General features: G+C 64.7%; 52 protein-coding genes, 1 tRNA gene and 1 riboswitch. Of the genes, 17 read left to right on the forward strand and 36 right to left on the reverse strand.

The window, feature by feature from the left end:
- Positions 1 to 68: 68 nt before the first annotated feature.
- The 6 genes from I6F12_RS26390 to I6F12_RS26415 all read right to left on the reverse strand — a co-directional run bounded on the left by I6F12_RS26390 (position 69) and on the right by I6F12_RS26415 (position 6,870).
- The gene (locus I6F12_RS26390) at positions 69 to 1,001 is read right to left on the reverse strand and encodes a sugar-binding protein (protein ID WP_057028437.1); all 933 of its coding nucleotides are present in this window, start codon (positions 999 to 1,001) and stop codon (positions 69 to 71) included.
- A gap of 93 nt (positions 1,002 to 1,094) precedes the next feature.
- The gene (locus tag I6F12_RS26395) at positions 1,095 to 2,165 is read right to left on the reverse strand and encodes an ABC transporter permease (RefSeq protein WP_036020476.1); all 1,071 of its coding nucleotides are present in this window, start codon (positions 2,163 to 2,165) and stop codon (positions 1,095 to 1,097) included.
- Positions 2,165 to 2,923: an ATP-binding cassette domain-containing protein gene (locus tag I6F12_RS26400; protein ID WP_225157561.1), complete on the reverse strand. Its 759-nt coding sequence runs from the start codon at positions 2,921 to 2,923 to the stop codon at positions 2,165 to 2,167. Before I6F12_RS26400 ends, I6F12_RS26395 begins: the two co-directional genes overlap by 1 nt.
- Before the next feature lie 13 nt (positions 2,924 to 2,936).
- Positions 2,937 to 4,259, reverse strand: a complete 1,323-nt coding sequence (gene xylA, locus I6F12_RS26405; RefSeq protein ID WP_225147440.1) for a xylose isomerase — start codon at positions 4,257 to 4,259, stop codon at positions 2,937 to 2,939.
- Entirely contained in the window at positions 4,260 to 5,711 is a 1,452-nt protein-coding gene (gene xylB / locus I6F12_RS26410; protein WP_225112992.1) for a xylulokinase, read from the reverse strand.
- A gap of 85 nt (positions 5,712 to 5,796) precedes the next feature.
- The gene (locus I6F12_RS26415) at positions 5,797 to 6,870 is read right to left on the reverse strand and encodes a LacI family DNA-binding transcriptional regulator (RefSeq protein ID WP_225128498.1); all 1,074 of its coding nucleotides are present in this window, start codon (positions 6,868 to 6,870) and stop codon (positions 5,797 to 5,799) included.
- A 110-nt stretch (positions 6,871 to 6,980) separates the two neighbouring features.
- Here I6F12_RS26415 and I6F12_RS26420 point away from each other — a divergent pair, with 110 nt between their 5' ends.
- Complete coding sequence (locus tag I6F12_RS26420) at positions 6,981 to 7,508, forward strand: DUF1003 domain-containing protein (protein WP_225157562.1); 528 nt, start codon at positions 6,981 to 6,983, stop codon at positions 7,506 to 7,508.
- 1 nt (position 7,509) lies between these two features.
- On the opposite strand, the gene I6F12_RS26425 is transcribed toward I6F12_RS26420, so the two are convergent.
- The 4 genes from I6F12_RS26425 to I6F12_RS26440 form a co-directional block, all read right to left on the reverse strand.
- Positions 7,510 to 7,983 carry a GNAT family N-acetyltransferase gene (locus I6F12_RS26425; RefSeq protein WP_225157563.1) on the reverse strand — a complete coding sequence of 158 codons (474 nt, stop codon included), beginning with the start codon at positions 7,981 to 7,983 and terminating at the stop codon, positions 7,510 to 7,512.
- A 24-nt stretch (positions 7,984 to 8,007) separates the two neighbouring features.
- Entirely contained in the window at positions 8,008 to 8,589 is a 582-nt protein-coding gene (locus I6F12_RS26430; RefSeq protein ID WP_074447667.1) for an XRE family transcriptional regulator, read from the reverse strand.
- A 135-nt stretch (positions 8,590 to 8,724) separates the two neighbouring features.
- The gene (locus tag I6F12_RS26435) at positions 8,725 to 9,057 is read right to left on the reverse strand and encodes a hypothetical protein (protein WP_035996388.1); all 333 of its coding nucleotides are present in this window, start codon (positions 9,055 to 9,057) and stop codon (positions 8,725 to 8,727) included.
- Positions 9,058 to 9,140: 83 nt separating this feature from the next.
- Positions 9,141 to 9,214, reverse strand: a tRNA-Gly gene (locus I6F12_RS26440).
- 172 nt (positions 9,215 to 9,386) lie between these two features.
- Here I6F12_RS26440 and I6F12_RS26445 point away from each other — a divergent pair.
- From I6F12_RS26445 to I6F12_RS26465, 5 genes are all read left to right on the forward strand, one after another.
- Entirely contained in the window at positions 9,387 to 9,965 is a 579-nt protein-coding gene (locus tag I6F12_RS26445; RefSeq protein ID WP_109142186.1) for a methylated-DNA--[protein]-cysteine S-methyltransferase, read from the forward strand.
- A gap of 9 nt (positions 9,966 to 9,974) precedes the next feature.
- On the forward strand, positions 9,975 to 10,814 hold the full coding sequence (locus I6F12_RS26450; protein ID WP_225157564.1) for a helix-turn-helix domain-containing protein: 840 nt from the start codon (positions 9,975 to 9,977) through the stop codon (positions 10,812 to 10,814).
- 58 nt (positions 10,815 to 10,872) lie between these two features.
- Positions 10,873 to 11,232: a VOC family protein gene (locus I6F12_RS26455; RefSeq protein ID WP_035996395.1), complete on the forward strand. Its 360-nt coding sequence runs from the start codon at positions 10,873 to 10,875 to the stop codon at positions 11,230 to 11,232.
- A gap of 150 nt (positions 11,233 to 11,382) precedes the next feature.
- Positions 11,383 to 11,784 (forward strand): SRPBCC family protein, encoded by a 402-nt coding sequence (locus I6F12_RS26460; protein WP_225157565.1) that lies wholly within the window; start codon positions 11,383 to 11,385, stop codon positions 11,782 to 11,784.
- A 114-nt stretch (positions 11,785 to 11,898) separates the two neighbouring features.
- Entirely contained in the window at positions 11,899 to 12,363 is a 465-nt protein-coding gene (locus I6F12_RS26465; protein ID WP_225157566.1) for a hypothetical protein, read from the forward strand.
- Here the strand turns inward: I6F12_RS26465 and I6F12_RS26470 are convergent.
- From I6F12_RS26470 to I6F12_RS26480, 3 genes are all read right to left on the reverse strand, one after another.
- Positions 12,360 to 13,799 (reverse strand): MATE family efflux transporter, encoded by a 1,440-nt coding sequence (locus I6F12_RS26470; RefSeq protein WP_225157567.1) that lies wholly within the window; start codon positions 13,797 to 13,799, stop codon positions 12,360 to 12,362. The genes I6F12_RS26465 and I6F12_RS26470 overlap by 4 nt on opposite strands.
- A gap of 366 nt (positions 13,800 to 14,165) precedes the next feature.
- The gene (locus I6F12_RS26475; RefSeq protein ID WP_225157568.1) at positions 14,166 to 15,218 is read right to left on the reverse strand and encodes a hypothetical protein; all 1,053 of its coding nucleotides are present in this window, start codon (positions 15,216 to 15,218) and stop codon (positions 14,166 to 14,168) included.
- A gap of 194 nt (positions 15,219 to 15,412) precedes the next feature.
- The gene (locus I6F12_RS26480) at positions 15,413 to 16,519 is read right to left on the reverse strand and encodes a 2'-deoxycytidine 5'-triphosphate deaminase (RefSeq protein WP_035996377.1); all 1,107 of its coding nucleotides are present in this window, start codon (positions 16,517 to 16,519) and stop codon (positions 15,413 to 15,415) included.
- Between the two features lie 110 nt (positions 16,520 to 16,629).
- Positions 16,630 to 16,709: riboswitch (SAM riboswitch) on the forward strand.
- A gap of 76 nt (positions 16,710 to 16,785) precedes the next feature.
- Here I6F12_RS26480 and I6F12_RS26485 point away from each other — a divergent pair.
- Complete coding sequence (locus tag I6F12_RS26485) at positions 16,786 to 17,973, forward strand: O-succinylhomoserine sulfhydrylase (RefSeq protein ID WP_036042741.1); 1,188 nt, start codon at positions 16,786 to 16,788, stop codon at positions 17,971 to 17,973.
- A gap of 114 nt (positions 17,974 to 18,087) precedes the next feature.
- Here the strand turns inward: I6F12_RS26485 and I6F12_RS26490 are convergent, their stop codons facing one another.
- Genes I6F12_RS26490 through I6F12_RS26500 form a run of 3 tightly spaced genes read right to left on the reverse strand, consistent with a single transcriptional unit; the run spans position 18,088 to position 21,125 of the window.
- On the reverse strand, positions 18,088 to 19,077 hold the full coding sequence (locus I6F12_RS26490; RefSeq protein ID WP_225113444.1) for an SGNH/GDSL hydrolase family protein: 990 nt from the start codon (positions 19,075 to 19,077) through the stop codon (positions 18,088 to 18,090).
- 12 nt (positions 19,078 to 19,089) lie between these two features.
- Complete coding sequence (locus I6F12_RS26495; RefSeq protein WP_036020422.1) at positions 19,090 to 19,869, reverse strand: lipolytic enzyme; 780 nt, start codon at positions 19,867 to 19,869, stop codon at positions 19,090 to 19,092.
- Positions 19,869 to 21,125 carry an OpgC domain-containing protein gene (locus I6F12_RS26500; protein WP_057028451.1) on the reverse strand — a complete coding sequence of 419 codons (1,257 nt, stop codon included), beginning with the start codon at positions 21,123 to 21,125 and terminating at the stop codon, positions 19,869 to 19,871. The genes I6F12_RS26495 and I6F12_RS26500 overlap by 1 nt, the downstream gene beginning before the upstream one ends.
- Before the next feature lie 195 nt (positions 21,126 to 21,320).
- Between I6F12_RS26500 and apaG the strand changes: the two genes are divergently transcribed.
- On the forward strand, positions 21,321 to 21,713 hold the full coding sequence (gene apaG / locus I6F12_RS26505) for a Co2+/Mg2+ efflux protein ApaG (RefSeq protein WP_024337101.1): 393 nt from the start codon (positions 21,321 to 21,323) through the stop codon (positions 21,711 to 21,713).
- Positions 21,714 to 21,901: 188 nt separating this feature from the next.
- Here apaG and I6F12_RS26510 read toward each other — a convergent pair whose 3' ends face one another.
- The 3 genes from I6F12_RS26510 to I6F12_RS26520 form a co-directional block, all read right to left on the reverse strand.
- Positions 21,902 to 22,909 carry an Hsp33 family molecular chaperone gene (locus tag I6F12_RS26510; RefSeq protein WP_225157569.1) on the reverse strand — a complete coding sequence of 336 codons (1,008 nt, stop codon included), beginning with the start codon at positions 22,907 to 22,909 and terminating at the stop codon, positions 21,902 to 21,904.
- Between the two features lie 169 nt (positions 22,910 to 23,078).
- Entirely contained in the window at positions 23,079 to 24,014 is a 936-nt protein-coding gene (argF, locus tag I6F12_RS26515) for an ornithine carbamoyltransferase (RefSeq protein ID WP_225157570.1), read from the reverse strand.
- Complete coding sequence (locus tag I6F12_RS26520; protein WP_057028453.1) at positions 24,014 to 25,222, reverse strand: aspartate aminotransferase family protein; 1,209 nt, start codon at positions 25,220 to 25,222, stop codon at positions 24,014 to 24,016. Before I6F12_RS26520 ends, argF begins: the two co-directional genes overlap by 1 nt.
- A gap of 459 nt (positions 25,223 to 25,681) precedes the next feature.
- Here I6F12_RS26520 and I6F12_RS26525 point away from each other — a divergent pair, with 459 nt between their 5' ends.
- Entirely contained in the window at positions 25,682 to 26,194 is a 513-nt protein-coding gene (locus I6F12_RS26525; protein WP_036001664.1) for a GcrA family cell cycle regulator, read from the forward strand.
- Between the two features lie 299 nt (positions 26,195 to 26,493).
- On the opposite strand, the gene phoB is transcribed toward I6F12_RS26525, so the two are convergent.
- The 10 genes from phoB to I6F12_RS26575 form a co-directional block, all read right to left on the reverse strand.
- Positions 26,494 to 27,201, reverse strand: a complete 708-nt coding sequence (gene phoB / locus I6F12_RS26530) for a phosphate regulon transcriptional regulator PhoB (RefSeq protein WP_008143479.1) — start codon at positions 27,199 to 27,201, stop codon at positions 26,494 to 26,496.
- Between the two features lie 22 nt (positions 27,202 to 27,223).
- Positions 27,224 to 27,940 (reverse strand): phosphate signaling complex protein PhoU, encoded by a 717-nt coding sequence (phoU, locus tag I6F12_RS26535; protein WP_036001670.1) that lies wholly within the window; start codon positions 27,938 to 27,940, stop codon positions 27,224 to 27,226.
- A gap of 11 nt (positions 27,941 to 27,951) precedes the next feature.
- Positions 27,952 to 28,773, reverse strand: a complete 822-nt coding sequence (gene pstB, locus I6F12_RS26540; RefSeq protein WP_036001673.1) for a phosphate ABC transporter ATP-binding protein PstB — start codon at positions 28,771 to 28,773, stop codon at positions 27,952 to 27,954.
- Entirely contained in the window at positions 28,770 to 29,615 is an 846-nt protein-coding gene (gene pstA / locus I6F12_RS26545) for a phosphate ABC transporter permease PstA (RefSeq protein ID WP_225157571.1), read from the reverse strand. Before pstA ends, pstB begins: the two co-directional genes overlap by 4 nt.
- A gap of 4 nt (positions 29,616 to 29,619) precedes the next feature.
- Positions 29,620 to 30,609 (reverse strand): phosphate ABC transporter permease subunit PstC, encoded by a 990-nt coding sequence (pstC, locus tag I6F12_RS26550; RefSeq protein WP_036001678.1) that lies wholly within the window; start codon positions 30,607 to 30,609, stop codon positions 29,620 to 29,622.
- A 135-nt stretch (positions 30,610 to 30,744) separates the two neighbouring features.
- The gene (gene pstS / locus I6F12_RS26555; protein WP_036001732.1) at positions 30,745 to 31,758 is read right to left on the reverse strand and encodes a phosphate ABC transporter substrate-binding protein PstS; all 1,014 of its coding nucleotides are present in this window, start codon (positions 31,756 to 31,758) and stop codon (positions 30,745 to 30,747) included.
- A gap of 149 nt (positions 31,759 to 31,907) precedes the next feature.
- Positions 31,908 to 33,200 carry an ATP-binding protein gene (locus I6F12_RS26560; protein ID WP_036001680.1) on the reverse strand — a complete coding sequence of 431 codons (1,293 nt, stop codon included), beginning with the start codon at positions 33,198 to 33,200 and terminating at the stop codon, positions 31,908 to 31,910.
- Positions 33,201 to 33,246: 46 nt separating this feature from the next.
- The gene (locus tag I6F12_RS26565; protein WP_036001683.1) at positions 33,247 to 34,302 is read right to left on the reverse strand and encodes a lysylphosphatidylglycerol synthase domain-containing protein; all 1,056 of its coding nucleotides are present in this window, start codon (positions 34,300 to 34,302) and stop codon (positions 33,247 to 33,249) included.
- Between the two features lie 448 nt (positions 34,303 to 34,750).
- Positions 34,751 to 35,053 carry a hypothetical protein gene (locus tag I6F12_RS26570; protein WP_036001688.1) on the reverse strand — a complete coding sequence of 101 codons (303 nt, stop codon included), beginning with the start codon at positions 35,051 to 35,053 and terminating at the stop codon, positions 34,751 to 34,753.
- A gap of 2 nt (positions 35,054 to 35,055) precedes the next feature.
- Complete coding sequence (locus I6F12_RS26575; protein WP_036001690.1) at positions 35,056 to 36,450, reverse strand: OmpA family protein; 1,395 nt, start codon at positions 36,448 to 36,450, stop codon at positions 35,056 to 35,058.
- A gap of 164 nt (positions 36,451 to 36,614) precedes the next feature.
- On the opposite strand from I6F12_RS26575, the gene I6F12_RS26580 reads away from it, so the two are divergent.
- Positions 36,615 to 37,673 (forward strand): polysaccharide deacetylase family protein, encoded by a 1,059-nt coding sequence (locus tag I6F12_RS26580; protein ID WP_225157572.1) that lies wholly within the window; start codon positions 36,615 to 36,617, stop codon positions 37,671 to 37,673.
- 91 nt (positions 37,674 to 37,764) lie between these two features.
- Positions 37,765 to 38,577, forward strand: coding sequence for an SDR family oxidoreductase (locus I6F12_RS26585; RefSeq protein WP_225157573.1), 813 nt, complete (start codon positions 37,765 to 37,767; stop codon positions 38,575 to 38,577).
- A gap of 1,636 nt (positions 38,578 to 40,213) precedes the next feature.
- Here I6F12_RS26585 and I6F12_RS26590 read toward each other — a convergent pair.
- Positions 40,214 to 40,879, reverse strand: coding sequence for a helix-turn-helix domain-containing protein (locus I6F12_RS26590; protein WP_225157574.1), 666 nt, complete (start codon positions 40,877 to 40,879; stop codon positions 40,214 to 40,216).
- Positions 40,880 to 42,169: 1,290 nt separating this feature from the next.
- Between I6F12_RS26590 and I6F12_RS26595 the strand changes: the two genes are divergently transcribed.
- Positions 42,170 to 43,156 carry an AraC family transcriptional regulator gene (locus tag I6F12_RS26595; RefSeq protein ID WP_225157575.1) on the forward strand — a complete coding sequence of 329 codons (987 nt, stop codon included), beginning with the start codon at positions 42,170 to 42,172 and terminating at the stop codon, positions 43,154 to 43,156.
- A 334-nt stretch (positions 43,157 to 43,490) separates the two neighbouring features.
- Here the strand turns inward: I6F12_RS26595 and boxB are convergent, their stop codons facing one another.
- The 4 genes from boxB to I6F12_RS26615 all read right to left on the reverse strand — a co-directional run bounded on the left by boxB (position 43,491) and on the right by I6F12_RS26615 (position 49,459).
- Positions 43,491 to 44,927: a benzoyl-CoA 2,3-epoxidase subunit BoxB gene (gene boxB, locus I6F12_RS26600; protein ID WP_225157617.1), complete on the reverse strand. Its 1,437-nt coding sequence runs from the start codon at positions 44,925 to 44,927 to the stop codon at positions 43,491 to 43,493.
- A 109-nt stretch (positions 44,928 to 45,036) separates the two neighbouring features.
- The gene (gene boxC / locus I6F12_RS26605; protein WP_225147458.1) at positions 45,037 to 46,725 is read right to left on the reverse strand and encodes a 2,3-epoxybenzoyl-CoA dihydrolase; all 1,689 of its coding nucleotides are present in this window, start codon (positions 46,723 to 46,725) and stop codon (positions 45,037 to 45,039) included.
- Between the two features lie 124 nt (positions 46,726 to 46,849).
- A complete protein-coding gene (locus I6F12_RS26610) occupies positions 46,850 to 47,662 on the reverse strand; it encodes an alpha/beta hydrolase (protein ID WP_225157576.1) in 813 nt (270 codons plus the stop codon).
- Positions 47,663 to 47,917: 255 nt separating this feature from the next.
- The gene (locus I6F12_RS26615) at positions 47,918 to 49,459 is read right to left on the reverse strand and encodes a benzoate-CoA ligase family protein (protein WP_225157577.1); all 1,542 of its coding nucleotides are present in this window, start codon (positions 49,457 to 49,459) and stop codon (positions 47,918 to 47,920) included.
- A 120-nt stretch (positions 49,460 to 49,579) separates the two neighbouring features.
- Here I6F12_RS26615 and I6F12_RS26620 point away from each other — a divergent pair, with 120 nt between their 5' ends.
- The 4 genes from I6F12_RS26620 (at position 49,580) to I6F12_RS26635 (ending at position 52,419) form a co-directional block, all read left to right on the forward strand.
- Positions 49,580 to 50,488 (forward strand): helix-turn-helix transcriptional regulator, encoded by a 909-nt coding sequence (locus I6F12_RS26620; RefSeq protein ID WP_225157578.1) that lies wholly within the window; start codon positions 49,580 to 49,582, stop codon positions 50,486 to 50,488.
- Positions 50,489 to 50,490: 2 nt separating this feature from the next.
- Positions 50,491 to 50,886, forward strand: a complete 396-nt coding sequence (locus I6F12_RS26625; RefSeq protein ID WP_225157579.1) for a group II truncated hemoglobin — start codon at positions 50,491 to 50,493, stop codon at positions 50,884 to 50,886.
- Positions 50,887 to 51,133: 247 nt separating this feature from the next.
- Entirely contained in the window at positions 51,134 to 51,865 is a 732-nt protein-coding gene (locus I6F12_RS26630; RefSeq protein WP_225113437.1) for a helix-turn-helix domain-containing protein, read from the forward strand.
- A gap of 119 nt (positions 51,866 to 51,984) precedes the next feature.
- Positions 51,985 to 52,419 carry a VOC family protein gene (locus I6F12_RS26635; protein ID WP_109142172.1) on the forward strand — a complete coding sequence of 145 codons (435 nt, stop codon included), beginning with the start codon at positions 51,985 to 51,987 and terminating at the stop codon, positions 52,417 to 52,419.
- A gap of 47 nt (positions 52,420 to 52,466) precedes the next feature.
- Here the strand turns inward: I6F12_RS26635 and I6F12_RS26640 are convergent, their stop codons facing one another.
- Positions 52,467 to 52,799, reverse strand: a complete 333-nt coding sequence (locus tag I6F12_RS26640) for a PRC-barrel domain-containing protein (RefSeq protein WP_036001758.1) — start codon at positions 52,797 to 52,799, stop codon at positions 52,467 to 52,469.
- 667 nt (positions 52,800 to 53,466) lie between these two features.
- On the opposite strand from I6F12_RS26640, the gene I6F12_RS26645 reads away from it, so the two are divergent.
- Positions 53,467 to 53,805, forward strand: a complete 339-nt coding sequence (locus tag I6F12_RS26645) for a hypothetical protein (protein WP_036020376.1) — start codon at positions 53,467 to 53,469, stop codon at positions 53,803 to 53,805.
- A 31-nt stretch (positions 53,806 to 53,836) separates the two neighbouring features.
- Here I6F12_RS26645 and I6F12_RS26650 read toward each other — a convergent pair whose 3' ends face one another.
- Positions 53,837 to 56,086, reverse strand: coding sequence for a TonB-dependent siderophore receptor (locus I6F12_RS26650; protein WP_036020373.1), 2,250 nt, complete (start codon positions 56,084 to 56,086; stop codon positions 53,837 to 53,839).
- Between the last annotated feature and the right edge of the window lie 105 nt (positions 56,087 to 56,191).

Consider the following 56,191-nt stretch of genomic DNA (forward strand, 5'->3'; position numbering starts at 1 on the left):
TCATCTCTCCCGCTTGCGGAAACCGCAAGCGGGAGAGGCATGCAGAAGCGCGGGGCTGGGCAGCGCTCCTACTTCAACATCTTCGCGACGTTGTCCTTGGTGACGAGATCGAGGCCGGTGTAGACGATCTCCGGCACCTTCTCGCCCTTCTTGATGGCGAGCAGCGTGTCCATCGCCTTCTCGCCCATCTCGAACGGACGCTGGCCGACCAGCGCATTGGCATAGCCGTCACGCAGCAGCTCGAGCTGCATCTTCAGCGTATCGGCGACGACCAGCGTAAACTTGCCGGAATCGATGTCCTTCTTGTTCCTGCTGGCGAAGGCCTTGAAACCTTCGGGCGCGAACATCGGCCAGCCGCCGATCGGAACGATGGCGGCGAGATCCGGCGTTGCGGTGCGCATGTCCGTCATCTGCTGGACCGCGAGCGCGGGATCGTCGTTGCAGAAGCTCGGCGAACCCGCGACCTCGGTCCATTTCGAGCCCTTCAGCGCCTCGCGCACGCCGTCGACGCGCTCGGCCAGGTTCTTGGCGCCGGGACCGCCGGAGACCATGGCGTATTTGCCGCCGTCAGGCCGCAATTTCAGCAATTCCTTGCCGAGGGCCAGGCCGAACTCCTTGTTGTTGGTGCCGATATAGGCGATGCGCTTGGAGCCCGGCGCGTCGGCATCGAAGGTGATGACGGGAATGCCGGCGGCGGTCGCCGCCTCGATCGACTTGGTCATGGCCGCGACGTCCGCGACCGAGATGGCGAGACCGTCGACCTTCTGCGTGATGAAGTCCTGGATGATCTGGGCCTGGTTCGCCGGCTCATGCTCGACCGGTCCTTTATAGATGCACTCGATGTTGCCGAGCTCCTTGGCGCGCTTCAGGCAGCCGTCGCGCGAAAAATCGAAGAACGGATTGTTCATCGCCTTCGGCACGATGACGAAGCGGTAGTTCGCAGCAAATGCCGGCGTGGCCATCATCGCAACCGCGATGCCGGCAAGAAGCAGTTTCCTCATTGTCTCCTCCACTCTTGTTGGTGCCTATCCCCTCGAAAGCCCCCGGGAAGCGGATAGGCGGCGTTTTCCTTGCCTTCCCGAGATGTCGTCATGTCAGGTCATCCGCGAGCGGACGCGGTCGACCAGCACAGCCAGAATGATGATCACGCCGACCAACGTCTGCTGCCAGTACGAGCTGACCTGGGCCAGCACGAGGCCGTTGCGGATCACCTCCAGCAGCACGCAGCCGACGATGGCCCCGAGCGGACCGCCGATGCCGCCGGCGAGATTGGCACCGCCGATCACGGCCGCCGCGATCACGTTGAGCTCGTAGGACATCGCCATGTTGGCCGGCGCCGATCCGAGCCAGCCGGAGATGATGATGCCCTGCAGGCCCGCGGCGAGCGCGCAGATCACGTAGACCTCGATCTTCACCCGCACCACCGGAATGCCGGTGAGCTCGGCCGCCTTCTCGTTGCCGCCGAGCGCAAAGACGTGGCGGCCGAACGAGGTGTGGTGCAGCACCACGGCCATGGTCAGAGCCAGGATCACGAGATAGATGAACGGCGCCGGCACGCCGAGCACGTCACCGGACGTGAGCGCGTAGAAATAATCGGCGTCCGGCCCTCCCGGGAAGCTGCCGCGTCCGTTGGAGACGACATAGCCGAGCCCGCGCACGATCGAGAGCATGCCGAGCGTGGTGACGAAGGGCGACAGGCCGAGCACGGCGATGCAGAAGCCGTTGACGAGGCCCGCAATCAGCGCGACGCCGAGGCCGGCGAGGATCGAGATGAGCAGGATCAGCCCCGGAACATTGGCGAGCACGGTCTTGCCGTCGGCCGCCATGTGCACCAGCGGCGATCCGGGCGCCGACAGCTCGGTCATCACCATCGATGTGATCATGGCGGAAAAGCACATCATCGATCCCACCGACAGGTCGATGCCGCCGGTGATGATCACGAAGGTGACGCCGAGCGTCGCGATGGCGATGAAGGAAAAGTTCTTCGCCACGTTCTGCATGTTGCCCTGGGTGAAGAAGTAGGGGCTGGCGAAATGCATGATCACCAGCAGCACCGCCAGCGCGAGCAGGACGTAGCCGGTCTGCGAGGCGAAGATGCCGCGCTGCCACCACCTGATCTTGCCGACATTGGTGAAGCTGATCGGGGATTCCAAGGGCATGGCCATCACGCCGCCTCCTTCGCACCGGTGATGAGGGCGGTGACCTCCTCGGGGGAGGTCTGGTGAATCGACTTGTCGGCGCGCTTCTCGCCGCGTCGCATGACGACGACGCGGTCGCATACGGCGAACACGTCGGGCATGCGGTGCGAGATCAGCATCACGGCGACGCCCTGCTCCTTGAGCCGGTGGATCAGGCCGAGCACCTGCTCGACCTGGCGCACCGAGATCGCGGCGGTCGGCTCATCCATCATTACCAGCCGCGCATTGGAGAGCCGGGTACGCGCGATCGCGACCGCCTGGCGCTGGCCGCCCGACATCTGTCTGACGAGATCGTCCGGGCGCGTCTCCGAACGCAGCTCGCCGAACAGCTCCAGCGCGCGCGATGCCATCGCCTTGTGGTCGAGCAAGGCCATCGGTCCGAACCTGCGCTTCAACTCGCGGCCGAGGAAGACGTTGGCGGCGGCCGTGAGATTATCCGCCAGCGCGAGGTCCTGGTAGACGACCTCGATGCCTACGGCGCGGGCATCGACCGGCCGGTTGAAATGCACCGCGCTGCCGGCAAAGCGCATCTCGCCATGCGTGGGACGGAAATTGCCGGCGATGATCTTCACCAGCGTCGACTTGCCGGCGCCGTTGTCGCCCATCAGGCCGACCACCTCGCCGGGCCAGACCTGCATATCGACATCGTGCAGCGCGCGGATCGCGCCGAACTCCTTGCCGATGCCGGTGAGCTCGAGCACCGGTGTCGCGTCAGTCTTCGTCATCAGCGGCGTTTCCTCAGACATAGCGGTTGACCAGGGTTTCCAGATATTCCTGCCGGCCCGAGCGCGGCTGCGGATCGAAGCCGGGAGACATCGCACGGTCGGCGAGATCGGCGAGCGAACGCTGGCCGCCGAGAATGGCGCGGCCCTCCGGGCTGGCCCAGCCCTCGTAGCGCTTTGCGAGCGGCGCACTCAGCGTGCCGGCGTCGAGCATGTCGGCGGCGGCGAGGAAGGCCCGCGCACAGGCATCCATCGAGCCGACATGGGCATGGATGAGATCATCGGGATCGATCGACTGGCGGCGGATCTTGGCATCGAAATTGAGTCCACCCGTGGTGAAGCCGCCACGGTTCAGGATCTCGTGGAACACCAGCGCCAGCTCCGGCACGTTCATCGCGAACTGGTCGGTGTCCCAGCCGAGCAGATCGTCGCCCCGGTTGATGTCGAGCGAGCCGAACACGCCGAGCGCCTCGGCCAGCGCGACCTCGTGATGGAAGGAGTGACCGGCGAGGATGGCGTGGTTCTGCTCGATGTTGAGCTTGACGTCCTTGAGCAGGTCGTAGCGTTCGAGGAAACCGTAGCAGGTGGCGACGTCGAAATCATATTGATGCTTGGTCGGCTCCTTCGGCTTCGGCTCGATCAGCAGCGGGCCCTTGAAGCCGATTTTGTGCTTGTGCTCGACGACGAGCGAGACGAAGCGGCCGAGCTGGTCGAGCTCGCGCTTGAGATCGGTGTTGAGCAGCGTCTCGTAGCCCTCGCGTCCGCCCCACAGCACGTAGTTCTGCCCACCGAGCCGGTGAGTCACCTCCAGTGCAGCACGGACCTGGCCGGCGGCATAGGTGAAGATGTCAGGGTCCGGATTGGTGGCCGCGCCCGCCATGTAGCGGCGGTGCGTGAACAGGTTCGCAGTGCCCCAGAGCAGGCGGACCTTGCTCGATGCCATCTTCTGCTCGAACAGATCGGCGATGGCGTTGAGGTTGGCGACGGACTCGGCGAGCGAAGCGCCCTCCGGCGCCGCATCGACGTCGTGGAAGGTGAAGAAGGGGACGTCCAGCAGGCGGAACAGCTCGAAGGCGGCATCGGCCTTGGCGCGAGCCATCGCCATCGCGTCGGTGCCGTGGTGCCAAGGCCGCAGGAAGGTCTCGCCGCCGAAGGGATCGCCGCCCGGCCAGCAGAACGAATGCCAATAGCAAACCGCAAACCGCAAGTGATCCTCGAGCCGGCGGCCATGCACCAGGCGGTCCTTGTCGTACCAGCGGAAGGCGGGCGCGCCTTCGGCCTCCTTGCCGCCGAAGGCGACGGGTGCACTTGCATCGAAGAATTTGGCTGGCGCGTTCACTTAAGGCTCCTTCAATGCGGGATAAAGCGCGCGCCATCGCCGATAGGCCTCGTCATAGGCCGCAGCGACGGACGGGCGGGGTGTGAAGCTTGCGAGCCTGCGCGGGCGCGTGCAGACGTCCGCGGGGTTCTCGCCGGTCGCGGCGAGCCGGCCGAGCCGCGCAGCGCCGAGCGCGGCGCCGACCTCGCCTTCCTCGACGCGGTGGACGGGCATGCCGAGCACGTCGGCGCAGATCTGCGCCCATAGCGGCGAGCGCGAGCCGCCGCCGACGAGATCGACCTCGCCGATCGGCCCGCTGGCTGTGCTCAGCGCCGCCAGATTGTCGCGCGCGGCAAAGGCGACGCCTTCGAGCACGGCCTGCACGATCTCTGAGCGCCCGGTCGCGCCGCGCAGACCGACGAAGGCACCGCTGGCGGCGGCATCGTTGTGCGGCGTGCGCTCGCCGTCGAGATAAGGCAGGAACTGGACCGTGCCAGGTGCATCGACGCGCTCGCCGAGCGGCGCCAGGAGCGCTGCGGCCGGCGTCTCCATCACGCCGGCCAGCCAGGCGAGCGAAGCTGCGGCCGACAGCATCACGCCCATCTGGTGCCAGAGGCCGGGCAGCGCGTGGCAGAAGGCATGCACCGCCGAAGCCGGCGCGGGGGCGAAGCGATCGGTGACGCGGAACAGGACACCCGACGTTCCCAGCGACAGGAAGGCATCGCCCGGCGCGATGGCGCCGAGCCCGATCGCGCTGGCCGCATTGTCGCCGGCGCCGCCCGCGACCACGACATTTTTCGCCATGCCCCAGCGCTGCGCGTATTCAGGCGCGAGCACCGCGCTCACCGCACTGCCCTCGACGAGGCGCGGCATGTGGTGCAGATCGAGCCCGGTGGCATGCAGCAGCAGCGCGGACCAGCGCCGCAGGCCGACGTCGAGCCACAGCGTGCCTGACGCGTCCGACATGTCCTCGACCATCTCGCCGGTGAGGCGATAGCGGACATAGGCTTTCGGCAGCAGCACCTTTGCCACGCGGTCGAAGATCTTCGGCTCGTGCCGTGCCACCCAGAGTAGCTTCGGCGCGGTGAAGCCCGGCATCGCGAGATTGCCGGCAATCGCGTGCAGCGAGGGACAGCGCCGCTCCAGCGCGGCGCATTCGGCCTGCGAGCGGCCGTCGTTCCAGAGGATGGCCGGACGCAGCGGCCGGCCGTCCTCGCCAAGCAGCGTCGCACCGTGCATCTGACCCGACAGCCCGATGCCGCGCACCTGCGCAACCTCGCGCGGATGGCGCGCGGCGAGATCGTCGACGGCGCCGACGGCCGCATCGACCCAGGCGTCGGGATCCTGCTCGGACCACAGCGGCGCCGGGTGCGACAGCGCAAGCTCGCGCGCCGCCGTCGCGACAACCGCGCCGGCTTCGCTCACGAGCACCGCTTTCACACCGGACGTGCCGATGTCGATCCCGAGATACAAATCGTCCTCCCTTTCGCCTGCCGCGGGAGAGCGATCTTGCGTCGCTTTTCCCCGCTGGCGGTCCCGTTTCCAAGTTCACCTGCCGCTAGGGCAGATTGTCCCGCATCACGATGTCGATCCGGATCTTCTCCTGTTCACTCAAGATCGGCTCGCCGCGGGCGAGCGCGAGCAGCACGCGGACGGCCGCGCGCGCTTCATGTCCGGGGTTCTGCGAGATCGCGGCATCCATCACGCCCTGCAGTAGCAAGCGGCGCGTCAGCGCGGTGACGTCGTGTCCGACGAACACCACCTGCTTGTCACGCCCGGCCGCGCCAGAGGCCTTGTCGTTCAACGCCTTGCTGTTCAGCGCTTTGGCGACGCCCTGCGTGCCGGCGCCGACGTTGTAGAGACCGACGATGTCGCCATGCTTGCCGAGCAGCCGCGCCAGCAGCTGCTCCGAACGATCATCTTCATCGCGCCCTTCCAGCACCGGCAGCACGCTGAGATCGGGGAATTCCGTCGCCATCACCTGGTTGAAGCCGAAGATGCGCTCGGCATGGTCGCGCAGGCCCTGCGAGCCCGCGATGATCGCGACCTTGCCGGACCTCTGGCCGACCAGGCGCCCGACCAGCGCGCCGGCGGTGCGGCCCGCGGCGATGTTGTCGATGCCGACATAATGGTGGCGGCGCGAGGACGGCACATCCGAGACCAGCGTCACGACCTTGGCGCCGGCATCGACGAGGTCATTGATGGCGGCGCGGACGCTCGGATGGTCCAGCGCCACCACGGCGACGCCGTCATAGTCGCCGGACAGCGCCTCGAGCGAGGCCGCGAGCGCGGCGGGCTCGAACACGTCGGTTGCGATCATCTCGACATTGAGGCGGCGGGCCGACAGCCAGCCCGCCATCTCGCCGAGATAGGCCTCGATCTGCTGCATGAACGGGTTCGAGCCCGACGGCATCACGAAGGCGAAGCGTCGGGCCCGGCCGCGCGCGAGCTCGGCGGCCGCCACATGCGGCTGGAACGAATTGCGCGCGATGGCGTCCTTGACGCGCCGGACCGTATCCGGGCGGACCCCCGGCCGGTTGTGCAGCACGCGATCGACCGTGGCGAGGCTGACACCGGCCTCGCGGGCGATGTCCTTCAGCGTCAGCACAGTCGGGGCGAGGGTCTCGGCCATGGCTGAAGGCTAGCAGAGGTGTTTTGAGGTACGCAACTCATTTGATGAGGGGATCGGTCTTTTTGCTTCCCCTTCCAGGAACGGCTTCGCCGGCGGGCCGTTGCCGGGGCGTGCATAACGACATCACCCATGATTCCGGCGAGGGGCTGAGCCCGACGCTCGAGCGCAACATCCAGGCGCTGGTGGCGCGGCGGCGCCGCGAGCAGCAGGCGGCACGCGGCCAGGACAAGGTCGCGGACGCGATCACGGCCTTCACCGGCAGCATGATCTTCGTCTACCTGCACCTCGCCTTGTTCGGGTTCTGGATCATCGCCAACCTGCATTGGATTCCGGGAATTCCGGCCTGTGACGAGAGCTTCGTCATGCTGGCGATGATCGCCTCGGTGGAGGCGATCTTCCTCTCCACCTTCGTGCTGATCTCGCAGAACCGCATGACCGCGGCGGCCGACAAGCGCGCCGATCTCGATCTCCAGATCAGCCTGCTCGCCGAGCACGAGCTGACCAAGGTGGCCCGCCTGCTCACTCAGGTCGCCGAGCGGCTCGACGTCAAGCCGGACGCGGAGCGCGACCTGCAGGAGGCGGCCCGGGACATCGCCCCCGAGCGCGTGCTCGACAAGATCGAGGAGACGCGCTCTTGAGCTATCGACGGCCTGGCGCCGACAGCTCCAGCGTCAGGAACAGGCTGTTGGGATCATCGACATAACCTTCGAACGGGCCGCATGCGACGAAACCGTGCGCCAGATAGAGTGCGTGTGCCGGCTTGAAATAGTCCCACGAGCCGGTCTCGAGGCTGAGCCGCGTCATGCCGCGCCCGCGGGCTTCCGCGATGATGTGGCGCAGCATCTGGCCGCCATAGCCGCGCCGGCGCGCGGTCTGCAGCGTGTGCATCGACTTGACCTCGCCGTGGCCAGTCGAAAGCGTCTTCAACGCGCCGGTGGCGACCAGCGTCTCGCCGTCCCAGCCGGTCCAGAACGCGACCTCTGGCGCACGCAGGCCCGCGAGATCGAGCGCATGGGCGCTGCCCGGCGCCGTCTGCGCCCGCGCGGCCGTGACGTGATGATCGAGCAGCGCGACGACGCGCGCATCAGAGGTGTCGCCGGTCCGGATCTGCATCGTGCTCGTCTCCACGCTTTGCCCTCACATCTTGCCGTAGGACGCGCCGCGCCTGACGATGATGACGTAGCGCGCGTCCTGCTTGGTTTCGTTCTCGAAGATCACCGCGCGCATCACGTCGAAATCCAGACAATCGCCCTCGCGCAGCCGCACCGCCTTGGCGTCGATATGCACAGCGATGGCGCCCTCCAGCATCAGGAGCTGCTGGGTGAAGGCGTTGCGGCCCCAGGGGCTGTAGGAGACGCGCGCGCCGGCGGGAAGGTCGACCACGATGATCTCGATGCCGCTGGCCGCATCCGGCGGCGAGGCGTGCCGCCGGCGATAGCCGCTGTCGGGGTCGCGCCAGAGCGGCTGGTCCGCCAGCCGCACCAGGCGCTCCGGCGGCTTCTCGGCGAGCGCGACGACATCGCTGAGCGTGACGTCGAGCGCCGCGCAGAGCTTGTTGAGCAGCGCCGCCGTCGCACTGCTCTGCGCCCGCTCCACCCGCCCGATCATGGCCCGGCTGACGCCGGAGCGGCCTGCAAGCTCGTTCAACGTCATGCCCGCCTGCGTCCGCAGCGTCTTCAGCCGCCGACCGATGGCGCGATCGAGTTTCTGCTGGTCCATGGGTTTCATCCGAATATGGCCCGACAGGAGGACCGCACCCCGCCAAAGCATGAGGGAGTTTAAGCCAACGAGTGGCCAATGCGGGGTCTCCAAGACCAATATATTAGAATCTTGATCCTGTTCGCGAGCGCGGCGTCATTCGCCCCTTGCTCGCCCCTGCGCGGAGGCATCGCCCACCAGCCGGTGATACTCGCGAATACAAAGGTCGAGATCGGACCGTAGGCGCTGCGCGGCTTCGATGTCGAAGTTCATATAGTTGACCGGCTCCCCTTCCGGGCCTGCATAGGCGTCGGGGCGCATTCTGAGAGCGACGAAATATTGGTCACCCTCAACGCTCTTCTTGACTCGCCATTGAAGGAAAGAGCGTGGATATCCGCCTTTGATTTCAGGCGTTTCAAACACGACGTCGCCCAGGGCCTGATTCAGGAGATTGGATTTCGCCAGAATCTTTTTGACGGATGCCCACATGGACCAACACCTTGAGGCCAGTTGCAGTTCGCCTAGCTCCGACTGCTGGATAGGATACGGCCGATGCTATCTTTTCAGGAGCTTGGAGCGGGCGAAGGGAATCGAACCCTCGTATGCAGCTTGGGAAGCTGCCGTTCTACCATTGAACTACGCCCGCGGATGCGCAAGCCGCGCCCTCCTGATTAGCCGAGACGGCGCCTGCCGCCAAGCGGTTTGGCGCGGCCGGCCGGGCGCTTGTTAACGTCCTGATAAGATTCCAGGTGCGCCGGATTGTGGCGGTGTTATGATCGCTGCTCCGGGGAGAAACGTGCACTGAGTGGGGCGTGTGCATGGTGGGGCGGGCTTACGCGATATTCGATACGGCCATCGGCCGTTGCGGCATCATCTGGAGCGGCACCGGCGTGGTCGCCGTGCAATTGCCGGAGGCGCGGGAGATCGACACCCGCCGCCGGATTTTCCAGGTCCATCCCGAGGCGCGAGAGCAGCGCCCGTCCGAGAACGCCGAGCTTGCGATCGAGGGCATCACGGGCCTGCTGCAAGGTCACGATCCCGACTTCTCCGAGGTCAGCCTGGACGCCGGCGGGGTGCCCGGCTTCGACCGGCGCGTCTACGAGTACACCTGCAGCATTCCGCGCGGAGAGACACGCACCTATCACGAGGTCGCCCGGGCGCTGGGCGCCTCCGGCGCGTCCTATTCCGTGGCGCAGGCGATTGCGAAAAATCCCTTCATGCTGATCGTGCCCTGCCACCGGGTGCTGGAGGCTGGCAATTACGCCGACCGGCTCTCGCCCTATGGCGGCGTGATCTCCAAGCGGCGGCTGCTGGCGCTGGAAGGGGCCCATCCCATCGCCAGCAAGACGCTGTTCGAGGTGCTGCTGCCGGTTGCTCCGCCCCGCGCGCCTACCTAAATACGCGGGATGCACGCCACCACGTTGCTGACGACGCCCTCGATCACGGCTTCCGAGTTTCGCTGCGATGCGGGACCGGACGACACGCCGTTTGCGGAATGCCGCACCGGCCATTCCATCGCCTATGTGCGCTCCGGCAGCTTCGGCTGCCATTGCCGCGCCGGCTTCTTCGAGCTGGTGGCGGGCTCGATGCTGATCGGCGCCCCCGGCGAGGAATACACCTGCACGCATGAGCACGTGTCCGGCGACGTCTGCCTCGGCTTCTTCTTCAGCGAGGAGCTGGTCGACACCCTCGGAGGGCCGCGCGAGGTCTGGCAGATCGGCGCGACGCCGCCGCTGCCCGAGCTGATGGTGCTGGGCGAGCTGGCCCAGACGGCAGCAGATGGCAACAGCGATCTCGGCCTCGACGAGATCGGCCAGATCCTGGCCGGCCGTTTTGTCGACGCCGTCTCGGGCAAAGCGCGCAAGCCGGCCACCCCCACCGCACGCGACCGCCGCCGCGCCGTGGAGGCGGCGCTGTGGATCGACGACAACTCGCATGCCGAGCTCGACCTCGAGCAGGCAGCCAAGCAGGCGAGATTAAGCCCGTTTCATTTCCTGCGGCTGTTCTCGGCCGTGCTCGGTGTCACCCCGCATCAATATCTGGTGCGCTCCCGGCTGCGCCACGCGGCACGGCTGCTCGCTGACGAGGACATCGCCGTCACCGACATCGCCTATGACGTCGGCTTCGGCGATCTCTCCAATTTCGTCCGCACCTTCCATCGCGCCGCCGGCGTGTCGCCGACCAAGTTCCGGCAGGCGTCGAAGGGGGAGCGCAAGATTCTCCAAGAGCAGCTTGCCCTCAACTGACTAGGGTCGTCTCCAGCGCGTGCCCTTCGCGGCACGCTTCTTCGCAATGGAGGCGAACATGTACGACCACATCGGATTGCGCGTTGCCGACCTCGACGCCGCCACGCGCTTCTACAGCGCGGTGCTGGCGCCGCTCGGTTTTGTCCTGTGCTCGAGCGGCGACGGTTATGCCGGTTTCGGGCCGAAGGGCGAGCCGGCGCTGTGGCTGCACCTGAACAAGGGCCGCAAGGCAGATGGTGCGCATATCGCGTTTCGCGCCAAGGATCACGACGCGGTCAAGGCGTTCCATAGCGAAGGGCTGAAGAGCGGCGGCCGCGACAATGGCGGCGCCGGCCCGCGCAGGGATTACAGCCCGACCTACTACGCCGCGTTCCTGATCGACCCTGATGGCAACAATGTCGAGGCGGTTTGTGTGTGAGCGCTAGCCACTCGCTCCGTCATTGCGAGATCGCGTAGGGTGGGCAAAGCGTAGCGTGCCCACCAATTGCTCGCGACAACGCCCGATGAATGGTGGGCACGGCGCGCGAAGAGCGCGCCTTTGCCCACCCTACGCATTCCAGGAGAGATCATGGCCTCCATCCACAACGACATCTCCCTCCCCGCCTCCGCGCGCGACGTCTGGGACGCGGTGCGTGATTTCGGCGCGTTGCATCGGCGGCTGGTGCCGGGCTTCGTTACAGCGTGCACGCTCGACGGCGATGCGCGTATCGTCACCTTCGCCAACGGCTCGGTCGCGCGCGAGGTGCTGGTCGATTGCGACGATGCGCGGCGGCGCCTCGTCTATGCCATCAGCAACGAGCGGCTGAGGCATTACAGCGCCTCGGTGCAGGTCATTGCCGAGGGCGCGACGAGCTGCCGCCTCGTCTGGATCATCGACATGCTGCCGAACGAGCTCGCGCCTTACGTCCAGGGGCAAACCAAGGAGGCGGTGGCCGCCATGCACAAGGCGTTTCCGCCGGCGGCGGCCTGATCCTTCACTGTGAGTTTTCTCACAGAAGCCCGTCCTCGCCGGCCGTAACCATGCCCCTCGTGCGTCCGGTCGGCTCCGCTCTCCCGGCGGCGCCACGCACGCGAGGAGCATGCCATGAGAGGTGCGGACAAGGTGATCTGCCAGGCGGCCGCGGTGCTGCTGCTGTTTTCGATCTCGAGCGTGCCGGCAAAGGCGCAATTCCTCGGCGGCGGCGGTACCGGCGGCGAGGACATGATGACCCAGATGGCGCCGATGCTGGAGATGATGAAGGCGAAGATGGGCAAGCGCCGCTTCGCCATGCTGATGCAGACCATGGGTCCGATGATGAGCCGCATGATGGAGAACGGCGGCGGCGGGCTCGGCGGCATGATGGGCGGCGGCGGATTCGGTGCACCGAGCTACGGCGGTTACGCGCCGATGGGCGGCGGCACCATGCCGGTCGGGATCGGCAGCATGGGCGGCGGCGACATCATGGGCATGCTCGGCGGCAGCGGCGGCAGCGACATGATGGCGATGATCCCGCAATTGATGCGGCTCGCCAATACCGGCGGCGGCCATCGCCGCCACAAGCACCGTTAATCGGCAGCCGAAAGCGCCGGCTTGATCGCAGGCGTCTCGCGCGGTCCCCAGCGTGTCAGCACGACGCTGGAGCACGACAGGAGGCCGAGCACGACCATCGAGCTCGCGGCGAGCCAGAAGAAGCTCTGCGCGCTGGCGCCGTGCCTCGACAGCCACCAGCCGATTCCGGCGATGTAGATCAGCCGCGCGGTCTGCGCCAGCACGGGCCCGATCACCTTGGCCGCGCCTTGCGAGGAGAAATACATCGTCGTTGCCAGGCCGAAGAAGGCGTAGAACGGCCCGACGGTCGAAAGATATTGATGGCTCGCCGCGCGCACCGCCACACTGTCGGTGAACATGTTGACCCAGAGATCGGGGAAGATCGCAACGAGGCACGCCGGCACGCCGACCGCCACGAAAGCAGCAACGCTGGCGGTCCAGGCGATGCGCCGGGCCCGCGCGATGCGGCCGGCGCCGATCGCCATCCCGACCATCGGCACGCAGGCGATGCCGAACGAGAATGCGATCGAGGTCAGCAGGAATTCGAGCCGCGCGCCGACGCCGTAGCCGGCGAGGATCGCAGTGCCGAACTGCGCCAGCATGTGCGTGAAGATCGAGATCGTCAGCACCGATTGCAGCGGCGAGAAGCAGGCGATGGCGCCGACCTTGAGGATGTCGAAGAACATCGCCCATTGGATGCGCAGGCCGCGCAGCTTCAGCGTGATCCGCGCGCGGCCGGAGAACAGGTACCAGCTCATGATGCCGATGTTCATAGTGTAGGCGATCAGCGCGCCAGCGGCGACGCCGCGCATGCCGAACTGCGGCACTGGCCCGAGCCCGAGACCGAGCGTGCCGCCGAGCACGATCTGCCAGGCCGCGGAGTTGAGGATCAGGAACGACGGCAGCTTCATGTTGCCGGTACCGCGCAAGATGCCCGCCATGGTGTTAAGCAGCCAGGGCAGCACGGCGCCGCCGAAGAACACCTGCGTGTAGGCGATCGCATGCGTCAGCACATCGCCGCGGCCGCCGAGCATCTCGAGCAGCCTCGGCCCGAAGATCAACATGCCCAGCATGAAGACGAATCCGAAGCTGATGCCGATCAGCATCGCGTGCACGGCCAATATGCCGGCGCGCTCGCGATTGCCGGCGCCGAGCGCACGCGCAATGGCCGAAGCCACCGCGCCGCCCATGGCGCCGCCGGACATCGTCATGGTCAGAATGATCGTCGGAAACACCAGCGCCATTGCCGCCAGCGCCTCGACGCCGAGCCGGCCGACATAGGAGGTCTCGGCGATCACCACGCAAATGCCGGCCGACAGACCGATCGCGTTCGGCCAGGCGAGTGAGAGCAGCGTGCGCAGAATCGGCCCCTCGGTCAGGGCGCTTCTGATCGGCGGCGGAGGCGGCGGCAGTGGGCGCTCTTGCTCATCGACCGGGATTTCGGCGATGTCGGGCATGTCCTCTCCCGGGCGCAGGCGCCGTTTGCAGCGCAGCAATCACTTGGTGTGCCAATGGCGTCGTTCGCGCGAATGGCGCGGCTGAGGCGTGTTAGCACGGCGTGCTCCGATTCTGCCTGCGCCCGATGCAGGCGTGCCCTGCGGCAGCGCATTTCAAGCGGTGGAATTCGTTCTTCTCCCTCTCCCCGTTCTTACGGGGCCGCGACGAGCCTTGCTCGCGCCGAGAGCGTCGGGGTGAGGGGCTCTATTCGCGAAGACGGCGAGAGCTGGACTCGCGGAGACTCCCCCTCATCCCGGATTGCATCTTCGATGCAATCCGACCTCTCCCCGCAAGCGGGGCGAGGTGAGGCCCGCTGCGGCCGTCGCCTAACCGATGGTCCACACCAGCGGTGGGCGCCCGCCTACCGCGGTGCGCATCTGCACGCCGATGTGCCGGCCGCAGCCTGCGGCGAGCCCTTCGAACAATCCCTCCAGCACCTTGGCGCAGGCGCGATGATAATCGGCGACGTCGTCCATCAGCTTCCAGCTCTGCTGGCGGATCTCGAACGTGCCTTCCGATTGCGTCATCTCGGCCGCATCATCCTGCGCGGCGAGCAGCGCGTTCAGGAACGATGCGAATTCTCGCGCGCCGCCGCGGGTCATTGCCAGCGCTGTGGCGACCTCGTCGAAATATTGCATGCCGATCAGCTTGCCGGTGAGGTGCAGCAGATAGCCGGCATCCTCCGGGCCGAACAGCTGCACCATCACGGGCGCGGCGGTGCGGACATATTCCATCGCGTAATTGCGATAGGCCTTTTCCAGCCGCGGTCTTGGCCAGCTCGCGACCGGCAAGGCGGGCGCCGTCTTCGCATCGAACAAAGGCGCTTCGAGGTGGCGCGCGAATACGAGGCGCTGGTCGAGCTCGAGCGGATGGTCGTATTGATGATAATAGCCTTCGAGCCCGTCCTGGCCGTCGACGCTCTGCTTGGTGCAGACGAAGCCGAGCCTGAGATCGCCGAGCGCCGCGCCATTGTTGGCGTGCCAGCCGCGCAGCATGGCGCGGGAGACTTCGCCCGGCACACCACAGATCGCGGTGCCCTTCCAGATCCAGCGCGGCGGCGGATAGCGGATCCAAGCCTTGGTGTCGCTCTCGTACATGTATTCGACATGAACGCCGCCGATCCAGTTGGAGAGATAGTGGTATTGCGCAGCCGCGACCGCCGGCGGCAGATGGTCGATCCCGAGCTTGCTGAGCCCCGGCAGGAAACGCTCCTGCTGCTGGCGACGAAACACGCGGAAGACGAATTCTGCGGCATCCGCCGTGCCGCGGCGCGTGACGACGGTGAGGATCAGCCCGGTGAAGTAAGCGTGATAGAGATCGGCGACGGCGCGCCAGCGCTTCCATTGCGCGTGCTGCGCGAGGTCTGGTGCGATAGTCATGTTCGCTCCCGGCTTGTTGTTTTGCGGGAGTGTGTCATCGCGGATCGGGTGACGCAACCGGACGCGCTCTCGGTGTTATCGCCCGCGAAGGCGGGCGATCCAGTACTCCGAGATGGTCATGCTTGAATCGAGAGGCCGCGGCGTACTGGATTCCCCGCCTCCGCGGGGAATGACAGCGGTGGGTGAGGTTAGCACTACACCCTGAAATGCTTGCTGAGCTTCAGGCCTTGCGCCTGGTAATTCGAGCCGATGCGCTGGCCGTACATCGCGTCGGGGCGGGCCAGCATCTTCTCGTAGACGAGGCGGCCGACGATCTGGCCGTGCTCGAGGATGAACGGCACCTCGCGCGAGCGCACCTCCAGCACGGCGCGCGATCCCAGCCCGCCAGCGCCGGCATAGCCGAAGCCGGGATCGAAAAAGCCGGCATAGTGCACGCGGAATTCGCCGACCAGGGGGTCGAACGGCACCATCTCAGCGGCGTAGTCGGGCGGCACCTGCACCGCTTCCTTGGAGGCGAGGATATAGAACTCGCCGGGGTCGAGGATCAGGCTGCCGTCGGGGCGCGCCGAGATCGGCTCCCAGAAATCCTCCACCGCGTAGCCGGCGCGGCGGTCGACATCGACGACGCCGGTGTGGCGCTTGGCGCGATAGCCGACGAAGCCGCTCGCCTTCTCGCCGGAGAGATCGACCGAGACGGCAACGCCGCCCGAGAGATCGGCATCGTCGATGTCGACGAGACGCTCGCTGGCGTGCAGCGCATCGAGCTCGTCGGCATTGAGGATGGCATCGCCGGTGCGGAAGCGCACCTGGCTGAGACGCGAGCCCTCGCGCACCAGCACCGGAAACGTCTTCGGGCTGATCTCGGCATAGAGCGGGCCGTGATAGCCGGCGCCGATCATGTCGAAGCGACGGGTGCCGTCGGCGATCACGCGGGTGAAGACGTCGAGCCGGCCGGTCGAGCTCTTCGGATTGGCGGCAGCGACGATCTCCGGCGGCAGCGCGAGGCTCTCGAGCAGCGGCACGATGTAGACGCAGTTGGTCTCGAGCACCGCGCCGTCGGCGAGGCTGAACTCGTGCAGCTTCAGCTCGTCGATGCGCTCTGCCACGGTGGCACCGGGCCCGGGGAGGAAGCTGGCGCGGACCCGATAGGCGATGTCGCCGAGGCGCAGATCAAGGCTCGCCGGCTGGATCTGGCTCTCGACGAAGTCGTAGGCGGGCAGGATGAGACCTTCTTCCGCCATCGCCGCAATCATGCGGTCGGGCAGGATACCATTGGCGTCGGCGGCGACCGTGAACGTCAACCGGGGGTCCTCATCAAGGGTCGAGTGCATCCGGACATGCCGGAAATACAAGTCTTTTACGGCTATCCGATGGACGCCTTGACGGAAAGGGCATTGCGGAATATGAGCATCACTTATCCCGTGGTGATTTGAGCCGGCCGGCTTGCAGCCACGTTAAATAAGTCGCTAAACAGGCCGGGGACCTCTGTGATCCCGGCCCGTGGAGATATCCAGGCCGGTTTTTTTGTGACCGTTTTCGCCTCGACGGTCATGTCGGAGAGGGTCCTATGTCGAAGTCGTCTGCCACTTATCGCCCCGAAACCCGCCTGGTCCATTCCGGCACCCTGCGCTCGCAATATGGCGAGACCTCGGAGGCGCTGTTCCTGACGCAAGGCTATGTCTACGCCAGCGCGGAGGAGTGCGAGGCGCGCTTCAAGGGCGAAGATCCCGGCTTCATCTATTCGCGCTATTCCAACCCGACGATTGCAATGTTCGAGCGCCGCATGATCGAGCTCGAAGGCGCCGAGGCCGCGCGCTCGGCGGCAACCGGCATGGCGGCGGTGACGACCGCGATCCTGGCGCCGCTCAAGGCCGGCGATCACGTGGTCGCCTCCCGTGCGCTGTTCGGCTCCTGCCTCTACGTCATCCAGGACCTGTTGCCGCGCTACGGCATCGAGGCCACGCTGGTCGATGGGCTCGATCTCGACCAGTGGCAGCGGGCGCTGAGGCCCAACACCAAGACGTTCTTCCTGGAGAGCCCGACCAACCCGACGCTGGACGTGCTCGACATCCCCTCGATCGCCGAGATCGCGCACAAGGGCGGCGCGCGGCTCGTCGTCGACAACGTGTTCGCGACGCCGATCTGGCAGAGCCCGCTCGCGCTCGGCGCCGACGTCGTCGTCTACTCTGCGACCAAGCACATCGACGGCCAGGGCCGCTGTCTCGGCGGCATCATCCTGTCCTCCGAAGCCTTCATCGCCGAGCACATCCACAATTTCATGCGCCAGACCGGCCCGTCGATTTCGCCGTTCAATGCCTGGGTCCTGCTCAAGGGCCTGGAGACGCTGGGCGTGCGCGTGCGCGCGCAGACCGACACGGCCGCGCGCGTCGCCGAGGTGCTGGCGAGCCATCCCAAGATCTCGCGACTGGTCTATCCCGGCCGCGCCGATCATCCGCAGGCGGCGCTGGTGAAGAAGCAGATGCGCGGCGGCTCGACGCTGGTCGGCTTCGAGGTGAAGGGCGGCAAGGCGGCGGCGTTCCGTGTGCTCAACGAATTGAAGCTCGCCAAGATCTCCAACAATCTCGGCGACGCCAAGAGCCTCGTCACGCATCCGGCGACCACGACGCATCAGCGCCTCAAGCCGGAAGACCGCGCCGCGCTCGGCATCAGCGAGGGATTTATCCGCTTCTCGGCGGGGCTCGAGCACGCGGATGACCTGATCGAGGATCTCACCGCGGCGCTGGAGAAGGCGTGAGGGAAGCGAGGTCTCGTAGGGTGGATTAGCCGAAGGCGTAATCCACCTCTGCTGCATCTGCGGAGATAGACAGTGGTGGGTTACGGCTTCGCCTAACCCACCCTACGCACCCTCTCACATCGGCCGGTACGTTCTCACATCGGCGGGCACGCTCACACCGAGCTTGATCTGGCCGACGGAGCGGATGATGTCGTCGCCGAGCAGCTGGGCGAAGCAGGCATAGCCCCAATCGTTCATGTGCAGGCCGTCGGCGATGACGAAGCCCTCCACCGGGATCGACTGGTTCTCGTGCCAGTCGCGCATCACCTCGAAGCGCGGGAAAATGCCGACCTTGCGGAGCTCGGCGACGTTGCCGAGCAGCTTGATCATCTTGCCGGCGCTCTCCTTGCGCTGGTTGACGGCCGGCGAATATTGCGGATCGACCAGCACGATGTCGGTGCCGCCGGCGGCCTGAATGCGGCTGATGCCGTCCTCGACCAGCTTGGCCGTATCGGCAGGATCGAGATTGCGCAGCACCGCGTTGGTGCCGACCTGCCAGATCACGAGATCCGGATGCCTGTCGATCACCTGCGTCTGCAGACGCTTCATCATCTCGGGGGCGTCCTCGCCGCCGACGCCGGCATTGATGACGCTGATGTCGGCAGTCGGATAGTGCCGGCGCAGCTGCGCGGCGAGACGATTGGGGTAATTGAACTCCGGCGAGCTCGCGCCGAACCCCTGGGTCGACGAGGAGCCGAACGCGACGATGACGACGGGCTGGCCGGCGGCCAGCTTGCTCGCGACATGCGGCAGCGAGCCCATCGCCTTGGAGCCGCCCTTCGGCGGCAGGCAGGGCACCCGGCTGAAGATGTCGGCGGCGGACTTCGCGACCTCCTTCACCTTGTCGATGGCGCGCGAGGTGACGCCGCGCTGCTCGGGCGACCTCGCGGCGACGGTGGTCTGGGACGGCGCAGCGGGCGCGGGATCAGGCGACTGGGCGGGTGCGGGGGTCGCCGGTTGAGCGGCCGGCGTCTGCGCATGCGCGGCGGGCGTCAGCAACAACAGCACTGCTGTTGCAGGCACGGCTAGCCATGACGTCAGGCAAAAAGGGCGGAGAGAACTCATTAACGCTAGACCTCAATTTTGCTGCTGGGCCGGCTCCAGATGAGCAGCGTCGATCACGAACTGTGCCAACGCCCGGCCAAGGCAATCATGGACCTGCTTCGCCAGCTCAGGCCCGCGGGACGGGTTGAACAGGTCGAACTGGCCCTGTTCATTCCACTGCCGCATGATCGCGAAACGATCGAACAGCGGGATGTCGTGCTCCTGTGCCACGACGCGCATATTATCGAGAAAAGGCTGCGCCGAGATCATGGTCTCGGTGCGCGGGCTATATTGCAAATTCATCAAGACGACGTCCGCCCCTGCCTTTTGCAACGCAACAACCCCGTCGGTCACCGCGCTACGAAATTCGTCGGGATCGATGGATCGGATAGCATCCACGGTCCCGGTCTGCCAGATGACCAAAGTAGGCGTTTTTGCTTCCATCAGCTTAACGAAGGTGGACGCGGTCTCCTCTGCCGTTTTCTTGCTCTGTATTTCTACGGAGACGTGCACCGGCTCGGAGGGCGGCAGTTTCTCCTTGAGGATCGCCTCCATGCGCGCCGGATAGGAGCTGCTCTCCGACGAGGGAATCGTGGTCGAGCGGCTGCCGATCACCAGGATGTCGAGCGGTTTGCCGGCCTTGATCGCCTCGGCGACCTTGGGCAGCTGGCTTTCGCTGGTCAACAGATAGGACGGCAGTTCGCAGGCCGCAGGCATAGGGGATGCGGCAGACGCGGCATCGCCCGCGCGCGCCGTGGGCGCGGCGAGGTTACCGCATAGCAGGACCAGGCTCAGGAGAACCTTCGCCTTCATCAGCCCCCTCCCGCCAGATCGGCGTTGCCGACGGCGTTTTTGGTTTTCGCACCGCTCTTGTCAGCCACACGCTTGTACCACGAAATGACCCAGGCCACCCCCCACATGATCAGGATTCCGGAGAGGCTAATCAACGCATGCATGACCGGCCCGCCGGAGATTTCGGCGAGGACGAAATGGCCGGCAAAGGCCAGGAAGACGCCGAGGCAGAAGATCTCGAGCGAATGCTGACCACATAGAATCAATGGTCGTAGCCAGCGCGATTTCAAGCCCGGCCAATCGCGGGGCAGGAAGCGTACGGTCAGCGCCGCCAGCGCCAGGAAGTGCGCGAAGCGCAGCACGTCGAGGTCGGTCTTGTCGATCGGATACATCCATTGTTCGATCTGCTTCGGCATGAACTGGGAGAGCTGGGGCACGTACCAGGTCAAGGTCACGTAGAACGCCGCGATGAGATAGGCGATCGAGATCCACATCGTCACGGGCGAGGCCAGGATGCCCGACATGCGACGCGCACCTCCGAGCGCGCACCAGGCACCAAACACGAACAGCAATTGCCAGGCGAACGGATTGAAGGCCCAGAAGCCGTTCGGATAGGCCGACAGGTAAAGGTCGTACTCCCAGGTCACCGCGTAGAGCAGGACCGACAGCCCGAGCGTGACGTCCGGCCGCCATTTCATCGACCAAAGGATCAGCGGCAGCGCCAGCATCAGCACGATGTAGAGCGGCAGCACGTCCATGTTGACGGGACGGAAGCGCAGCAGCAGCGCCTGCACGATGACGACGTCGGGCTGCTTGAGGAAGTCCATGATGCCCATCTCTTCGGTGTAGAGCGGGTTCTCGAACCTGGTCGCGACATAGGAGATCTCGGCGAGGAAGATCGTGAACAGGAAGACGTGGGCGACGTAGATCTGCCAGACCCGGCGCAGGATGCGCGCGGTGGCGATGAGAACGCCGCTCTCCAGCATGGCCCGGCCATAGACGAAGGCCGCGGTGTAGCCGGAGATGAAGATGAAGATCTCGGTGGCGTCGCTGAGGCCGTAATTGCGGATCGTGAACCAGGTCAGCAGACTGGGCGGCAGATGGTCGATGAAGATCAGCCACAGCGCGAGGCCGCGGAACAGATCGAGCCGGAGCTCGCGCTCGCCGATGGCGGGCAGCGTGATGGCCGGCGCTGCGGCGCGCGCCTTGGTCCCTGCGGGCTTGGCGCCCGCGGTTCCTGCGATGGTCGATCCCGTCACTTGGTCGGCAATGGTCATCGGGGCCTGGAAACCCTTCCGCAAATCGCGACGTTGAAGCAGTGTAATGGTCCGGCTGTCGTCTCGCAAAGCGTCCGGATCACATCAGGGTGTCTCCCTCGGTGGTGTGCTTTCCCGCCAATTCTGGCGGGACGATGTCGCCAAGGCGCCCGCGGGGGTTTGGTTCCCGGGGCGGATTTCGGTATGATAACAGCCATGTACCGCGCCGTGACCCGCCAGATCGAAGTGACCGTCGAGCCGAACTTTGTTCCGGAGCAATCGTCGGCCGACCGCTCGCGCTACTTCTGGTCCTACACCATCGTCATCACCAATTCGGGCGAGGAGACCGTGCAGCTCAAGACGCGGCACTGGATCATCACCGATGCCTCCGGCCGCCAGCAGGAGGTGAAGGGCGAAGGCGTGGTCGGCGAGCAGCCGATCCTCGCCCCCGGCGAGCGCTTCGAATACACCTCCGGCGTGCCGCTCTCGACCGCCTCGGGCTTCATGACCGGCCGCTACCAGATGGTCAGCGAAACCGGCGAGCGTTTCGAGATCGACGTGCCGACGTTTTCGCTGGACAGCCCCGACAACAAGCGGGTGTTGAATTAGAGAGGCGAGTTCGCCGTAACACTCACAACTGTCATGCCCCGGCTTGACCGGGGCATCCAGTACGCCGCGGCCTCTCGTTTCGATCAGCATCGTCTCGGAGTACTGGATCGCCCGATCAAGTCGGGCGATGACACCGCGCGTGTGGCACTGCTCCACTCGACATTGCGAGTGCAGCGACGCGGGTAGGCTCAGGCGTCCTCGACGCCCGCCTCGTGCGGCGTGAACTGGTACACCGACGAGCAGAACTCGCAGGTGACGACGACCTTGTCGTCCTTGACCATGGCGGCGCGGTCGTCGTGCGAGAAGCTCTTGAGCATCGCGGCGACCGCATCGCGCGAGCAGGAGCACCGCGCCTCGAGCACCTGCGGATTGAACACGCGCACACCGCGCTCGTGGAAGAGGCGGTAGAGCAACCGCTCGCCGGAGAGCTCGGGATCGATCAGCTCGACGTCTTCGACCGTCTCGATCAGCGAGCGTGCCTCGACCCAGGCATCGTCTTCCGCGACGCTGTGCACTTCGGTGCCGTCGGGCGCATCGCCGGGATGCAAGTCCGCCTGCCGCGCGCGCTCCGGCGCCTTCGGCAGAAATTGCATCAGCATGCCGCCGGCGCGCCAGCGATGCTTGCCGCCGTCGCTCGAGCGCCACTCCTCGCCGACCGCGAGGCGCACGCGCGTCGGGATCTGCTCGGAGCGCAGGAAATATTCGTGGGCGGCGTCTTCCAGGCTGCCGCCGTCGAGCGCAACCAAGCCCTGGTAACGGCTCATGTCGGGGCCCTGGTCGATGGTCATGGCGAGATGGCCGCGGCCGAGCAGCGTGCCGGAATCCTTGGCCGTGCCCAGGCGCGAGGCGTCAAAGCGCGCATAGGCGCGCAGGCGGTCCGGGGCCCTGTAGTCGACCACCAGGAACGACACCGGACCGTCGGTCTGGGCCTGAAGAATGAAGCGGCCCTCGAATTTCAGCGTCGAGCCGAGCAGCGTCGTCAGCACGATGGCCTCGCCGAGCAGCTTGCCCACGGCTGCGGGATAATCGTGCTTGGTGAGGATGTCGTCGAGCGCGGGGCCAAGCCGCACCAGGCGCCCGCGCACGTCAAGCGCGTCGACCTCGTAAGGCAGCACGGCGTCATCGATCGGAACCGATGATGGCGCGCGAACCGGGCCTTCAGGCCCGGTGTTCATGTCAGGAGACTGGGAAACCATGGCGCTTTATCTGGGGTGGTTCGATGCAAATTGAAAGAGGCACGCCCGCATTCCGTCGTCCGCGGAACGACGAGTGCGTAGCCCGGATGGAGCGCAGCGCAATCCGGGGGGTCTTTCCACGCGTTGAGAACCCCGGATTTCGCTGCGCTTCATCCGGGCTACAAGAAGGCTACTTCACCGCGTCGAAGCACCAGGCCAAGATGCCCTTCTGCGCGTGCAGGCGGTTTTCGGCCTCGTCGAACACGACCGATTGCGGCCCGTCGATCACCTCGTCGGTGACCTCCTCGCCGCGATGGGCCGGCAGGCAATGCATGAACAATGCGTCCGCCTTGGCCAGCGACATCAGCTTGGCATTGACCTGGTAGGGCTTGAGCACGTTGTGGCGGTGCTCGCCCTCCTTGTCGCCCATCGACACCCAAGTGTCGGTGACGACGCAATCGGCGCCGCGCACGGCGGCTTCCGGATCGGTGCCGAGCACGATCGGCGCGCCCGTCGCCTTGATCCAGTCGCGCATGGCCTTTTTCGGTGCGAGCTCCGGCGGCGTTGCGACATTGAGCTGGAATTTGAAGCGCTCGGCGGCATGGGCCCAGGACGCCAGCACGTTGTTGTCGTCGCCGGCCCAGGCCACCGTCTTGCCCTCGATCGGGCCGCGATGTTCCTCATAGGTCATGAGGTCGGCCATCACCTGGCAGGGATGCGAACGCCGCGTCAGGCCGTTGATGACGGGCACGGTGGCGTTGGCCGCAAGCTCCAGCAGCGCATCGTGGTTGAGGATGCGGATCATGATGGCGTCGACATAGCGCGACAGAACCCGCGCGGTGTCGGCGATGGTCTCGCCGCGGCCGAGCTGCATCTCGGCGCCGGTGAGCATGATCGCCTCGCCGCCGAGCTGGCGCATGCCGACGTCGAACGAGACGCGGGTGCGGGTCGAGGGACGCTCGAAGATCATCGCCAGCGTCTTGCCCTCGAGCGGCCTGACCGGCTGCTGCGCCTTCTGCTTCGCCTTCATCGCCGAAGAGGCGGCGAGCATGCTCTTGAGCTCCGAGAGCGGCAGCTCGTTGATGTCCAGGAAGTGCTTGGGAGCTTTGTTGGGCGTCGTGCTCATCAGCTTGCCGCCCGCTTGGTCTGGCTGGAGGAGATCGCAGCGCAGGCGCGCTCTAACCGGCCGACGCTGTCCTCGATCTCCGCTTCCGTGACGATCAGGGGCGGCAGGAAGCGCACGACATTGTCGCCGGCCCCGACGGTGAGCAGCTTTTCGGCGCGCAGCGCCGCGACGAGATCGCCCGAGGGCACCACCGCCTTGATACCGATCAGCAGGCCCTCGCCGCGCACCTCGCTGACGATTTCGGGATGACGATCGATCACGGAGGCGAGCTTCTGCTTGAGCAGCAGCGACATCTTCTGCACGTGGTCGAAGAAGCCGGGCTTGAGCATGACATCGAGCACGGCGTTGGCAGCCGAGATCGCGAGCGGATTGCCGCCGAAGGTGGAGCCGTGCGAGCCGGGCCCCATGCCGGCCGCCGCGTCCGCGGTCGCCAGCACCGCGCCGATCGGAAAGCCGCCGCCGAGCGCCTTGGCGAGCGACATCACATCCGGTGTGACGCCGGTGCGCTTGTAGGCAAAGAGCTCGCCGGTGCGGCCCATGCCGGTCTGCACCTCGTCGAAGGCGAGCAACAGGCCGCGCTCGTTACAGAGTTCGCGCAGCGCCCTCAGGAAGGCGTGAGGTGCAGAACGAACGCCACCCTCGCCCTGGATCGGCTCGATGAGAATGCCGGCGGTGTGCGGACCAATCGCCTTCTTCACGGCGTCGAGGTCGCCGTGCGGCACCTGATCGAAGCCGTCCATCGGCGGACCGAAGCCCTCGAGATATTTCGCAGAGCCGGTGGCGGCGAGCGTCGCCAGCGTGCGGCCATGGAAGGCACCCTCGAAGGTGATCATGCGGTAACGTTCCGGATGCCCCTTGGAGAAGTGATGGTGGCGCACCAGCTTGATCACGCCTTCCAGCGCCTCGGCGCCGGAATTGCAGAAGAACACGAAGTCCGCAAAGCTCTCATTGCAGAGGCGGCTTGCGAGCTTCTCGCCGTCAGGGCTCTGGAACAGGTTCGACATGTGCCAGAGCTTGGTCGCCTGCTCCTGCAACGCCTTGACCAGCGCGGGATGGACATGGCCGAGCGCATTCACCGCGACACCCGAGGTGAAATCGAGATAGCGATCGCCGTTGGTCGCGATCAGCCAGCAGCCTTCGCCGCGCTCGAAACCGAGGTCGGCCCTGGCGAAAACGGGGAGCAAATGCGGCGCTGCGCTGTTAGTCATGACGTCACTTGAATGTTGCGGACGGTGTGAGGCATGCATTGCGCGACGCACCATCGACCGGCCCCGGAAAACGAAACGTGCCGCCTTTTAAGGGCGGCACGTGGCACTATCTTATGCCTGGCAAGACGGGTGTCAATGCCGCCCGGAAAGCCTCGCGAAACGCTGATTCCGTAGTCTTGCGGTGCCGATTTTGCGGGTTTTTCACCACGGAACATGTGGAAGCGAGTCGGCGGACTCTTGCGCGGGAGTCACGCCATATTGTAGCGTTTGGACTGTCAGATACGACATCTCGTGCAGCAGTTCTGATCCCAGAAGTCCTCATGTACCGGCGTAAACGTTCGGGCGTCTTGAGCGCGCCCGGCGAGCCTTAAGGGATTCTGACGGCACGGGTTTTTCAAGGCTAAAGCATTCGCTGCGAAGGCCCCAGGATGGCAGGCGCGCAGCGAGGGAAAGGGTGCAATGACGGTTTTGACCTGGTCCGATGATCGCGTCGAGCAGCTGAAGAAGCTCTGGGAGGCCGGACTTTCGGCCAGCCAGATCGCGGCGGAGCTCGGCAATGTGACCCGCAATGCCGTGATCGGCAAGGTGCACCGGCTCGGCCTGTCCGGCCGCGCCAAGAGCCCTTCATCGGCAGCGCCGCGGCCGCGCAAGGCACGGCCCGCGCAGCATATGATGCGGGTGACCCGCCCCGTCGCGCGCGGCAACACCGCGTTGGCGCAGGCCTTCGAGGTCGAGTTGGAAGCCGAGCCGGTTACCTACGACAACGTGGTGCCGATGAGCCAGCGGCTGTCGCTGCTGGAATTGAACGAGGCGACCTGCCACTGGCCGGTCGGCGATCCCTCGAGCCCGGATTTCTTCTTCTGCGGCGGCAAGGCGCTCTCCGGCCTGCCCTATTGTGCCCAGCATTCGCGCGTGGCCTATCAGCCCGCAGCGGATCGCCGTCGCGCAGCACCGAAACCGGGCACGCGGTGAGCTTGCGGAATTCCCTGATCGCCAAGCTTTGATCGCCAAGCTTGATCGCCAAGACTGCAGCCGTCATACGATGACGGCTCCCAATCGCCCGGTGTCATCCCCGCGAATGCGGGATCCGTAACCGCGGGGCGCAATCGTTGCGCGAGATGGTCACCCCGAGTCTTCGCCAAACCACGTCCTGTGGCTAATCGCGAACAGCGCAAGCGCTCGCGCTGAGATCCCGGGCTCACGCTGCGCGCGCCCCGGGATGACGGCCGAGATCGGCGCCGCAGTTCGCCAAACCAGCTGTCGCTGGCGCCTTACGTCTGCTCAGCCTTCGCGAAGCGATCGTCCAGCGCGTAGCCGGCGCCGCGGACGGTGCGGATCGGGTCCTGCTCGCGGCCAAGATTGAGCAGCTTGCGCAGGCGGCCGATATGCACGTCGACGGTGCGCTCGTCGATGTAGATGTCGCGGCCCCAGACGCTGTCGAGCAGCTGCTCGCGCGAGAACACGCGGCCGGGATGCTCCAGGAAGAACTCCAGCAGGCGATATTCGGTCGGACCGAGATCGATCGGCCGGCCCGAGCGCGCCACGCGGCGCTTGTCGCGGTCGAGCTCGATATCGCCATAGGCGAGCACGGTGGCGAGGCGCTCGGGACTCGCACGCCTGAGCAGGCCCTTCACGCGCGCAAGCAGCTCCGGCACCGAGAACGGCTTGACGATATAATCATCCGCGCCGGTCGCGAGCCCGCGCACCCGTTCGCTCTCCTCGCCGCGCGCGGTGAGCATGATGATCGGCAGCTGCTTGGTCTCGGGGCGGGTCCGAAGCCGCCGGCACAGCTCGATGCCTGACAGGCCCGGCAGCATCCAGTCGAGCACGATCAGATCGGGAATGTGCTCCTTGAGGCGGGTGTCGGCGTCATCGCCGCGCATCACCGTCTCGACGTCATAGCCGTCGCCTTCGAGGTTGTAGCGAAGAAGCTCGGTGAGAGCTTCCTCGTCCTCAACCACCATAATGCGTGCGCCCATGTGGTCGTAGCTCCTTAAGTCGTCAGGTGTTCGGCACCGTCGTGGCGAAGGTCGTCATGTCGCCCTTCGGCCGCTTGTCGGTGATCGCCTGGCCCTCGATCATGTAGAACACGGTCTCGGCGATGTTGGTGGCGTGGTCGCCGATCCGCTCGATGTTCTTGGCACAGAACATCAGGTGGATGCAGAACGAGATGTTGCGCGGATCCTCCATCATGTAGGTGAGGAGCTCGCGGAACAGCGAGGTGCAGATGGCGTCGACTTCTTCGTCGCCCTTCCACACCGCCATCGCCGCCGGCAGGTCGTGCGCGGCATAGGCGTCCAGCACCGACTTGACCTGCTGCTGCACGAGGTCGGTCATGTGCTCCAGGCCGCGGAACAGCTTGAGCGGATGGAAATCCGTCTCCAGCGCCGCGACGCGCTTGCCCATGTTCTTGGCGAGATCGCCGATGCGCTCGAGATCGGTCGCAACGCGCATCGCGCCGACGATCTCGCGCAGGTCGACGGCCATCGGCTGGCGGCGGGCGATGGTGAGCACGGCGCGCTCCTCGATGCGCTTCTGCAGCGCGTCGAGCTCGACGTCGGTGGCGACGACGCGCTGGCCGAGCGCGACGTCGCGGCGGATCAGCGCGTCGACGGAATCGACGATCATGCGCTCGGCGATGCCGCCCATCTCGGCGACCAGGCGGGTGAGCTCCTGAAGGTCGCTGTCGAAAGCCTTTACGGTATGTTCAGAACCCATGTTCCGTCTCCTCAGCCGAACCGGCCGGTGATGTAATCCTGCGTGCGCCGATCGCTCGGCGACGTGAAGATCTTGCTGGTGTCGTCGAACTCGATCAACTCGCCGAGATACATGAAGGCGGTCTTGTCGGAAACGCGCGCCGCCTGCTGCATGTTGTGGGTGACGATCGCGATCGTGTAGTTCTCGGACAATTCCTGGATCAGCTCCTCGACCTTGGCGGTCGAGATCGGGTCGAGCGCCGAGCAGGGCTCGTCAAACAGGATCACCTCGGGCCGCACCGCGACGGTGCGGGCGATGCAGAGGCGCTGCTGCTGGCCGCCGGAGAGCGACAGGCCGGAGGCATTGAGCTTGTCCTTGACCTCGTTCCACAGCGCGCCACCGCGCAGCGCCTTCTCGACGCGGTCGTCCATCTCGGACTTGGAGATCTTCTCATAGAGACGAATGCCGAAGGCGATGTTCTCGTAGATCGTCATCGGGAACGGCGTCGGCTTCTGGAACACCATGCCGACCCGGGCGCGGAGCAGGTTGAGGTCGAGCTTGGGGTCGAGGATGTTGGTATGGTCGAGCAACAGCTGACCGTCGGCGCGCTGGCCCGGATAGAGGTCGTACATCCGGTTGAAGATGCGCAGCAGGGTGGACTTGCCGCAGCCGGACGGGCCGATGAACGCCGTGACGCGGTTGGTGCCGAGCGCCAGGTTGATGTTCTTCAGCGCGTGGTGGTCGCCGTAGTAGAAGTTGAGGTTGCGCGCCGTGACCTTGGCGGGCGCCTCGGGCAGGGGCTGCGAGCCGGGATGAACGGTCGGTGCGCTGACGGAAACAGACATTTCACTCATTTTGCAGTCCTCTCGGCGCCAAGGATGCGCGCGCCAATGTTAAGGGCAAGCACGGTCAGGGTGATCAACAGCGCGCCGCTCCAGGCGAGTTGCTTCCAATACTCGTAGGGGCTCTGCACGAAGTTGTTGATGGTGACAGGCAGGTTCGCCATCGTCTTGTTCAGGCCGAGGCTGAAGAACTGGTTCGACAGTGCCGTGAACAACAGCGGCGCGGTCTCGCCGGCGACGCGGGCGGTCGCCAGCAGCACGCCGGTGATGAGGCCGGAGCGCGCGGCACGATAGGCGATACGCTTGATCACCAGCGAGCGCGGCAGGCCGAGCGCGCTGGCAGCTTCGCGCAACGGATTCGGCACCAGCAGTAGCATGTCTTCGGTGGTGCGCACGACGACCGGGATCACGATGACGGCAAGCGCCAGCGCGCCCGCAATCGCCGAGAAGCCGCGCATCGGCACCACCACCGCGCCATAGATGAAGAGGCCGATGATGATCGAGGGTGCCGACAGGAGAATGTCGTTGATGAACCGGATCACCGAGGTCAGCTTGTCGTTGCGGCCGTACTCGGCGAGATAGGTGCCGGCGAACAGGCCGAGCGGCGCGCCGATGCCGACGCCGATCACGGTCATGATCAACGAGCCGACGATGGCGTTGCGCAGGCCGCCCTCGGTCGATCCGGGCGGCGGCGTGTCAGCTGTGAAGACCTGGAGGTTGAGCCCGGCCAGGCCGTTGTAGAGCAGCGTGACCAGGATCAGCGCGAGCCAGGTGACGCCGAAGGCGGCGGCTGCGATGCAGAGGCCGCGAATGACGACGTCCCAGCGGCGGCGGCGCGAATAGATCGGGTTCATGGCTTCACTTCCCGGCCTTGGTTTCGAGGCGCAGCAGCATCAAACGGGCGGCAGCGAGCACGAAGAACGTCAGCACGAACAGCAGGAGGCCGAGCAGGATCAGGCCGGACTGGTGCAGGCCGTCGCTCTCGGCAAATTCGGAGGCGATCGCCGCCGAAATCGTCGTGCCCGGCGCGAAGATCGACGAGGAGATCCGGAACGAGTTGCCGATGATGAAGGTCACCGCCATGGTCTCGCCGAGCGCCCGGCCCAGCGCCAGCATGACGCCGCCGATGATGCCGACGCGGGTGTAGGGGATCACCACGCTGCGGACGACCTCCCAGGTGGTGCAGCCGACGCCGTAGGCGGCTTCCTTCAGCACCGGCGGCACCGTCTTGAACACGTCGACCGAAATCGAGGTGATGAAGGGCAGCACCATGATGGCGAGGATCAGCGCGGCGTTGAACAGGCTGAGATAGGACGGGGGCCCTGCGAAGATCGCGCCCAGCACGGGGACGCCGTCGAACACCCTGATCATGAAAGGCTGGAAGGTGTTGGCCAGGAACGGGCCGAGCACGAAGAAGCCCCACATGCCGTAGATGATCGAGGGGATGCCGGCGAGCAGCTCAACCGCCATGCCGATCGGGCGCCGCAGCCATTGCGGGCAGAGCTCGGTGAGGAAGATCGCAATGCCGAGACCGACGGGAATGGCGATCAGCATCGCGATGAAGGAGGTGACGAGCGTGCCGTAGATCGGCCCGAGCGCGCCGAGCACCGGCGGATCGGCCGAGGGCGCCCAGCGCTGCGTCCACAGGAAGGAGATGCCGAACTCCTGGATCGCCGGGAAGGCGCCGACGATCAGCGAGATGATGATGCCGCCGAGGATCAGCAGCACCGAGATCGCGGACAACCGCGTGATCCAGTAGAAGGTGACGTCGCCGAGCTTGAACGCGCTCAAGGCCTTGGCGCGATCATATGGACCGGCAGCATCAATCACATTGCTCTCAACAGCCATCTCAGCCACGCCGATCCCCTATACCCGTTTTATGTACGCTTGTTGTTGGTGGCGCGCTCCGGATGCGGCAGGAGGCCGATCCGGAGCGGAGATCTTGCAGCGTCCCGGAACCGTGTCCGGGACACATATAGCGCCTTAGCTCTTGATCTCGGCAGCCCAGGTCTTCTCGATCTGCTGGACGACGCTGTCCGGCATCGGAATGTAGTCGAGCTCCTCGGCCATCTTGCCGCCGTTCTTGAAGGCCCAGCGGAAGAACTTGATCGCTTCCTGCGCGGCCGCCTTGTCGGTGGCGGACTTGTGCATCAGGATGAAGGTCGCCGCCGTGATCGGCCAGGACTTCTCGCCGGGCTGCTCGGTCAGGATGACGTAATAGCCGGGAGCCTTGGACCAATCGGCGTTGGAGGCGGCCGCCTGGAAGGCCTCGACGGTCGGCTGCACCGGCTTGCCGGCCTTGTTGACGAGACCGGTGTGGGTGAGCTTGTTCTGCTTGGCATAGGCGTATTCGACATAGCCGATCGAGTTCTTGGTCTGGCTGATGTTGCCCGACACGCCTTCGTTGCCCTTGGCGCCGACGCCGACCGGCCACTCGACCGCGGTGCCCTCGCCGACCTTGCTCTTCCAGTCCGCGCTGGCCTTGGAGAGATAGTTGGTGAAGTTGAAGGTGGTGCCCGAGCCGTCCGAACGACGGACCACGGTGATGGCCTCTGACGGCAGCTTCGCGTTGGGATTGAGCTTCTTGATCGCGGCATCGTCCCACTTGGTGATCTTGCCGAGATAGATGTTGGCCAGGGTCTCGCCGTCGAAAACCAGCTCGCCCGGCTTCACGCCCTCGATATTGACAACGGGGACGATGGCACCCATCACCATCGGCCACTGGACGAGGCCGTCCTTCTCGAGCTGCTCGGCCTTGAGCGGCGCGTCGGTGGCGCCGAAGGTCACGGTCTTGGCCTGGATCTGCTTGATGCCACCACCCGAGCCGATCGACTGGTAGTTCAGACCGTTGCCGGTCTCCTTTTTGTAGGCGTCAGCCCACTTCGAATAGATCGGGAACGGGAACGTCGCGCCGGCACCGGTGATGTCGGCCGCAAAGGCTACCGTCGTCGATGCGGCGACCAAGCCGGCAGCGACCATGGTTTTGAGGAAATTCATGCTGGTCTCCATACAGGGGAGCGAAGCGCCATCCGCGCCCGATCGCGCTCCCCGCGCCGCCGCTTTAGGGGCGGTCGGCTGTGCTTTTACGAAGGTTTCGTGACAGTTGGATGACGACACCAAGCAATTGAAATTGCTTGCGTTTCCGATCAAGCCGGAGTCTTGATCTGGGGAAAACAGGCGGTGAAGGTGGCGCCCTGCCTGGGCACGCTTTCGATCAAAAGGCGGCCGCGATGACGGTTAAGGATATGTTTCACCAACGATAACCCGAGCCCTGTGCCGCCTTGCGAGCGGCTGTCGCCGACGTCGACCCGATAGAAGCGCTCGGTCAGCCGCGGCAGGTGCTCCGGCGCGATGCCCGGGCCGAAATCGCGGACCATGACCCGAATTTCCTGAGTTCCGTCAGCGGCGGCGCTCGAGGTCAGCGACACGATGACGCGCCCGCCGGAGGCGCCGTATTTGAGCGCGTTCTCGATCAGGTTCTCGAACAGGCGGAGCAGCTCCTCGCGGTCCCCCGCGATCATCACCGGCGGCTCCGGCAGGTGGATGTCCACCTCGACCTGACGCTCGCGCGCCAGCGGCTCGAGCCCGTCGGCGACCTGACGGATGATCGGGACGAGATCGACCAGGGTGTCGGGCCGGACATGGGCCGACAGCTCGACCCGCGACAGCGACAAGAGATCGTCGATCAGGCGCGCCATGCGCGTGGCCTGGTTGTGCATGATGCCGAGGAAGCGCTCGCGCGCCTTGGGATCGTCCTTGGCCTGGCCCTGGAGCGTATCGATGAAGCCCGACAGCGCCGCCAGCGGCGTGCGCAGCTCGTGGCTGGCATTGGCGACGAAGTCGGCGCGCATCTCCTCGACCCGGCGCAGCGGCGTCTGGTCGTGGAAGGTCATCAGCATGCATTTGTCGGCGCCGCCGAAGCTGGTCGGCACCGGTACCGGCGTGATGATCAGCTCCATCCAGCGATCGACCGGAACATGATCGAGATAGGTCGCGCGCCGCGGCTCGGTGGTCGCGATGGCCTCGCGCAGCGCGGTGATGATCTCCGGCGAGCGCAGCGCGAACTGGGCGAGCTCGTTCTTGCGCAGCGCCGGCGCGAGCTGGGCGGCGGCGGCGTTGAGGTGGATGACGCGGCCGGCCCGGTCGAGCAGCACCGCCGGATCCGGCATGCCGGCGACCACCGCGGCCACCGCCGCGCTCTCGACCGGGTTGATGCGTCTGACGTCGTCGCGGGAGGTGGCGGGATCGTGCAGCCGCCACGGGATCAAGGCAGCCGCCGCGATGCAGAGGAACACGATTGCAGCGTGCAGCGCCGACAATTCGCCGAGCGAGACCACGACGGACAGCGCCAGCGCCGCGGCGATCAGGATGATGGTCGAGTGCCGCAGCCGATCGGACCAGGGCTGGGCGGAGGGAGAAGAGGGGGCGTCGATCGCCATCGGGGCGGACTTCTCCTGGGGACTGTCCTTAAGGACCTGACACCGGTCAGGCGCCGCTGTCGCTGCGCTCTCTCACATAGGCGGCTTCAGGCGCCGGGCCGGGGTCCAGCTTGAGCGCCGCCTGTTGCAAGCGCTTCGATCGGGCGCCGATTATAACCTCTCGAAACGTCAGCAAGATTACAGATAAGACGAACGGAGACAGATAATAGAGGACGCGGAACAGGAGCATGCCGCCCAGCAGCTCCTCGCGGTCCATCTGCCAGAGCCCGACCAGCATGGCGGCATCGAACACCCCCAAGCCTCCGGGTGAATGGCTGGCGAAGCCGAGCAGGGTCGCCGAGACGAAGATCACCGCGACCATCACGAAGCCGAGATTGGGCTCGTCGGGGACCAGCACATACATCGCCAGCGCGCAGAAACCGAGATCGACGATGCCGATCGCGATCTGGAGCAGCGTCAGCGGGCCGCCCGGCAGCACCACCGTCCAAGGGCCGCGGCCGACCACCCGCGGCTGGCTCCAGACCCAGATCACGTAACCGATCAGCGCCACGATGATCATCAGCGCCAGTGTCCGGTTCAGCCAGACCGGCAGCTGGTCGATCGAGGCTGCCGCCTCCGGATGGTAGGCGATGCCGAGGCCGAGCACCGCGGCATTGCCCAGCCAGAAGGTCAGGCCGGCGAGAAAGCAGATTTTTGCGACGTCGATCGCGTTGAGCCCATAGGCCGAATAGATGCGGTAGCGCACCGCCCCGCCGGTGAAGACGGAGGCGCCGACATTGTGGCCGATCGAATAGCTGGTGAAGGCCGCGAGCGCGTTGATGCGATAGGGCACATGGGCATGGCCGATCGCGCGCGTGGCGAAGAGGTCGTAGAAGGTCAGCGTGAAATAGCCCGCAGTGACGAATAGCGCCGCCATCGCAATCTGGCTCGGCTCAGTGCTCTTGATCGCTTCGAGGACCTCGTTGAAATCGATGCCGCGCAGCATGTGGTAGAGCACGTAGCAAGCGATGCCGATGACCGCGATGCTGATCACGACTCCAAGCTTATGCAGGACTTGCTTCTGGCGCAGAAACGTCGTCGCCCTGCGTATGGCTTCCAGCATCTAGACCTCGAACAACGCTTCAGCGGCCAGGGTGGCCGGCGGACAGGCGGACGCGCAGGCATTCAACGAACCCTCGCCGCCGGCGCCGGAATCGCGCATGCCCCCTGCCCCTCCACTAGCGCGTTTTCGGCCGAAGTGGAATTCGCCAATTCGAACAAAAACACGTGCCTTCAATATTTTAGGCAGGGTCGCAGCTCCCAGTGCAGAATTTGGCGCTTTCGTCGGCAAGGCTTGGCGCGAATCTCCAGGCGATCCTGCGCAGGGGCCATGAAGTTTTGATGATTTCGGCCGCACAATGTTCCGTCACGCCTTAAGCCAACGTCAATCTATGGAGCCGGCCTGCCTGTTGAAAGAGGGGTGACTGGAGCGGCCAGGTCCCGGTTTTCCAATGCGCCGAAAGGCCGCGGCGGAGCACACCCCGCCCCGCGCGTGAGGGTGCATAGCAACATCACACAGCGGCTGGCGGCGCGGTACGCGAGACCACCCGATCGCGCAGCCACGCTCCGATCGTGCCGCCGACGAGATAGCAGGCGAACATGATCAGGCCGAGGTCGAGCCAGTAGCCGAAGCGACCGGGGACCACATGGGTGAGAGAGGCCGCGACCAGGGCGGCGGCAAGCACTGCGAGCCACCGCGCAATCACCTTCGAGGTGCCGTTGCCGCGCTGGACCACCGAGATCCAGCCCATGCAGAAGCCCAGCAGCAGCGAGCCGATCAGCCAGCCCAGATGGAACGAGACGAGATAAGGCATCGTCACCTCACCAGAAATTCGATGCGGCGGTTCTGCGCCTTGCCTTCATCGGTGTCGTTGCCGGCGACGGGCTGCGTGCTGCCATGGCCGACCGCGGTGAAGCGGCTGGCAGGAAGGCCCGCCTTGACCAGATAGTCGATCACCGCCTGCGCGCGCTTTTCCGAAAGGGCCTGGTTGAAGGCATCCTCGCCATCGGCGTCGGTATGTCCGACGACCTCGATATTGGTGGTGGGGCAGCGCAGCGCAGTCTCGATGAGGCGATCGAGAATACCGGCCGAGTCAGGATCGATGTCCGCGCGCCTGTTCGCGAAACGGATCTTGCCCTTGGTCAGAAGCTCCGAGAACAATTGCTGGCACACGGTGCCGTCGACCGGGCCTGCGGCGGGCTTCACCGTGATCTCCGGCTTGTACTGCCAGTTCTTCGGGAAGTCCTTGCCGAGGCCTGCGCGGATCTCGTTGGCGGCGCCCTCGTAGAGCGCATCGCCCGAGAGCTTCACCTCGCGGTCGGAGACGACCAGCGTGCCGGTCGACAGCCGCGACAGCGCGCCGAGCGCGGCGATAACAGCCGTGCTGAAGGAGCCGGGGGCGCCGATGCTGGCCTTGAGATTGTCGACGACCTTTTCGGTGAAGAACTTTCGCGAGGCGCTGGTGCCGATCGCGGCGTGGACGTTGTTGTCCGGAACATAGCCGGTCAGCGTCACCGTCGCAGCCACCGGATCCTTGTAGGCCTGGAAGATGTAGGGCGGCGCCTTGATCTCGTTGGCCGCAATCGAAAAACCCTCGGGCAGGTTCTTCAGCGCAGCCGCGATCGCCTCACGACCGCCGAGTTCGCGCGCCATGCCCGACAGATTGACCTTGGTGTCGGTGATCGTGATCTTGCCGTCCTTCAGCTTGCCGATCTGATCCAGCAGCAGCATCGCGGCGGCTTCGAACCGGGGCGGCGCCCCGCGCGCCAGCCCCATCTGGTCGGCGACCTCGACGCCGCCGACTTCCTTGCGGGCCGCCTCGGTCAGCCGGGCCCTCATCGATGGCAGCGGCGCGGAGCCCGACAGCGTCACCCGCACCACGTCGCGCTCGGCATTCCAGACGAAGGGCTTGGCCTCGGGAACGAGGCGGGTCCGGTCGTCGACCAGCCGCACGCCGGGCACGGTTTCGACCGCCATCACTGCGTCGCGGCGCCCCTCCTCGGAGAAGGCGTCCGCGGCCAGGCTGACGTCGCGGCCGTCGACCGCGATCCGGGTCTTGTCCAGAACGGTGTCCTTGAGCGCAGCCGAGCTGCGGGCCGACAGATCAGCCTCGACCGGTAAGGTATTATTCCAGGCCGCAAATCCCCACATGACGGCAAGGGGGATCAACCCCGGCCACCATTTGCTGGCCCACGAGAAAAGCTTCTGCATTCGACGACCCGACCTCTGGAAACGGAGACAAAACAAACCCTTGGCAGGCTGTCAAACCGGAAATGGCCCTGGTCCCAAGGCCCGGGTGGGACAATCGGAATAACTTTTTCTTCAAGGGTTCTTCCGTAAGTTGAGGCCGGAATGCCAAAGTCCCCCACCCGGTCATGAAACAACTGCGTAACAACGTCATCCGCGCCGGGCTGGGAGCACTCTATCTCAGCGGGGCGCACCACCTGTTGCGCCCGCTCTTGTCGGGCGTCGGCGCCATTTTCATGCTGCACCATGTGCGGCCGGCGCGCGAGGCCGCGTTCCAGCCGAACCGGCATCTCGAGGTCACCCCCGACTTCCTGCGCGCCACGCTGTGCCATTTGCGCTCGCGCGACATCGACATCGTCAGCATGGACGAGCTGCATGAGCGGCTGGTGCAGGGCCGGTTCGACCGTCGCTTCGCCGCCTTCACCCTCGACGACGGTTACCGCGACAATCTGGATTACGCGCTGCCGGTGCTGCGCGAATTTGACGCGCCGCTGGCAGTCTACGTCACGAGCGATTTTGCCGACGGCACCGGGCGATTGTGGTGGACGGCGCTGGAGGCCGTGATCGCCAAGGCCGAGCAGATCGACATTCAGATCGGCAATTCCGCCCTGCGGCTCGATGCGAACAGTGTCGCGGCGAAGCAAGCGGCATTCGACCGCCTGCACGACTGGCTGCGCGCGCTGCCGGGCGAGCAGGATCTTGCGCGCGAGATCGGGGCGCTGTGCAGGACTTACGGCGTCGACATGGAAGCGCTGTGCCGCGGCTTGTGCCTGTCCTGGGCCGAGCTCAAGTCCTTTGCCGCCGATCCGCTGGTCACGATCGGCGCGCACAGCGTCAGCCATTGCAATCTGGCCAAGCAGACGGAAGACATCGCCGCGCAGGAGATGGCCGCGAGCCGCGCGCGGATCGAGCAGGTGCTGGAGCGCCCGGTGCTGCACCTCGCCTATCCCTATGGCGACCGCGACGCCGCGGGCGCGCGCGAATTCGCCCTTGCCGCATCCGCCGGTTTCAAGACCGCGGTGACGACGCGGCCCGGCATGCTGTTCGCGGAGAACGCCGGCCACATGACCGCGCTGCCCCGCGTCTCGCTCAATGGCAATTATCAGGACGCGCGGATCCTGCCGGTGCTGACCTCGGGTGCCGCGACCGCGATGTGGAACGGCTTCCGCCGCATCGCGGCGGCGTAGGCCTCAATCTGCACTGGTCGAGGACAAGCGTGCCTTCCTTGACACCCCCCCCCGCTCCGCCCACAACCGGCGGCAACCAAGGGAGGGACGCATGTTCAACGATCTGTTCTCGCTCAAAGGCCGCATCGCGCTGGTAACCGGCGGCTCGCGCGGCATCGGAAAGATGATCGCGGCGGGATTTCTCAGCGCCAGCGCGGCAAAGGTCTACATCACCGCGCGCAAGGCCGGACCGTGCGAGGCCACCGCCAAGGAGCTCAGCGCGCAATATGACGGGGAATGCATCGCGCTGCCGATCGACATCTCGACCGTTGCCGGCGCCGAGCTGCTGGCCAGCGAGTTCGGGAAACGCGAGTCCCGGCTCGACATCCTCGTCAACAATGCGGGCGCCGCCTGGGGCGCGGAGTTCGACGAATTTCCGGAGAACGGCTGGGACAAGGTGATGAACCTCAACGTCAAGGCGCCGTTCTTCCTGACCAAGGCGTTGGCGCCGACGCTGCGCACGTCAGCGAGCGCGGAACGGCCGGCGAAGGTGATCAACATCGCCTCGATCGACGGCATCTTCGTCAATCCCGGCGAGACCTATTCCTATGCCGCGAGCAAGGCCGGGCTGATTCATCTGACGCGGCGCATGGCGGTGAAGCTCATCCCGGACCACATCGTGGTCACCGCAATCGCGCCGGGCCCGTTCAAGTCAGACATGAACCGCGCCGCGCGCGACCACGCCGACGAGGTCGCAACGCGCGTCCCCGTGGGCCGCATCGGCACCGACGAGGACATGGCGGGCGCTGCGATCTACCTCGCCTCCCGCGCCGGCGACTACGTGGTCGGCGCGACCATCGCGGTCGACGGCGGCATCGTCTATGCGAACCCGGGGATCAAGGGCAGCGGGTGGGACAGCGATTGATCCGGCGATCTCCCGAACCAAACTGTCGAAAACAACCCCATGCACAGTAGAAAGGCTCTTGATCGGCAAGGGATTTTCGGGCGCCACAGGTGACGACGATTGCAGCCGCGATGCGGTTGACACGTCGGGCAAAACACGTGTCGAGCTGGGGCGTATACTCATCCGCATCGATGCAGGCACAGCGACGTCCGCTTTCCGCTCGAAAACGCATTGATGTGCGTGTCCGCTAAGGGCCCACAAGCAGAAAGGACGACTTCGGTTCACTATTCAGCGGTTGAAGGGAGAAGCCCACCGTCCGTCGTGAAATTGGACCGGCACGGGGCCCCATCGACTTGGTTGTCGTTCGCAGTGGATCCGAGAGCTCCTGGATTCCTGCTTAGCGGTGCGTTGCGACGGAGACGGACAGACAGGGCGCGCGGCTCACGACTTCGAAGGTGTTGCGAAGCATGATGTGTCGAGCATAATGCATGCGGACCGCGCACCTTTCGCTCTGCTTTTTCGACTAAACCTCGAAGATCTTCCAACTCTGCGAGCTCAGAACTGAGTTTGCTAAGTCGTTGGGCGTAAAGCATTGACCGAGAGCTTCGCATAAATGTCCTCCCCAGCACAAATTGGTAATATCGGCTTTCAATAAGATCAGGCTCACTGGTTCAGCGAGGGATGACGCCTTCGAACGCCTGCAACGACGCGATTCTAATTTCTGATGGCATCAGAAACCTTGCACGGCTTAAGACCGCGCAACCAGCCTTTGATCTCCTCGGACTTCATGGGGTCTTTAACAGCGCCCACTGAATGGCGAGACGACACGGTATTAGGGCATCCGACACACACCGTCAGCTCAAAGGCGCACCAATTCTCAGCGGCAGATTTGGATAAATGCCTGACGCACATAACCCAAGGTAGCTCGGATACGCCCATACGTTCCTCAATCCTTACCGGTCTGCGCCGGAGCTCTACGGTTTTTCCTGCGAGCAATCGCTGTTGCAGGCTACTTGCAAGCCATGGCATGCGTGGCAGTCAGGACAAGATTCCCGCACCTTCTCGATGGCACGGCGACCTAGATTGATCGGGTTCTCTTGGCCGTCAGCCGCCGAGGCCAAAATCCTCTCGGCGAGGCACGCCATCAAGGAAGGTGTCCGTTTTGCTTCGGGGATAGTCTTTGCAGCGTCCGCCAGAACGCCCCGCAATACGGCGTGAGGATAACTTTGCGACCAATCGCTCTTCGTCGGCACCATCGGCTCCTCCACAGGCGGACTACTTAAAACGAGAGTTCTCTGTTGAGCTTCTCACGGATTCATACGGTAGGCGTGTCCGATGTAGAACGATCCTCAACGGCCAAATTCTGCAGACATTGCTCAGATTCTGATTCACACTGGCTGATCTAGATCACCATCCATCACTTGATTGGGATTTGCTACTCGGCCCATGACGTGACGAGGGGCCCGTTTGATTTGGATCATGGATCTTCCAGAATACCCGCTCAGCCAGTCTCCGGTGGTTCGCACCCGCGATTCGGATGAAATGACGAATGCGCTGTTTGCGGTGTATGGAGCAACTGGATCTAAGGGCGCCAAACCGGCCGACTTGACGGTTGTCGGACAACGTGACGAGGTTGGCTGTGGGCCAATACCAGTAGTCAGGCATCCAGCCTTGCAAGTTCGTCGCGGTCGAGCAGTTCAACCCGTCGCTGGGTCGCCCCGCCTAAACGCACGAGATTCTGGTCTCGCAATATGGAAAGGGCGCGAGAAACGGTTTCTAGCGTCAGCCCGAGATAGTCGCCGATGTCGCGGCGGTTCATCGGCAAGATCATCATGTCGGGGTGATCCTGCCGCTGGTCCATTTCAAGCAGGAATGCCGCAACCTTCTCCAGAGATGTCTTCCGGCCCAGCAGCAGCATGCGGTTCTCGGCGTGCTGGAGGTTTTGCGTGACGAAACCGATGAGGTTCATTGCACCCTTCTCTCGGCTTGTCATCGCGTCTAGCACGCTGCGTCGCCGCGTGATCCGCACTGTCGTTTCAATGATCGCTTCGGCGTTGAAGCGATGCGTTGCCCCGTTCTCAAAACCAAACATGTCCCCGGGTAGATGAAACGAGTTGATATGACGACGACCATCGGGAAGCATTTTGCAAGTACGCACTGCGCCGGAGGTGATCTGGTAGACGTACTCCGCGTCCTCGCCTTCGCCGAAAATCTCCATGCCCCGACGGTATTTGAACTCGCTGCAGAAAGCGCGCTCGCCCGTCAGTGCTGCAAGATGTCCGTCGATGGGACGACGGCTTGCCGGGTTGATCCGCACCAGCATTCCGGTTCTCCCCTTTTTCCCGCCAGAGTACGGAACTCGGAGTGGCCGGATTTGATGCAGCGCAACTTTGGCGGGCCCAGGTATTTGCATGTAGGTCGCACGGCCAACACGGCCGTCCGGGGCAAAAATGAGCCGCCAGCCCTTGGGGAAACTGACGGCTCACGGGTAGGGCTCGTAGTTGGGGGACTACGCAGTATGCACATACGCCTGCAACAAAACCGCATATTGATCAGGGTCAATAGTCGCAGCCATGTGTTGGGCAGCTCGCTTAGCCGAGGCCTCGCGTCGCTCTCGAACTAAGGTCGCCACGGGCCAGAACGAGACATCACACTTGACGGCGAGCTCCAGCGAAGGTGCTTCGAGCCAAGGCGCGCAGATATTCGAGCTTGGCTTGTAGCTCCAGGAGCTCGCTATTCAATTCACGCCTCCGTTCACCCGCAGGACAGCTCGCGATCAAGCTGGCAGTCCGAACGAGGGAAATGTCGAGAAGGAGGATGGCGCGCCGAACATCTCCTTCCAAGTCGGGTCGAGGGCGCGTGCCTGGAAACTGCACTACGTTGTACATAGCTGATCTCTGACACTAGGTTACCAAGTATTTCGCCGTCCTGATCAACTCGACCCGCTGTTCAGGTTCGGGAAGTTTGGCCAGTTCAGCTGCAAGACGGTCGAGTATTCTGCTGCGCATTTCCGGGTGCCTTTCCCTGCTTAATTGTTCTCTGAGCTGGCTGACGTTTGGAGTAGCCCGGAAAGTATCATCCACCGCGCAAACCACGTCGCTTCTCCCTTTCGGATCACCAAGAATGCTAAGCGAGTTCGGGCCACAGCGAACAGCCATCCAAGATCGCTCCGCTAAGTGTGCTAAGTTAAGCAGCGCGAAGCGCTCACCGTTGAAGTTGCGGAAAAATGGACCGTCGAAAACATTCGACGGTCAGTGTTTCGTTCGGTGCAGCCATGCCAAAGCCGTCAGCGGACGAAATGAAAATATTATAGTTAGGTCATCGAAAGCTGTTCGGTTTAGCCAAGTCCGTAGGAACACTGCTATTCACTGCTGAGAACGCAGGCGCGCTCTTGCAGAACTCGCAAGGCCCCTGGAGCCGGATGTTGTATGAGCACCCCCCCGCTCCATCCCGTAAGCATCTCTTACCTGCTACGCCGGCACAACGATTTCTCATGGCCTAATTCTGCAATCATTGCTCAATTTCGGCATCGAAGCACTTCTTGATCCAGATCAGTGCCAAATGCGTTTCCTGATCAAAAAATCACCAATTGATCCGGCTTTGCGATTGTCAAATGGATGAAATCGATTACCCGCTTAACCGCTCTCCGGTCGTCCGCACACGCAACCCCGAAGAGATGAGGGATGCGCTGCGCACCGTCTATGGAGCAACCGGTTTTTCTGTCGCGAATTCAATCGATTTCGAGGGGGTGGCAAATTACCTGATATTGCCCCATATCGGGCTCGGCTTTTGTGGATATGCTGCCAAAACGATCGTCGATTTTCCCGAAGGCGATTTTGCAAGACTCCAAGTCGGTCTCAAGGGGAAAGCGAGCGTCATTTTAGACACCGCGACGACGGTGCCCGTGGACGAGCAGCACCTCGGCATCACCTCGCCGGGGCAGCCGAGTACCATCATATTCGAAGCGGGGTTTGAGCAGTTAATCCTTCGTATCAAAACGGCTGCGCTCGATAAGGCGTTAGCAACACTCCTCGGAGCGCCACCTCGTGGGACGCTGTTGTTCAACCCCACCACGCCGCCGAAGCAGCCTGCGGCCCATCTGTTGCGTCAGCTGACCATGTTCTTGGCCGACCAGCTGAATTCAACGGCAGCGCAGCTCCCTAAACCGGCGCTGGTCGAGCTCGAGCAAGCGCTCATCATGACCTTCCTCTCGGCTCACAGACACAACTACACGGAATTGTTGGAGAGTCCCGCCACCGAGCCAGCGCCTCTCGCAGTCCGCTTGGCCGAGGAATACATCGAAGCAAATTGGGCTCGTGCTGTTCTCGTCGAGGAGTTGGCAGCACAAACGAACACCAGCATCCGCAGTCTTTATGCAGCTTTCAAGAAGAATCGCGGATATTCGCCGATGCAATTTGCAAAGTCCGTGCGGCTCCGACGCGCCAGGCAAATGCTCCTGGAAGGAAATCCGAGAACATCAGTGTCTCAGATCGCCTTCAAATGCGGCTTCGCCAATCTAGGCCATTTCGCCAACGACTTCCGGAAAATGTTCGGAGAACTTCCATCGGAGGTCTTCGCGCGGGGACGGCGTTTGAAATAGCAGCTGTCAGCTAAGGGGCCGCAAGCTGACGTTCTCGCAGCTTTCGAATATGCCCGCTCCATTTTCCGAAACCGGACGTCACGCGTCTAGGAGTACACGTCCCAGGCTCCTCCACGTCACGCGCCGCTCGGCCCGGACAAGCGAACGAGGTGAGCGCAAATCCCGGACCCATAGCCACGGGTCGGCGTGTGACAGGAGGTCCCACTCCGAGCCCTCGGCGAACTCCTTCCTGTGGGTCTGGGTCCTCGATCTGCGCAAAGGCCTGGCAATGCGATGCGTTGCCAGGCCTTTGCTTGTAGGGGGGACACTGAGAGTGTGGAGCAGCGTCGTAGCCCTACGACTCGATCTTCACATACTCGAAATCGCCGGGCTTGTTGTCGATGCCGACCTTGGGCGGCGAGATCCAGGAGGCGAACTGGCCGATCTCGGTGACGGGCTGCATCAGGGAGGTGATGAAGTCGCCGTCGCTGGCCGACGGCAGCCATTCGTCCTTGCGCCTGGCCCAGGTCGCATCGTCGATCAGGATGCCGTCGGGCGTCGCGTGCACGTCCTTGAACTCGCCGATGTGGCGGTGGAAGGCGACGTTGGGCAGCGTCAACTTGAAGTCGTAGCCGGCGGTCGAGATCACCTTGTTCCAGCGCAGCATGCCCTTGACGCAGTCCTGGCTGTAATCGTCACGCAGGCGCATGTTGAGCGCGGTCAGCGCCGGCTCGTCGACCAGCTTGACTTCGCCGTTGATCAGCTTGAGCACCGGATAGGTCGAATTCTTGAGCTGGTGATCGTCGTCGATCTGGGTCTCGTGGTAGCGGCCCTTGATGCCGGCGTTGAAGGCGTTGGCCGCGTTGGTCGACACTTCCGAGCCGAACAGGTCGAGCGAGAGCGTGTAGTGCAGGTTCAGCTTCTTCTGGATGGTCGGAAGATCGATCACTCCGAGCGCGCGGACTTTCGCGATGTCGGTGGGGTCGGTGATGCCGGCCGCGCGCATCGCATCGCAGGTGCGCTGCACGACGCGGGTGATGCCGGTCTCGCCGACGAACATGTGGTGCGCTTCCTCCGTCAGCATGAAGCGGCAGGTGCGCGACAAGGGATCGAAGCCGGACTGCGCCAGTGAGTGCAGCTGCATCTTGCCGTCGCGGTCGGTGAAATAGGTGAACATGAAGAAGGACAGCCAGTCCGGCGTCGCCTCGTTGAAGGCGCCGAGCATGCGCGGCGCGTCGGCGTCGCCGGAGCGGCGGCGCAAGAGGTCGTCGGCTTCCTCGCGGCCGTCGCGGCCGAAATACTTTTGCAGCAGATAGACCATCGCCCAGAGGTGACGGCCTTCCTCGACATTGACCTGGAACAGATTGCGCATGTCGTACAGCGAGGGCGCGGTCTTGCCGAGATGGCGCTGCTGCTCGACCGAGGCCGGCTCGGTGTCACCCTGGATCACGATCAGGCGGCGCAGCATGGCGCGATGCTCGCCCGGCACTTCCTGCCAGGCCGGCTCGCCATAATGCTCGCCGAACGGCACGACGCGGTTCTCTTCCTGCGGCGCAAGCAGGATGCCCCAGCGATATTCGGGCATGCGGACATAATCGAACTTGGCCCAGCCGCGCGGATCGACGGAGTAAGCGGTGCGCAAATAGACCAGCGATTCCTGAAAGCCCTCGGGGCCCATGTCGCTCCACCAGTCCATGTAACCGGGATGCCAGCCCTCCAGCGCTTTGAGCACCTGGCGGTCTTCGGCGAGATTGACGTTGTTGGGAATCTTGGTCGAGTAGTCGACGTTCATGATGTTCATGTGGACCTCCCGTGTGGGACTAGCTCGTTTGAAAGGGCGAATGGCGAATGGCGAGTAGCGAATGGGCATCCCCTATTCGCCATTCGCCACTCCCTACTCGCTAGACTCGCGTCATATCGAATTTCGGTTTCTGGCCGCTGCCGTAGCGGCGCAGCGCGCCTTCCTCGCCGACGGCATTCGGGCGCTGGAAGATCCAGTTCTGCCAGGCGGTGAGGCGCGCGAAGATCTTCGATTCCATCGTCTCGGGGCCGACGAAGCGCAGGCTCGCTTCCATGCCGGTAAGGCTGTCGGGCGAGAAGCTGGCGCGCTCCTCGAGGAACACGCGGACCTCGTCGTCCCAGTCGATGTCGTCGAGCGCGAAGGTAACGAGGCCGAGCTCTTCGGCCTGCTCCGCATCGAGGCTGGTGCCGAGCGTTGCTTCCGCGCGCTCCAAATCGGACGGATCGGCCTGAAAGCGCGATTCCAGCCGTGTCAGGCCGTGGCTCATCGGATAGGGGCCGAAATTCATGGCGGACAGCTCGATCGACGGCGGCGGACGATTGTCACCCTGGCGGGTGCCGATCAGCATGTAGGAGCGGTCGGCGGCAAAGACGAGCTCGGCGAGCGTGCCGGCAAAGCAGGAGCCGGGCTCGACCAGCGTCACCAGCGTGCGCGAGGTGACGTCGACGCGCTTGAGCACGCGCTTCCAGTAATGCCTGATCTCGTTGACCAGCCAGTGCGCCTTGTTCGCTTCGAGGAACGTATCGCTGGCGAGCACATGGGCGCGGTCGCCGTGGCTCTTGAACACCAGCATCGCGATCTCGAGCTCGTTGATGCGTAAGTGCAGGATGGCGTCGTCGAGCTCGCGCGCCACTTGCAGCGGCCAGAACGAGGCGCCTTGCGCCATCATGCCGTCGATGTCGGCGGGCGGCGCGGTCTCCGGCGCCTTGATCGAGATGGTGGCGATGCGCGCTGTGCGATCGATATCGACGGTGACGAAGCCGTAGCGGATGCTGTTCTCGTCGATCAGGCGCCTGAGCGGCGTCAGTGCGATGCCCTTGCCGCTGCCCTTGCGCTTCGATTGGCCTGCGAATTCCTTGGCGCGCTCGGCGATCTTGGCCTCGAGCTTGGAGTTCGGCGCGATCTCGTCGACGAGGCGCCATTGCACGGCGCGCTTGCCCTTCACGCCCTCTTCGATGGTGCAGAAGACATCGGCGTGGTCGCGGCGCACCTTGCGCTTGTCGACCACCCGCGTGAGACCGCCGGTGCCCGGCAGCACCGCGAGCAGCGGCACTTCGGGCAGCGCGACGGCGGACGAGCCGTCGTCGGCGAGGATGATGTGATCGGTCGCGAGCGCCAGCTCATAGCCGCCGCCGGCGGCCGAACCGTTCACCACGGTGATGAAGCGCTGGCCGGAATTCTCCGACGAATCTTCCATGCCGTTGCGGGTCTCGTTGGTGAACTTGCAGAAGTTCACCTTGTGCGCGTGGGTGGAGCCCGCGAGCATGCGGATGTTGGCGCCCGCGCAGAACACGCGGTTCTTGGCCGAGCGCAGCACCACGACCTTCACTTGCGGATGCTCGAAGCGCAGGCGCTGGATCGCGTCGGCCAGCTCGATGTCGACGCCGAGGTCGTAGGAATTGAGCTTGAGCTGGTAGCCCTCGAACAGGCCGCCATTCTCGTCGACGTCCATGGTCAGCGTTGCGACGTCACCGTCGACCGCGAGCTTCCAATGCTTGTAGCGGGACGGTTCGGTCTGGAAATCGATGAATGTCGCGCCGCCTGCGAGGCGCCGATCTTCCCCGGCCATGAGCCACCCTTAAGCTTGGTTGTGCATCTGGAGCGTTAGATGCACAATAGTGCATCTTGTTAGGTTAGTCTAGCCCGAATCGCGGATTCACATGCACTTTGCTTCATCTCGGCGCGCATGGGCTTCATGCAGCCTGAAGCCCCGGATCGTCCCGCAAGGCGGCCTTTGCGAACTGCACGATGGCATCGAGGGTCGGCCCCGCGGCCTCGCGATGCGGGGAATGCGCCGCCCCAGCCATGATCTCCAGGTCGACCGGGCAGTAACATTCCTCCTGCGCGATCTCGGCCTGGCGCAGCGTGCCGTATTGATCATCTGTGCCCTGCACGATCATGACGGGCACGCGGATGTATGCGAGGTATTCGGAGATATCCCAATCGCGGAACTTTGGATCGAGCCAGGCGCCGTTCCAGCCGTGGAAGGCGTTGTCGACGTCCTTGTGCCAGCGCGCCAGCTTTGTCTTGAGGTCCGTGGTCTCGAACGTCGTCTTGATCGCGGCGATGGATTTGATCGAGATGTCCTCGACGATGAAATGCGGCGCGATCAGCACGAGGCCGCTCAGGCGATGATCCTGATGCGCCCCGGCATAGATGGTGGCGATCGAGGCACCGTCGGAATGGCCAAGCAGCAGGCCGCGCTTGAAGCCGATCATGTCGAGCAGCTTCGGCAGCACGTCCAGCGCCTCGCGATGCATGTAGTCGAGCGGCCGCGGCAGCGCGACCGGGCTGGACTGGCCGTAGCCTGCGCGCGAATAGGCGAAGATGCCCGCGCCCGTGGCCTGCTGCAGCTTCTCCGGAAAATCACCCCAGAGGCCGACGGAGCCGAGGCCCTCATGCAGCATCACAATGGTGGGCGCGTCGGGGGCTAGCGGAGCGAGCCATCTGTATTCGAGGCTGGCGCCACCGATGCTGAGGAAGCCGCTGGGGGTGAGATTGGTCATGGTCGAATTCCCATTTCTAGCCAATGCCGAGATGCCCACCCTCCCCGGGAGGGGGAGGGTCGATTCACAGCGAGCGCAGCGAGATGTGAAGCGGGGTGGGGTGACAGGTTCTCCACGGATGCGGTGCCCGTGGAAAGATCACCCAACCCGTCACGCGTCTCGCTACGCTCGATCGCGTGCCGACCCACGGGCGAGCTACGCTCGTCCCGGACCCCTCCAGGGGAGGGTAAGGAAGCCAGTCCGCCGCCTGCACCATCAATGCGCGCCCTCGCGCAACTTGAACCGCTGGATCTTGCCCGTCGCCGTCTTCGGCAAGGACTCCACCACATCGATCCAGCGCGGATATTTCCAGGGGCCGATCTTCTGCTTGACGTGCTCCTTGAGCATCTCCTGCAAGTCCGTCGTCTTTGCGCCTGGGCGCAACACGACGAAGGCTTTCGGCTTCAGGAGGCCTTCCGGATCGGCCTCGGGCACGACGGCAGCTTCCAGCACGGCCGGATGCGTGATCAGCGCGCTCTCCACTTCGAACGGCGAGACCCAGATGCCGGAGACCTTGAACATGTCGTCGGCGCGGCCGCAGAACGTGAAGCGGCCGTCGGCGTCACGAATGTATTTGTCGCCGGTGCGGGTCCACGGCCCCTCGAAGGTGCGGCGGCTCTTGTGACGCTGGTTCCAGTAGCCCTCGCCGGCGGAGGGCGCATCGACCAGGAGCTCGCCGACCTCGCCGTCGGCGACGTCCTGGCCCGCCTCGTTGACGAGCCGCACCGCATAGCCCGGCACCGGCTTGCCGGAGGAACCGTATCTGATGTCGCCGGGCGCGTTCGACAGAAAAATGTGCAACAGCTCGGTCGAGCCGACGCCGTCGAGAATGTCGACACCGAACCGTGCCTTCCAGCTGTGGCCGACGGATTCCGGCAGCGCCTCGCCGGCGGAGGTGCAGATGCGCAAAGCCTTGCCGCCGCGCTCGCTCTTCATGGTCTCGTCGTTGAGCATCGCGGCGAACAAGGTCGGCACGCCATAGAAGATCGAGGGATTGTAGCGGTTCATCAGGTCGAACATCCGCGCCGGCGTCGGACGCTCGCTGTTGAGGATCACGCTGGCACCGACAGACATTGGAAAGGTCAGCGCATTGCCGAGGCCATAGGCGAAGAACAATTTCGCCGCGGAGAGACACACATCGCTCTCACGGATGCCGAGCACCTGCTTGGCATAGGTGTCGGCAGTGGCCTGCAAATTGGAATGCAAATGGCGCACGCCCTTCGGCATGCCCGTCGAGCCCGACGAGTACAGCCAGAACGCCGGCTCGTCCGGATGCGTCACGGCGGTGGTGAACTGATCGTTCTCGCCAGCGAGCTCTTCGGCAAGCTGCTTGTGGCCGTTCTGCTTGGCGCCGGAGACCACGACATGCTCGAGATCCGGCATGCGGCCGACAACGTCCTTGATGACGGGATAGAGCGCTTCGGACACGAACAGCACGCGCGCGCGGCAGTCGGCGAGGATGTAGGCGTATTGGTCCGCGGTCAGCAGCGTGTTGAGCGGCACCGGCACGATGCCGGCGCGGATCGCGCCCAGGAACACGATCGGGAAATCGATTGTATCCAGCATGATCATCGCCACGCGCTCCTCGCGGCGGACGCCGAGCCGGCGCAGCATGTTGGCGGCGCGCCGGGTCTGTTGCTGGAGCTCGCCATAGGTGAGTCGCGAGACGGTGTCGTCGAAGGCGAGCTTACTGCCCCTGCCCTCCCTGACGTTACGGTCGAGCAGCCAGGTCACCGCGTTATAGGATCCCTCGCTCACGGACATCTCCCCGGAATTAGAATTATAATTCATAGAAGGACACCACGGCGGCTTGCTGTCAATGCCAGCAGGCACTATGTTTCATTAAAACGCGCCGCAGGACCCCTGTAAAGAAGACTCATGACCGAAAGTCCCGACGCCGAATCCCGCTTCCTCGAACAACTCGGCCAGCGTGTGCGCACCATGCGCGCGCTGCGCGGCATGTCGCGCAAAGTGCTCGCCAAGGTGTCGGGGATCTCGGAGCGCTACATCGCGCAGCTCGAGAGCGGCAAGGGCAATGTCTCGATCGTGCTGCTGCGCCGCGTCTCCGACGCGATGGGCGCCCATCTCGAAGATTTGCTGCCCAGCGCCGATCCGACGCCGGACTGGCAGATGTTTCGCGACCTCCTGCGCAAGGCGACGCCCGCGCAGATTGCTCAGGCCAAGGATCTGCTCTCCGGCGGCAGCGCAAACGCGCCCCGCCGCGCGCCGTTCTGCGGGATCGCGCTGATCGGCCTTCGCGGCGCGGGCAAGTCCACACTTGGGCGGATGCTGGCGAAGAAGATCGGCTGGAGTTTCGTCGAACTCAACAAGGAGGTCGAGCAGCAGAACGGGCTCTCGGTCGCCGAGATCATCGCGCTGTACGGCCAGGAAGGCTTTCGACGCATGGAGCAGGCGGCACTGCAACAGCTGCTCGCGCGCAACGAGCTGATGGTGCTGGCAACCGGCGGCGGCATCGTCTCCGAGCCCCTGACCTTCGACCAGGTCCTCTCCTCGTTCTACACGATCTGGCTAAAGGCCGAGCCCGAGGAGCACATGGCGCGCGTGCGTCGTCAGGGCGATCTACGCCCGATGGCTGATGATCGCTCGGCGATGACGGAGCTGCGCAACATCCTGCTCAGCCGCGAGCCGTTGTATTCGCGCGCGACCGCGGTGGTGGATACCGCCGGCCTCTCCGTCGATGCCGCCGCCGCACGCCTGATCGATGCGGTGCGGCCGGTGCTGCAGAACGAAGCCCGCAGCTTCGGCCTGCGCAGCGTGGCGCTGTAGCGATGACGTCCACCGACGTCGCCACCTCCATGTTCGAGCGGATCGGCGGCAGCGCCACGATCGACGCCCTCGTCGACCGCTTCTACGACCGCATGGACACGCTGCCGGAGGCGAAGATCATCCGCGCCATGCATGCGGACGACCTCGGCCTGATCAGGGACGTGCTGAAGCGCTATCTCACCGAATGGACCGGTGGCCCGCGGCTCTATACACCCGAGAAAGGTCATCCGCGGCTGCGCCAGCGCCATTTCGGCTTCGCCATTGGGGACGCCGAGCGCGACGCCTGGATGCTCTGCATGCGCGGCCCGCTGGAGGAGACGATCACGGACGCCGCCGCGCGCCAGGATCTCGACAAGGCGATAGCGGGCCTGGCCGACTGGATGCGCAACCGGCCGTGACGGGGCGGCAGCGCTTCGGCGCAATTCGACGGCGTGCCACGCACCGGGTCATTTGAGTTCCGCTGCGATCGCCTGCTAAGCTCCAGGCATGACCGACATGCTCTGCGACACCATACGCATGGAGCGCGAAGTGACGGAGCGTTAGCGCGTGATGGACGCACCTCCCGATGTCATCCGTCGACCGCCCTCGCCGCGTCTTGCGCGGCTGATCTCCAGCATTTCCTTCTACCGCGAGCGCGGGATCGGCTTGGCCGCCTTCCGCCACGCCGCGCCGCTTGCACTGCCTCTGCTGGTGAATTTGGGAACGCCCTTCCGCATTGCGCTCGGACACCGACCGGACACCGCCGATGCGCGGCCGAGTTTCGCAGCGGGTCTGTTTCCTGGGCCGGTCGTGATCGAATCCGACGGGCGCGCCGAATGCGTTCAGGTCGATTTCACGCCGCTCGGGGCGTATCGCTTCTTCGGAGGCGCCGTGCCCGATCTGACCGCGCGGATCGTCGGGCTCGACGACATTCTGGGACGGCACGGCAGGGAGCTCCGCGCCAGGGTGGCCGAGGCGGCCGGCTGGCAGCGACGATTCGAGATCGTCGAAGACTTCGTGCTTCGCCGCGCCGTACACGAGCCCTCGCCTGAGGTCGCCTTCGCGCTGGAGACGCTGTGGCGAGGCGCGGGCGCGGTCAGGATCGCCGACATTGCCTCCGACATCGGCTGGAGCCGCAAGCATCTCACACGCCGCTTCCACCGCGAGATCGGCGCTCCGCCAAAGACGCTGGCCCAGATGCTGCGCTTTCATCGCGCTTGCGTCCTGGCCCGGACGGATGGCGCAGGCGGCTGGGCGGCCATTGCCGCGGACGCCGGCTATGCCGACCAGGCACATCTTGCTCGCGATTTCCGGATGTTCAGCGGAGAGACGCCGACCGGATGGGCCGCGCGGCTCGATGTCGTCGATTCACGCCTGATGCGGGACGGCGGGGGCTAGCGCCAAAACAGCGGCAAGACGGCGCGAGGCACGGTCAGGTCCCATTTGTTCAAGCCGGCCGCCATGATCCGAACTAGGGTCGGCTTCGCAACAAGCTTGCACCGAACCTGGAGAGTGTCATGAACCAGCCGAACGGCTACGAAGCGCCGCGCCTCTACCACACCATGCGCTGCAAGGATGCCGAGGCGATGATCGCCTGGCTGAAGGACGTTCTCGGCTTCACCGAACGGGTGGTGTACCGCAAGGAGGGCACGGTCGTTCACGCCGAGCTGGCGTTCGGATCGTCGATCCTCATGCTGGGCGCGCATCGCGACGATGCCTACGGCAAATTGGTTGGCGACATCGGCGGCCGGCGGACGGATGCCGTCTATCTGGCTGTCGATGATCCCGACGCGCTCTATGCGAAGGTGAAATCCGCTGGTGCAGAGATCGAGATGGAGCCCTACACGACCGATTATGGCAGCCGCGATTTCGCCGCACGCGATCCGGAGGGCGGGCTCTGGAGCTTCGGCACCTATTGGCCCAAGGTCGGCGAGCCGCCGCTCGCGGGATAGCGGGCGCTCGCGTCAAATACTGCTCCGCGGCCGAACCGTCTTGCTCGCTAGACCGACCAGTAATGCGGATGCGGGTAGGGCCGCGAGCGGTCGCCCCAGTCGAACGCGTCGCCATCGAACTCGCACGGGCCGCTGCTGAGTTCGTCCAGCGTCTGCTCGGTCTGGAACGCCTGCCGTGCTGGATCGTATTTCAGCGCGCTCCACTGCAGCGGATAATGGTGACGCGTACCGAGCAGCCCGCCGGTCTTGATCACGGCATAGGCAACCGTTCCGCTCATCTTGTCGAGCATCAACCGCTCGATCGTGCCGAGCTTCGTGCCGTCGCGTCCGTAGACGGCGACGTGCTCCACGCGATCACTGGGAACCATGGTGTGGTTCATGGTGTCCTCCCTGTTCTCGTCTGTTCACGATATTATAGCACCGGTTTCGCGGCGGCGGGAGCAGCTACAACTGCTGTAAGCGGCCCGCCCCGGCCACCAGAGCGTCACTTCAGCCGAATCGTGTCGACGCGACGGCACTGGACGCAATGATAAACGTGCTCCGCAGGCAGCGTGACTATTCCAGGTAGTGTCGCCAGGAACTTCATTGGCCGCCTGCATTTTGAGCAGATGAGGATCGGCGGATCGTCTTGGCGATCGGAGCTCATACAATAACCGGGGCTGAGGCGCCCGCACGTTACTGCCGCGCTGCGGGCGCTTCATCCCGGGAGAACTACCGGCCTTGATCGGAATCCGATCGGCCCCGCTCGGCGCGCTGCTTCACGCCCGCGTGAGGCGACTTCTTCCGGACTGTTGCGACGACATCGCGCCGCCCCCGGACGAAGCCATTTTCCTCACCCGGCGAAAAACGCCGGAAAGGCAGGCGGTCTAGATTCTCTGCATTGATCAACAACGGAGTTCGGTCATGTGGGGTCAACTTTTCAGCCTGATCTATCGCCTGTCCTGCCGGACCACCCTGATCGAGATCGGCACGCACCGCCTCGCGCGTTAGGTCCATGAAGCCCAAGGGAATTGGGTAAGATCGATTGACCAGATGACGGGGATTGCCATGCGCAAGCTGATCCTGATCGCCGCGATGTCGCTGCTCGCAAGCCAGGCCCATGCCGGAGGCTCGCGGAGCCTTAGTCTGGCGGCGGCCGATTCGAAGCAACCGGCCACCGAGCAGCCGGCCGCGCCGGCCGCCGTGCCGCCGCAGGCGACGCAAGCGTCACCGGCAAACGTCCAGACGCCGACCGCACCCGCCGCAACGGCACCGACCGCCGCAGCTCCGGTGCAATCAAGCACGACGCCGGCAAAGACGACCGAAGCGCCAAAGCCGAAACGCCGGCAGCCATCTGTCGAAGCCCGCGTGATCCGCGAACTGCACCGCCACGGGATCTATTGGTAATTGTCCGGCGACGCCCGCCCGGCAGCTCCGCTCACCAGCGATAGCCGAGCGTGGCGATGACGGTCAGCGGCGCGCCCCGGTAGCAGTAACCGACCTGACACGTCGTGTAGTGCACATTGAACAGGTTCTTGGCGTTGACCTGGAACGTGAGGCCCTTCAGCTCCTTTGCGGCCTGGCTGAAATCGTATTTCAGCGCGGCATCGACCAGGGTCACCGAGCTGTTCTTGAACGTGTTCGCGTCGTCGCCATAGCTCCAAGACATGTAGCGCGCGCCGGCACCGACGCTCAGGCCCGCGAAGGGACCAGCCAGCGGCAGGGCGTAATTGCCCCACAGCGTCACGGTGTGCGGAGGATTGCCCGACGGAAACTTGCCGACCAGCGCGCTGTCGCCGGCCTGCTTGGTGACCATGTCGAGATAGGTGTAGGACGAGGTGATGTCGAAACCATTGCCGAGGCTTGCAAGCCCCTGCAATTCGAAGCCGCGGCTTTGAATTTCGCCGCGCTGGACCGTCACGCCGGTGCCCGTCGTCACCAGGCCGCCATCCTGCGTCAGGTCGAACACGGCAGCGGTAATGAGGCTTCGCGTCCCCGGCGGCTGATACTTCACGCCGATCTCGGTCTGCTTGCCGGTGGTCGGCTTGAAGAAGGCGCCTGAGGGATCGACGCCGAGATTGGGAAAAAACGACGTCGAATAGGCGATGTAGGGCGCCACACCGGAATCGAACAAATAGGTCAGGCCTGCCCGCCCACTATAGGCCTGATCAGATTGCGTCTGTCTTGTCAGCGCGAACCGGTCCTCGCCGGTGGTGCGGACCCAGTCGCTGCGGCCGCTCAGCGTCAGGATCCAGTGGTCGAGTTTGGTCTGGTCCTGAATGTAGACGCCGGACTGGGTTTGCCGCTGCGCCGTGGACGAGGAGATCGCGGGATCCGGAATGGATTCCGGCGCATAGACCGGCGCAGCCAGATTGAGATCGGACACGCCGAAGCCGAACCCCTGCTTGTCGGTGAACTTCGACGATGTGTAGTCGGTGCCGACCAGAAGCGTGTGCTGCACCGGGCCGGTGGAGAGCTTCGCCTCGACCTGGTTGTCCATGATGGCCGATTGCAGCGTGTCGTGGACGTAGCCGGTATAACGCGACACGACGTTGCCGACGGGAGCACCGAGAAAGCCGACATAGCGCGTGACAGCGTCGAGATCGACGTAGCGGAATTTCTGGCGGACGGTCACGGCGTTGTCGAACGCGTGCTCGAACAGATAGCCGATGCGCCCCTGCTCCTGGTCGAGCGAATTGTAGGACGGGCTGCCCGTGAAGATGTCCGTCGTCGTCCCGATGCCCGAAGAATAGGTGAACATCGAGCCCGGCGTCTTCGATTTCTGATAGGCGCCGAGAAGCGTGAGGGTTGTCGATTGGTCGGGTCTCCAGGTGACGGCGGGAGCGACATAGGTGCGGTTGTCCTTGCCGCCCGGTACGAACACGTCGGCGTCTCGCACCATGCCGGTCAGCCGATAGGAGAATTGGCCGTTGGGATCGATCGGCCCCGAAAAATCGAAATTGCCCTGAACGCGTTCGCGATCGCCGAACAGCGTCTGCACCTCGTGGAAAGGCTGGCTGGTCGGCAGCTTGCTTTGCAGATCGATCAGTCCGCCTGGCGAGCCGAGGCCGTAGAGCGCCGAGCTCGGGCCGCGGACCACGGTGATGCTGTCGACCCCATAGGGCTCCGTCTTGAACACGCCAAGGCCAGCGCCGACGAGACGCAGGCCGTCGAGATAGATGCCGTTATAGGTGATGTCGAAGCCGCGGATCGAGATGGCGTCGAAGCGCGGATCGTAGCCCGAGGCATCGATGCGCACGCCCGGCTCATAGCCGACTGCCTGCGTCAGCGTCTGCACGGCGCGGTCGTTGAGCTCCTTGCGCGTCACGACCGAGATCGACTGCGGCGTCTCCAGCAGGGGCGTGTTCGTCTTGGTGCCGGCGGAGCTGCTGCTGGCAACGTAGCTGTTCTCGCTCGATATCGTGGCGCGACCGCCACCTGCCTCGCGCGCATCCTGGCTTGCGGCTTGCCTGGAGGCGGCATTGCGTTGCGCCGCGACACGGCCGCGTTGCGACGGTGAATTGCGCTGGGCAGACACGGCGCGCGGGCGCACCTGATTCGGCGCCTCCACGGTGACGGGCGGCAATGACGCGGCCGTCGATCCCGAATTGGTCCCGGAGACCTGTGCAAGGGTCGGTGTCACCTGCAAAACCACGCCCAGACCGGCCGCCCCCAGACCAGCCTTCATCAACCGTTCCCAACCGAACGTCTGTCCGTCGCCACGCCTCATTGTCTTCCCCAAGCTCCGTCTTTGGACCACCCGGGAGTAATCAGATCGAGACGCACGACGCCT

Source organism: Bradyrhizobium sp. IC4059, from assembly GCF_020193615.1.
Classification (GTDB): Bacteria; Pseudomonadota; Alphaproteobacteria; order Rhizobiales; family Xanthobacteraceae; genus Bradyrhizobium; species Bradyrhizobium yuanmingense.

Bases quoted from the DNA above. Each gene is read 5' to 3' on its own strand.
- I6F12_RS26390 (WP_057028437.1), bottom strand. From the start codon at position 1,001: ATGAGGAAACTGCTTCTTGCCGGCATCGCGGTTGCGATGATGGCCACG.
- I6F12_RS26395 (WP_036020476.1), bottom strand. From the start codon at position 2,165: ATGGCCATGCCCTTGGAATCCCCGATCAGCTTCACCAATGTCGGCAAG.
- I6F12_RS26400 (WP_225157561.1), bottom strand. From the start codon at position 2,923: ATGACGAAGACTGACGCGACACCGGTGCTCGAGCTCACCGGCATCGGC.
- I6F12_RS26415 (WP_225128498.1), bottom strand. From the start codon at position 6,870: ATGGCCGAGACCCTCGCCCCGACTGTGCTGACGCTGAAGGACATCGCC.
- I6F12_RS26425 (WP_225157563.1), bottom strand. From the start codon at position 7,983: ATGCAGATCCGGACCGGCGACACCTCTGATGCGCGCGTCGTCGCGCTG.
- I6F12_RS26430 (WP_074447667.1), bottom strand. From the start codon at position 8,589: ATGGACCAGCAGAAACTCGATCGCGCCATCGGTCGGCGGCTGAAGACG.
- I6F12_RS26435 (WP_035996388.1), bottom strand. From the start codon at position 9,057: ATGTGGGCATCCGTCAAAAAGATTCTGGCGAAATCCAATCTCCTGAAT.
- I6F12_RS26445 (WP_109142186.1), top strand. From the start codon at position 9,387: ATGGTGGGGCGGGCTTACGCGATATTCGATACGGCCATCGGCCGTTGC.
- I6F12_RS26450 (WP_225157564.1), top strand. From the start codon at position 9,975: ATGCACGCCACCACGTTGCTGACGACGCCCTCGATCACGGCTTCCGAG.
- I6F12_RS26455 (WP_035996395.1), top strand. From the start codon at position 10,873: ATGTACGACCACATCGGATTGCGCGTTGCCGACCTCGACGCCGCCACG.
- I6F12_RS26460 (WP_225157565.1), top strand. From the start codon at position 11,383: ATGGCCTCCATCCACAACGACATCTCCCTCCCCGCCTCCGCGCGCGAC.
- I6F12_RS26465 (WP_225157566.1), top strand. From the start codon at position 11,899: ATGAGAGGTGCGGACAAGGTGATCTGCCAGGCGGCCGCGGTGCTGCTG.
- I6F12_RS26470 (WP_225157567.1), bottom strand. From the start codon at position 13,799: ATGCCCGACATCGCCGAAATCCCGGTCGATGAGCAAGAGCGCCCACTG.
- I6F12_RS26475 (WP_225157568.1), bottom strand. From the start codon at position 15,218: ATGACTATCGCACCAGACCTCGCGCAGCACGCGCAATGGAAGCGCTGG.
- I6F12_RS26485 (WP_036042741.1), top strand. From the start codon at position 16,786: ATGTCGAAGTCGTCTGCCACTTATCGCCCCGAAACCCGCCTGGTCCAT.
- I6F12_RS26490 (WP_225113444.1), bottom strand. From the start codon at position 19,077: ATGAGTTCTCTCCGCCCTTTTTGCCTGACGTCATGGCTAGCCGTGCCT.
- I6F12_RS26495 (WP_036020422.1), bottom strand. From the start codon at position 19,869: ATGAAGGCGAAGGTTCTCCTGAGCCTGGTCCTGCTATGCGGTAACCTC.
- I6F12_RS26500 (WP_057028451.1), bottom strand. From the start codon at position 21,125: ATGACCATTGCCGACCAAGTGACGGGATCGACCATCGCAGGAACCGCG.
- apaG (WP_024337101.1), top strand. From the start codon at position 21,321: ATGTACCGCGCCGTGACCCGCCAGATCGAAGTGACCGTCGAGCCGAAC.
- I6F12_RS26510 (WP_225157569.1), bottom strand. From the start codon at position 22,909: ATGGTTTCCCAGTCTCCTGACATGAACACCGGGCCTGAAGGCCCGGTT.
- argF (WP_225157570.1), bottom strand. From the start codon at position 24,014: ATGAGCACGACGCCCAACAAAGCTCCCAAGCACTTCCTGGACATCAAC.
- I6F12_RS26520 (WP_057028453.1), bottom strand. From the start codon at position 25,222: ATGACTAACAGCGCAGCGCCGCATTTGCTCCCCGTTTTCGCCAGGGCC.
- I6F12_RS26525 (WP_036001664.1), top strand. From the start codon at position 25,682: ATGACGGTTTTGACCTGGTCCGATGATCGCGTCGAGCAGCTGAAGAAG.
- phoB (WP_008143479.1), bottom strand. From the start codon at position 27,201: ATGGGCGCACGCATTATGGTGGTTGAGGACGAGGAAGCTCTCACCGAG.
- phoU (WP_036001670.1), bottom strand. From the start codon at position 27,940: ATGGGTTCTGAACATACCGTAAAGGCTTTCGACAGCGACCTTCAGGAG.
- pstB (WP_036001673.1), bottom strand. From the start codon at position 28,773: ATGAGTGAAATGTCTGTTTCCGTCAGCGCACCGACCGTTCATCCCGGC.
- pstA (WP_225157571.1), bottom strand. From the start codon at position 29,615: ATGAACCCGATCTATTCGCGCCGCCGCCGCTGGGACGTCGTCATTCGC.
- pstC (WP_036001678.1), bottom strand. From the start codon at position 30,609: ATGGCTGTTGAGAGCAATGTGATTGATGCTGCCGGTCCATATGATCGC.
- pstS (WP_036001732.1), bottom strand. From the start codon at position 31,758: ATGAATTTCCTCAAAACCATGGTCGCTGCCGGCTTGGTCGCCGCATCG.
- I6F12_RS26560 (WP_036001680.1), bottom strand. From the start codon at position 33,200: ATGGCGATCGACGCCCCCTCTTCTCCCTCCGCCCAGCCCTGGTCCGAT.
- I6F12_RS26565 (WP_036001683.1), bottom strand. From the start codon at position 34,302: ATGCTGGAAGCCATACGCAGGGCGACGACGTTTCTGCGCCAGAAGCAA.
- I6F12_RS26570 (WP_036001688.1), bottom strand. From the start codon at position 35,053: ATGCCTTATCTCGTCTCGTTCCATCTGGGCTGGCTGATCGGCTCGCTG.
- I6F12_RS26575 (WP_036001690.1), bottom strand. From the start codon at position 36,450: ATGCAGAAGCTTTTCTCGTGGGCCAGCAAATGGTGGCCGGGGTTGATC.
- I6F12_RS26580 (WP_225157572.1), top strand. From the start codon at position 36,615: ATGAAACAACTGCGTAACAACGTCATCCGCGCCGGGCTGGGAGCACTC.
- I6F12_RS26585 (WP_225157573.1), top strand. From the start codon at position 37,765: ATGTTCAACGATCTGTTCTCGCTCAAAGGCCGCATCGCGCTGGTAACC.
- I6F12_RS26590 (WP_225157574.1), bottom strand. From the start codon at position 40,879: ATGCTGGTGCGGATCAACCCGGCAAGCCGTCGTCCCATCGACGGACAT.
- I6F12_RS26595 (WP_225157575.1), top strand. From the start codon at position 42,170: ATGGATGAAATCGATTACCCGCTTAACCGCTCTCCGGTCGTCCGCACA.
- boxB (WP_225157617.1), bottom strand. From the start codon at position 44,927: ATGAACGTCGACTACTCGACCAAGATTCCCAACAACGTCAATCTCGCC.
- boxC (WP_225147458.1), bottom strand. From the start codon at position 46,725: ATGGCCGGGGAAGATCGGCGCCTCGCAGGCGGCGCGACATTCATCGAT.
- I6F12_RS26610 (WP_225157576.1), bottom strand. From the start codon at position 47,662: ATGACCAATCTCACCCCCAGCGGCTTCCTCAGCATCGGTGGCGCCAGC.
- I6F12_RS26620 (WP_225157578.1), top strand. From the start codon at position 49,580: ATGACCGAAAGTCCCGACGCCGAATCCCGCTTCCTCGAACAACTCGGC.
- I6F12_RS26625 (WP_225157579.1), top strand. From the start codon at position 50,491: ATGACGTCCACCGACGTCGCCACCTCCATGTTCGAGCGGATCGGCGGC.
- I6F12_RS26635 (WP_109142172.1), top strand. From the start codon at position 51,985: ATGAACCAGCCGAACGGCTACGAAGCGCCGCGCCTCTACCACACCATG.
- I6F12_RS26640 (WP_036001758.1), bottom strand. From the start codon at position 52,799: ATGAACCACACCATGGTTCCCAGTGATCGCGTGGAGCACGTCGCCGTC.
- I6F12_RS26645 (WP_036020376.1), top strand. From the start codon at position 53,467: ATGCGCAAGCTGATCCTGATCGCCGCGATGTCGCTGCTCGCAAGCCAG.
- I6F12_RS26650 (WP_036020373.1), bottom strand. From the start codon at position 56,086: ATGAAGGCTGGTCTGGGGGCGGCCGGTCTGGGCGTGGTTTTGCAGGTG.